Here is a 56,996-nt window from a genome sequence, read left to right as displayed (position 1 = left end):
GCTTCTGGAAGAGCATGTTCATGAACAGGTACATCGGCTTGGTCTTGATGACCAGTGCGCGAGCCGGGCGGTCGGGGTCGCCGTTGAAATGCTGGTGGACGCAGTTGTTGTGCACGATGGCGACGTCGCCGGCCTCCCAGTCGTAGCGGATGCCGTCGTGCACCTCGTAGCCGACGCCGTCCAGGATGTAGAACGCCGCCTCGTTCACGTGTCCGTGCTTCTGCGACTTCCCGCCCGGCCCGTACTCCTCGAGGTGCAGGTGGAAGGTCTGGGTGATGCCGTCCTTGGGTTCCACGTAGTGTCGGCTGTACGCCTGCGGTCCGTCGACGAACTTGATCTCGCTCGCCTTCTGCACGCGTGGCATCGAGCGGAGCCGCTCGAGCTCCTTGTTCAGCCCGTAGTCACCCTGGATCGCCCGGACGAACGTCCGGTTCTTGTTCGAGTGGTAGAGGTGTGCCAGCCCGGCGTCCTCGGCCGGCTCCTCCACCGGGTGCCCCGCGTGCTCGACGTCCGCGTCGAGGTCCTCGTCCGGGCGTCGTCCGCCCGTTGCTTCCTCCATGCCGTTCCCTTCCTCTCCGGCCGCCGGAGGGCGGCCCGCTCGGGCTGTTCGTCCCCGGGTCGGTGCCGGGCCACTGCGGGCGCGGCTCAGTACATGCTGGTGAGCAGCTCCTGGTACTCCGCCGGGGCGTCGTCGATCCGCTGGACGAGCTGGGCGTAGTCAGCGCCGGGGAGGAAGTTGAGCTCCCGCTCCTGCTCCTCCGACTCCGCGATCAGCTCCGGGTCCTCCATCACCGCAGCCATCGAGTCGCGCAGGCAGGTGGTCGCCTCCTCGTCCATGTCCGGTGGGCCGACCAGCGGACGCCCCACCTCGATCAGTGCCAGGTGCGCGTCGACGATCGAGGCCTGCTCGTCGGTCATCTCCAACTCGGTGACCAGCGGCACGTCCCCCGGCAGCCAGTCCGGCGCCTCGTCACCCATGACCAGCACCGGGGTCTGCGACCCGTCCTCGACCGCCGAGCGCCGGCTGGTCAGGTTCCCGGACATGCCGTCGACGTTGCCCTGCAGCACCGCGAGCTCCGTCTCCCCCGAGCCGGGGAAGCCGGTGATCACCTCGGCGTCGATGTCGAACACGGCGGACAGCAGCGAGGTGTTGACGTAGTCCTCGGCACCGGGGCCGGTGGAGCCCCAGCGGAAGCCGCTGGCGGCCTGCACGTCCTCGAAGCCCTGGTAGGGACCGGTGGCACTCGTGACGATCAACGACGGGTCGCTGGCGACCCGGCCGATGTAGGTGAAGTCGCCCAGCGCGAAGGTGGCGCCCTGCGCTCCGGCGATCGACGACCCGCCCGCACCGACCCCGTTCATGATTGCGATCTGCGTGCCGTCGGTGTCCGCGGCGAGCAGGTTGTTCAGCGCCAGCAGGCCCCCCGCACCGGGGCTGTTCTGCACCGCGATGGTCGCGCCGATCTCCTCTTCCAGGTAGGGGGCGACCAGCCGGGCGTAGGAGTCGTAACCGCCGCCGGGCTCATAGGGGACGACCAGGGTGATGTCCTCCCCCTCCAGCGACGAACAGCTGCCACCGCCGTCGGCCGTGGCCTCGGAGCCGGAGCCGTCCGAGGAACAACCGGCCACCAGTCCGATCCCCAGCCCGAGGGCGACGGCGGACCGCAGACCGCGGCGGAAGGGACGTGCGTTGCTCATGGCGCTCTCTTTCGATCGACGACGACGGCGATGACAGGGACGCAGGTGGCGAGGGTCAGTCCAGGAAGAGACCGGGTGGGGTGGCGATGCCGAGCGCCACCTCGAAGGACAGGTAGAGCAGCACGCCGACGACGACGGCGTAGCCGATGCTCACCTTCCAGCTCCGCTGACCGGCGGATCGCAGGTACAGCAGGGAGAACACCGGCGCGGTCACGAACAGGCCGGCGACGTAGAGCAGGAGGAAGAAGGTGACGACCCAGGCCAGGGCCAGCGACCAGCTCCGGGCGCCGGCCGTCGCGAAGACGTACTCCACGTCGTCCGCCTCGATGGCCTCCTCGTCCTCGTGCGTGCCACCAGCCGGTACGGACTCGTGGGCCGGGACCGGCGGGCCGGCTGCGGACGCGCGACCGCGACGGAGCACGAGGAGGTCCTGCACCAGCTTGACGACGCAGAAGACGACGCCGGCGCCGGTGACGATCCGCGGGAACAGCGCCGCGCGGAAGGACCAGTCGGCGGCGTCGAGGAACGCCCAGCCGAACACCGCCAGCAGCACCACGGTGATCACCACGTCGGCGATCGGCAGCCCGCCGTCCCCGGGCTCGGTGGTCGGGGCCCTCGTCCCCGCCACCGTCGCCTCGGAGCTCGTCACGTCGGGGCCGCCCCGGTCCTCGTGCGCGGTCATGCCGACACCCGGTCCTGCGGGGCAGCGGCCCGGGCGCGCCGGCGACGCACCGGCGGGACCACCACCGTGACCAGGATGACCGCGCCGATGACCAGGACGATGGGACGGGTCAGCCACGTCCAGTCGAACAGCGAGTACGACAGGAAGAGGTACCGCTCGGCGAGGGAACCGAGGACCACCGCGAGCAGGAACGGCACTCGCGGCCAGTCGTAGCGGATGCAGAGGACGCCGACCGCGGCGGCCACGATCATCACCAGGACGTCGGCGAAGCTGTTGCTCGCGGTGTACGCACCGAGCCCGAGCAGGAGCAGCAGGAACGGGACCAGGAGGGGCCCGGAGATGAAGGTGAGCCTGGTCAGCGGCTTGAGGAAGGCGAACGCCGCCGCGACGGCGATGAAGTTGGCCAGCACCGTCACCCAGATCATCGAGAAGGTGACGTCGAGCTCGGTGGTCAGCATCTCCTCACCGGGGTTGAGCCCGACGATGAGGAACGCGCTGAGCAGCACCGCGCTGCCGGCGCCGCCCGGGATCCCGAAGCCGATGGTGGGGATCAGCGACCCGCTGTCCTTGGCGTTGTTGACCGCGCCGGAGGCGATGACTCCCTCGACCGCGCCCTTGCCGAACAGCTCCGGCGTCTTGGAGCTCTGCTGTGCCGCGCCGTAGGCCATGAACTGGGCCACCGAGCCACCGAGGCCGGGCACGATGCCGACCCCGGTGCCGATCGCGCTGGACCGCAGGACCAGCGGCCAGTGCTTGAACGTGTCCCGGATGCCCTGCGCCACCCCGGACAGCGAGGTGTTCGCCTCGGCGGCGGTCACGTTGCCGGCGATGCTGCGCTTGCTCAGCATCAGCTGCAGGACCTCCGCGCCGCCGAACAGACCGACCACGAGCGGCACGATGCCGATGCCGTCCCACAGGTACAGCTGCTCGAAGGTGTACCGCGGGATGCCCTCCTGCGGGTCGAGCCCGACCAGGGCCACGAGGAGGCCCAAGCCGGCCATGATGAACCCCTTGAGCAGGTGCTTGCCCGACAGTGCGATCACGAAGGTCAGGCCCAGCATGGTGAGGGCGAAGAACTCGGGTGGGGCGAAGGCCAGGACCACCGGCCGGATGACCGGGATCGACAGCGCCAGCACGACGGCTCCGAACACGGCGCCCAGGACCGAGCTGGACAGCACCGCCCCGAGCGCACGGCCCCCCTCTCCGCGCTTGGTCATCGGGTGACCGTCGAGGACCGTCGCGGCCGAGGTGGCCTCACCGGGGATGCCGAACAACACCGAGGTGATGTCGCCGGTGGTGGAGGTGACCACCCACATGCCGAGGAGGAAGGCGAATGCCTCCACCGGCTGCATGTCGAAAGTGAACGGCAGCATCAGCGCCAGGGTCACCGCACCGCCGAGACCGGGCAGGATGCCGACGACGAACCCGATCGCGACGCCCAGCAGCATCAGCATGAGCGGCACGGGCTGGACGACCTGGACCAGTCCGCTCACGAGGTCGGACAGCATGCGTTCCTCCGATGCACGACGGCGAGACGTGGCCTGGGCCACAGCCCGGACCAGAGCGAATCATCGCAGCGACGCAAAGGTCCAACCATTCGGCCATGCGTTACCGGATCGTGACCATCGGCCGACCGTGCTCGAGGGATGGCTCCTCAGGCCCTCCGCCGGCGGGCCGGGATCACCGGTCGGCCGGCTCCACGATGTGCACCCGCACGGCCCGGAACTGGGCCGGGGTGGCCAGCAGCACCACCTTCGTCGGCTCGCCGACCTCCAGCGCCGGCAGCCGCGGGAGGTCGGCCAGCGGGCGGAGCCGCGGGTCGCTGAGCACCTCCGCGGCCAGCCCCTTGTCCCCGCCCGGGGCCAGCGCGTGCAGGGTGCCGGCGTGCGGCAGCAGCACCCGGGCCGCGGTGTCCGCGGCATGGCTGACGACGGCGTCGGTCTGGTGCCCGCGCCGCCGGGCGAAGCGCTGCTGCGACCACCCGCCGGCCGCGGTCCGGCCCTGCACCTGGCGCGCGTCGACCTTGGAGACGACGAGCTCGGCGCCCTCGAACACCCCGACCGCCCAGCGGCCGCGCCGGACCAGCAGGACGGCGGTGCGCCGCGGTGCCTTGGCGGCAGCGGTGAAGGCGGTCAGCGGTGCCGGACCGGGCGTCCAGCCGTAGGGGGCGGTGAGCCGCACGGTGGTGGTGTCCTGGCAGGTCACCGTGAGCACGCCCGCGTCGTCGGTCCCGACGTCGGTGAACGCGCCGTGCCGCTGGGCGACGCCGTCCAGCCAGCGGCCCAGCCGCTCCGGGGCGACGCCGAGCACGCGCCCGCCACCGGCGGCGGGGCGGGGTGCGGTCATCCGCCGAGCATCGCAGCACCGGGCTCGTCCGGCCGGGCTCCGGCGCGGGCGTGCCTCAGTGCGCCAGCGCGGGGGAGGCGGCGTGCTCGGCCGGCACGTGCAGGGTCCGCTGCCCCAGGCCGACCACCACCGCGGCCAGCCCGGCGGCGACCGTGGCGACCAGGAAGCTGGCGTTGGCGCCGGCGGTGTCCACGATCTTCCCCGCCACCGACGCGCCGACCGCCACCCCGAGGGCGAGGGCGGTGCCGATCCAGGTGAACGCCTCGGTGACGGCGGAGCGGGGCACCAGCACCTCGGCCAGGGTGAAGGCGCTGATCAGCGACGGCGAGACGGCGATGCCGGCGACCACCACGAGCGGCAGCATCAGCCAGTAGCTGGTGACCAGCACCAGCGGCAGGGTGAGCACGGTGAGGACGGCGAGGGCGGCGACCAGCCGGTGCCGCAGCCGCACCTTCCAGTGCACGACACCCCAGCCGATGCCGGCGAACATCGAGCCGGCGGCGAGGCCGGCGATGAGCAGGCCGGACAGCGGCCGCTGACCGACCTCGTCGGCGAAGGCGACCAGGCCGATCTCCAGCGCACCGAGGATGGCGCCGACCGCGGCCCCCACCACGAACAGGACCCGCAGCCCCCGCACCCGGATGGCCGACGCCCCGCGCCGGTGCCCGTGCGCGGCCGGGGGCGGCTCGGTGTGCCCCTGCGCGGCGAACATCAGGCTGCCGACCGCGGCCAGCGTGAACGCGGTGACGACGCCGGAGGTGGTGTGCCCGGTGGTGGACAGGAAGGTGACCAGCACGGGGCCGACGATGAACACGAACTCGTCGACCACCGACTCCATCGCCAGGGCGGTCGGCAGCCGCGGGGTGCCACGGAGCAGGTGGGTCCAGCGCACCCGGATCATCGAGGAGACCGGCGGGATGCTCGCCCCGGCGGCGGCGGCGGACAGGAACACCGTCCACAGCGGCCAGCCGCCGCGCACCGACCAGAGGAACGCCAGCCCCGAGACGACGAAGACCGCCAGCACACCCAGCAGCACCCGGCGCTGGGCGTGGGTGTCGGCCAGCCGGCCGATCACCGGGCCGGCGATCGCGGTGGCGATCGCCCCGACGGCGGCCACCGCACCGCCCAGGCCGTAGGAGCCGGTCTCGGACTGGATGAGCAGCACGCTGCCCAGCCCGATCATCGACAGCGGCAGCCGGCCGATGAACGCGGCCAGCACCATCGGCAGGGCATGCGGCGTCCGCAGCACGTGCAGATAGGGGTTGGGCACGAGCGGACTGGCCTCCGTCACGGGGTGGGCACGCCCCCGCCACGCTAACCCGAGGGCGTGGCCGCCCGCGGCACGGGCGCGGAGCGTCGCCGCACGAGCCGACCTCGTCGGCGCCACGAGCCGGCCGCGCACCGCCGCCCGGCCGGGCGGGTGCGGGGACGGGCGCGAGGTGGGACGGACGCGACGAGGTCCCGCCCCCCGACGACGCTGTCGGGGAGCGGGACCTCGTCCCATGGGTCGGCCTCCGCGGCGGCCGACCCGGTCCATGGCCCCCGGCGGGGCGGCGGAGCCCCTGGGAGGGGCGTCCGGCTACGCGAGACGGCTCTTGAGGATCTCCAGCTCGTCCCACATCGTGCTGGGCAGCTTCTCGCCGAACTTCTCGAACCACTCGGTGATCTGCGGGACCTCGGCCTGCCACTCGTCCTTGTCCACCCGCAGCGCCTGCTCGACCTGCTCGCGGGTCATGCCCAGGCCCGAGACGTCGAGGGAGTCCGGCGTCGGCACGTGCCCGACCGGGGTCTCCTCGGCGGCGGCGGTGCCCTCGAGGCGCTCGACGACCCACTTGAGCACCCGGCTGTTCTCCCCGAAGCCCGGCCACAGGAAGCCGCCGTCGGCGTCCCGGCGGAACCAGTTCACGTAGAAGATCCGCGGCAGCTTGCTGGCGTCGTGGGCCTTGCCGGTGTCGACCCAGTGCTGGAAGTAGTCCCCGGCGTTGTAGCCGATGAACGGCAGCATGGCGAAGGGGTCGCGGCGGACGACGCCGACGGCACCGGTGGCCGCGGCGGTGGTCTCCGAGGAGAGCGTGGCGCCCATGAAGACGCCGTGGTTCCAGTCCCGCGCCTCGCTGACCAGCGGGATCGTGGTCTTGCGCCGGCCGCCGAAGAGGATCGCCGAGATCGGCACGCCCTGCGGGTCCTCGTACTCCGGCGCCAGGATCGGGCACTGGGTGATCGGGGTGCAGAAGCGGCTGTTCGGGTGGCTGGAGGGCTCCTCGCTCTCCGGCGTCCAGTCGCGGCCCTTCCAGTCGGTCAGGTGGGCGGGGGCGTCGTCGGTCATGCCCTCCCACCAGACGTCGCCGTCGTCGGTGAGCGCGACGTTGGTGAACACCGAGTTGCCCTGGTCGATGGTGCGCATCGCGTTGGGGTTGGTGTCCCAGCCGGTGCCCGGCGCGACGCCGAAGAGGCCGTACTCGGGGTTGAGGGCGTAGAGCCGGCCGTCCTCGCCGAAGCGCATCCAGGCGATGTCGTCGCCGAGGGTCTCGACCTTCCAGCCGGGGATGGTCGGCTCGAGCATCGCCAGGTTCGTCTTGCCGCAGGCGGAGGGGAAGGCGGCGGCGACGTAGTACGTCTTCTGCTGGGGGCTGGTGAGCTTGAGGATCAGCATGTGCTCGGCGAGCCAGCCCTCGTCGCGGGCCATGACCGAGGCGATGCGCAGGGAGTAGCACTTCTTGCCCAGCAGCGCGTTGCCGCCGTACCCGGAGCCGTAGGACCAGATGGCCCGCTCCTCGGGGAAGTGCACGATGTACTTGGTGTCGCTGCACGGCCAGGGGACGTCGGTCTGGCCGGGCTCGAGCGGAGCGCCGAGGGAGTGCATCGCCGGCACGAACGGCCGGTCGGTGCCCATCGCCTCCAGGATGCGGCTGCCGATCCGGGCCATGACGCGCATCGAGACCACGACGTACTCGGAGTCGGTGAGCTCCACGCCGAACATCGGGTCCTCGGCCTCGACCGGGCCCATGCAGAACGGGATGACGTACATCGTCCGGCCGCGCATGCACCCCCGGTACAGCTCGGTCATGACGGCCTTCATCTCGGCCGGGTCCATCCAGTTGTTGGTCGGGCCGGCGTCGGCCTCGTCGACCGAGCAGATGAACGTGCGGTCCTCGACCCGGGCGACGTCACTGGGGTCGGAGGCGCAGTGGAAGGAGTTGGGCTTGGCGGCCAGCCGGGTGAAAGTGCCGGCGTCCACGAGCCGGGTGGTGAGCCGCTCCCACTCCTCCTCGGTGCCGTCGACCCAGACCACCTGGTCCGGCATGGTCAGCTCCGCCATCTCCTGCACCCAGGCGAGGAGTCGGGCGTGCGTGGTGGGGGCGTTCTCGAGACCTGGGGTGGCCACGGAAGTCACGGCGTCTCCTCCTTCGGGTGCCGCCGGCTCGGGTGTCGCACCGGCGCTGGCGCTGTGTCGACCCCCCGGCCGCGACGCTGGGGCCGGGGGGATCGGGCCAGGCTACCGCCTGGAGTGCGTACGTCTAGAACGTCTACCGGAAGTGTGACGTAGGTCCCCACGGGATGCCATCCGGTCGATCCAGGGTTGTCCGCGGGGTGCGCACGCCTCAGCTCCTGCAGCCCCTGACCCTGCGCGGGGTCACCCTCCCCAACCGCCTCGCCGTGGCGCCGATGTGCCAGTACTGCGTCTCCGACGGGGTGGTCGGCGACTACCACCTGGTGCACCTGGGCCGGTTCGCCCTCGGCGGCTTCGGCCTGGTGATGGTCGAGGCGACCGGCGTGACGGCCGACGGCCGGATCAGCCCCGGCGACGTCGGCCTGTGGGAGGACGCACAGGTCCCCGGCCTCGCCCGGGTGGCCTCCTTCCTGCGGGAGCACGGCAGCGTGGCGGCGATCCAGCTGGCGCACGCGGGCGGCAAGGGCAGCACGCTGCGCCCGTGGGACGGCGACGGACCGGTGACCGCGGAGAACGCCCGGCCCGGCGACGTCCCGTGGACCCCGGTCTCCCCGAGCGGCGTGCCGATGGGCGAGGGCTGGCCGGCCCCCCGCGCCCTGGCGCTGGAGGAGCTCCCCGGCGTGCGCGACGCGTTCGTCGCCGCCGCCCGCCGGGCGCTGACCGCGGGATTCCAGGTCGCCGAGGTGCACGCCGCGCACGGCTACCTGCTCAACCAGTTCCTCTCCCCGCTGACCAACACCCGCACCGACGCCTACGGCGGGTCGCTGGAGGACCGGATGCGGTTCCCGCTCGAGGTGGTCGAGGCCGTGCGCGCCGTCTGGCCGGCCGACCTGCCGCTGATGGTGCGGGTCTCCGCCGTCGACGCGACCCGCCAGGGCACGACGCTGGCCGACACGATCGCCTTCTGCCGGGAGCTGGAGGCGCTCGGGGTCGACGCGATCGACGTCTCCGGCGGGGGCATCGGGCCGGGCTGGGAGCACCCGATCGGCTACGGCTACCAGGTGCCCTTCGCCGCGGCCATCAAGGAGCAGGTCGGCATCCCCACCATGGCCGTGGGCCTGCTCGTCGACCCGCAGCAGGCCGAGGCCGTCGTCGCCGCGGGCCAGGCCGACCTGGTCGCCGTCGCCCGCGAGGCGCAGGACGACCCGAACTTCGCCCTGCACGCCGCCCGGGCGCTGACCAGCTCCTACGACGCCTACCCGGTGCAGGCCGGCCCGCGGCTGGCCTCCCGCGACCGCCTGCTGGGCCGCCTGGGCCCGTGGACCGGCCCCGACCCGGTCCGGGTCGAGCAGCCCCGCTCGCAGGCCTGAGCCGCCCGACCCGGGGTGGAGCCGCGCCTGACGCGGCTCCACCCCAGGCGGACCGGCTCACCCCCCGCTCGGCGTGCGGCCGTAGGCGCGGCCGGTGGTGGCGAGGAAGTCGTCCCAGTCCCCGGGTGCCGGGCGGCCGCCCACCTCGGCGTCGAGCTTGTCCAGGTACCAGTGCCAGCCGAGCACGTAGTCGGTGACCTGGGTGCCCGGGGCGAAGAGCTGGGTGAACAGCAGGACCGTCTGCCCGTCCTCGGCGGTCAGGTCCAGCTCGACCCGCCAGCCCTCCTCGGTCTGCCAGTCGACCACCAGCCGGCGCGGCGCCGCGCACTCCACGATCCGCATCGGCTCACCGACCGGCGTCTCCTCGTGGGTCATGGTGAAGGTGCCGGCGCCGCCGGGCCGCCGCTCGCCCGCGTAGGTGCCGATCCAGCGGACCATCCGGTCGGGCTCGGTGAGCGCCGCCCAGACGTCGTCGATCGGGTCGGGCCAGCTGCGGCGGAACTGCAGCCGCACCCCCTCCGGCAGCTCGGTGACCTGCCCCAGCCGCTCGTCCGGTGTCGTCATCGACCGTCCTCCTGCGTTCGGGCCCGCCGTCCGCGGGCGATCTCGGTGTCCAGCGCGTCCAGCCGCTGCGCCCACAGCCGCCGGTAGGGAGCCAGCCAGGCGTCGAGTTCCGACAGCGGCCGCGGGTCCAGCGCGTAGACCCGGCGCTGCCCCTCCGCCCGCACCCGCACCAGACCGGCCTCGCGGAGCACCCGCAGGTGCCGGCTGATCGCCGGACGGCTGACCGGGAACTGCCCGGCCAGCTCACCCGCGCCCCGCTCGCCGTCGGCGAGCAGGGCGACGATCTGCCGCCGGGTCGGGTCGGCCAGGGCTGCGAGCGCCTCCACACGAGATGTGTAACAGGGGGCTTACGTAACTGTCCAGTTACGCACGTTCGGACGGCGCACGACCGGGGCACGGTCCGACCATGACCGTCACCGATCCCGACGTCCCCGACCCGCTCAACGACCCGCGCACCCTGCAGGCCGACCCCGGCGCCCTCGGCGAGGGCGAGGACCTCGCGTCCACGGAGGACGACGAGGTCGCGACCGGCGAGGACGAGCTCGCCACCTCCCGCACGGAGGCCGACGAGGCCGGCGGCGGCGACGTCACGGGCGGCTTCGCCGGTGCGGTGGGCGAGGCGCCGACCAACGACCAGACCTGAGACGGAACGGTCCGGTACGGGTGTCATCGGCCGCCGGGCGGGGTAGCGCGAGGACGTCAGACCCGAGGCTCAGCAACGGCCCCATGTGCACTCCGAGGAGGACCCATGGCCACCGGTGAGACCGGCTTCGCCGACGTCACGTTCGACCTGATCTCCGTCCAGTACCACTCCCTCAAGGCCGGGCACGACTACGGCCAGTACGTCCGGGATGCCGAGAACGCCAACCTGGACGACGTCGCCTCGTTCTTCCGCGAGGTGATGGAGCAGGACTCCCAGCGCGCCCGGCGCGCCCACGAGCTGCTGCGCACGCTGTCCGGCACCGAGCACGGCGGGCCGGCCACCAGCTGACCCGCGCCGGCCGCCACCGGGGGTCGGCGGCCGGGAAATCCGGGTGCGACGGGACGGGCGCGGTACGTAACCTCTGCCGCCGTCCCGTCCCGACGCTCCTGGAGGTCCCCCGTGCACGCCCTGACCGAGGCGGCGATCCGCCGCTCGATGGTCAACTGCTCCCGCAGCGAGGCCGCCGCCCTCACCCCGCCCCGCGACCTCGCCGACCTGGACTGGGCGGCGCTGGACGTGCTCGGCTGGCGGGACGCGAAGGCGGAGCTGCGCGGCTACCTGGTGCACGAGCAGGACGGCGAGCCGCTCGGCATCGCCCTGCGCGCCGCGGACACGAAGATGTCCAGCCGCCGCTCGGCGATGTGCCTGCTGTGCCACACCGTGCAGTCGGCCGCCGACGTCTCCCTGTTCACCGCGCGGCGGGTCGGGGAGGCCGGGCGCAACGGCAACACGGTGGGCACCTACATCTGCGCCGACCTGAGCTGTGCGAGCCGGGTGACCGCCGTCCTGCCGTCGGCCCAGCACCTGGACGAGGAGCTCCAGGAGCTGGTCGTCGAGGAACAGCTGGTGGGCCTCCGGAAGCGCCTCCGGGCCTTCAGCGCCGACGTCACCCGCCGCTGACCGCCCTGCTGCGCGCCCCGGGCCGGAGGACGACGATGGGCTGGTGATCAAGACCCCGCTGACCCGCTGGTTCGACCTCGACGTCCCGGTCTTCGGCGCGCCGATGGCCGGGGTGGCCGGCGGTGCGCTCGCCCGGGCCGTCTCCCTCGGCGGCGGGCTGGGCATGATCGGCGTCGGGTCCGACACCCCGGTGGAGTGGCTCACCGAGCAGGCCCGGCTGCCCGTGGCGGCCGACGTCTCCTTCGGCGTCGGACTGATGGCCTGGGCCCTGGAGCGGCGTCCGGAGCTGCTGGCCGCGGCGATCGCCACCGAGCCGGCGCTCGTGTCGGTGTCCTTCGGCGACCCGGCGCCGTTCGTGGGCCCGCTGCACGACGCGGGGATCGCGGTGGCCACCGCGGTGAACTCACGCGCCGACCTGGACCGTGCCCTCGACGCCGGGGCCGACGTGATCGTCGCCCAGGGCACCGAGGCGGGCGGGCACACCGGGCAGCGGGCGACCCTGCCGCTGCTGCAGGAGGTGCTGGCCGCGACCGACCGGCCGGTGCTGGCCGCGGGTGGGGTGGCCACCGGGGCCGGGCTGGCCGCCGTCCTGGTCGCGGGGGCGGCCGGGGCCTGGATCGGCACGCCGTTCCTGTCCTGCACCGAGGCCGCCAACACCCCCGCGGCCCGGGAGCGGGTCCGGGCGGCCGGCGGGGACGCCACCGTGCTGACCAGCGCCTTCGACATCGCCCAGGGCCTCCCCTGGCCGGCGCGCTGGCCCGGGCGGGCGCTGGTCAACGAGTTCACCGAGACCTGGCACGGTCGCGAGGCCGAGCTGCGCGGCGACACCCGGGCGGCCGAATGGGTCCGCCGGGCCCGCGACGAGGGCGACCTCGCCGCCGCACCGGTCTACGCCGGGGAGTCGGTCGGGCTGGTCACCACCGAGGAGTCGGCGACCGACGTCGTCCGCCGGCTGGCCGCCGACGCCCGCAGGGCCCTGGAGAGGGCCCCCCGTCTGCTCGGGTGAACGGCGGAGCCGTTCCCCGCCCCGTCCCGAGGTCGCGAGGGGGACGGGGCCTTCCTCAGACCGAGCAGCTGCCGTCCGCGCAGCCCTCGGCCGCCGGGACGGTCACCAGCGGGTGACTGTCGGCCCAGGCCCGCTCGAGCAGCTGCAGCAACACCTCGGCCGGCTGTGCCCCGGCGGCCCCGTAGGCGCGGTCGACGACGAAGAACGGCACGCCGGTCGCACCCAGGGCCTGGGCGGTCTGGGCCTCCTCCCGGACGGCGGGCAGGAAGCGGCGGTCGGCGAGCGCGGCCCGCACCTCCGCCTCGTCCAGCCCCACCTCGACGGCGAGGGGAACCAGCGCGTCGACGTCGAACACCGAGCGCTGTTCGGTGAAGTACGCGTGCAGCAGCCGCTCCTTCATCTCGCTGCGCAGCCCGTGCTCGCCGGCCAGGTGGATCAGCTGGTGGGCGAGCAGGGTGTTGCCGCTGACCCCGTCGGCCAGGTGGTACTCCAGGCCCTCACCGGCGGCGACCTCCTCGACCCGCTGCTGCATCTGGGCCATCTCCTCCACGCTGCGGCCGTACTTGGCGGCCAGCGCGGGGAGGGTGGGCTCGGTGTGGCCCTCCGGGACGCTCGGGTCGAGCTGGAAGGAACGCCAGACCACCTCGACCTGGTCGGCGTGCGCGAAGCGGGAGAGCGCCGTCTCCAGCTTCCGCTTGCCGATGTAGCACCACGGGCACACGACGTCGGACCACACCTCGACCTGCATGCCCGGCCCAACCGGCGGGTCGCACCGGGCATTCCGTCGGGTCACCCGGCCGGAGGAGCCGCCGCGCGGGCCTGGCCGTCGCCGGGCGTCGGGTCGAGGAAGACGTACCGGACGCCGCCGTGCCGGGCCACCAGCCGCCGCTCGGCCTCGTCGGAAGCCGCCTCGATGTCGGCGACGGTGGCGGTGTCGGCGAAGTCGACCTTCGCCGAGACGATCAGCTGGCCGGGGCCGATCACCGAGGTGAGCAGGAACGGGACCGCATCGACCTGCTCGAGGCCGGCGATCTCCGCGCGCAGCTGCTCCCGGACCGAGTCCGGCACGGACTGGCCGATCAGCAGCGAGACGTTGGCACGGGCGAGCGACCAGGCGACCGCGATGAGCAGGACGCCGATCAGGATCGCCGAGATGCCGTCCCACAGCGGGTTGCCGGTCACGTGCTCCAGGAAGAGGCCCAGCGCGGCGAGCACCAGGCCGATCAGCGCGGCGCTGTCCTCGAAGGTGACCGCCTTGAGCGTGGTGTCCGTGGTGCGCCGCAGGTACCGACGGGGGCTGACCCCGCGCGACCGCGCCTCGCCGCGCACCTGGCGCACGGCCTTGAGCAGCGAGCTGCCCTCCAGCACGAACGACACCGCCAGCACGATGTAGGAGATGGTCGGGGAGCCCTGCTCCTCGCCCTCCCGGATCGTCTCGATGCCCTGGTAGACCGAGAAGCCGGCGCCGACGGCGAAGGTGCACAGCGAGGCGAGGAAGGCCCAGAAGTAGGTCTCCCGGCCGTAGCCGAACGGGTGCCGGGCGTCGGCGGCCCGATGGCCGCGCTTGAGCGCGACGAACAGCAGCACCTCGGTCACCGTGTCGGCCAGCGAGTGCGCCGCCTCGGACAGCATCGCCGAGGAGTGGCTGACCAGGCCGCCGGCCAGCTTCGCGGCGGCGATGGCCAGGTTGACCGCCCCGGCCAGGACGACGGTGCCGGTCGACTCCCCACCGGAGTCGCCGCCCTGGGCCTCCTGGACCAGGGCGTGCTCGGTGGCCGGGGTCGGTTGCGTCATGCACCGACCGTTTCCCCGGGCCGCTGATCGACAACCACCGGCGCCGGGTGTCGTGGGAGACACCCGGCGCCGGCGCGTCAGCCGGCGCGCTGCTCCAGGTGCACCAGCACCGGCGCCCCGGCCTCGCTCTTGCCGATCCGGGCGCACAGCGCCTTCCTCAGCGGCAGCCAGTGCGGCCCCCGCCCCGAGGGCATCAGGGTGGCGGCGAACGGGTGACCGTCCAGCGTGCCGGCGACCTTCACCGCGCGCCGGGTGCCCAGCACCTCGGCCGAGCCGGGGAGCTCCAGGTAGGTGGGGAAGGCGCCGTCGGTCTCGATCACACAGCTGAAGGCGGCGTCGAGCGGCTGGGGGACGTGCGCTGCGGTGGTCATGCCGGGAAGACCCTCGGGACCAGGAGAACTCATCGCCAGGTCAGGACGCGGCGACCGCCGGCACGTGCTCCCGGCCGATGCGGATGACCTCGTCCAGCCGGGCACGGGCCGTGCCGAGCTCGGCGATCTGCCGGTCGATGGCGTCCCGCTGCTCGACCAGCCGGGCCAGCATCGCGGGGGTGGCCACGCCGGTGTGCACGCACGGGAGCACCTCGAGGACGTCCCGGCTGCCCAGCCCGGCGGCGTAGAGCTGCTGGATGAAGCGCACCCGCCCCACCGCGCTCTCGGCGTACCGGCGCTGCCCACTGGGGGTGCGCTCGGCCTCCAGGAGCCCCTGCTCCTCGTAGTAGCGCAGCGCCCGCACGCTCACGCCGGCGCGGGCGGCGACCTCACCGATGCGCAGCACGGGACCTCCTCGGGTGTCCGGGCTCACAGTTGACCCTGACGTCAGCGTGAGGTCCTAGCGTCCCCGACGGCACATCCCGAACGCAAGGAGCACACCCATGGACATCACCGGATCGGTCGCCCTCGTCACCGGCGCGAACCGCGGTCTCGGCCGCCAGTTCGCCGAGCAGCTCGTCGAGCGCGGCGCCGCGAAGGTCTACGCCACCTCCCGCCGGCCCGAGCTGGTCGACGTCCCCGGCGTCGAGGTGCTGCGCCTCGACGTCACCGACCCGGAGTCGGTCGCGGCGGCCGCCGCGGCCGCCGGCGACGTGAGCCTGCTGGTGAACAACGCCGGCATCACCACCCGCGCGAACCTGGTCACCGGCGACCTGGCCGACGTCCGGCGGGAGATGGACACCCACTTCTTCGGCACGCTGGGCGTCGTCCGGGCGTTCGCGCCCGTGCTGGCCCGCAACGGCGGCGGCGGGATCGTCAACGTGCTGTCCGCGCTGTCCTGGTTCTCCACCGACGGCGCGAACGCCTACGCCGCGGGGAAGGCGGCGGCGTGGAGCCTCACCAACGGCGTCCGGATCGAGCTCGCCGGGCAGGGCACCCAGGTGACCGGGGTGGTGCTGGGGGCGGCCGACACCGACATGATGGCCGGCTACACCGGCCCGATGACCGCCCCCGCCGACGTCGTCCGGACGGCGCTGGACGGCGTGCAGGTCGGGGACTGGGAGGTGCTGGTCGACGACTGGAGCCGGGGCGTCAAGGCCTCGCTCGCCCGCGACCCCCGCGAGTTCTACAGCCCGCAGGGCTGAGCCGGGACCCCGCTGCCCCCACCGCCCGGTTCCGGTCGGCCCCGGTGGGGGGCAACGGGGCCCTCCCTCAGCGGACGCCGACGAGGTCGACGACGAAGACCAGGGTGGCGCCGGGCTTGATGACCCCGCCCGCGCCGCGCTCGCCGTAGGCCTTGTGCGGCGGGATGGTCAGCCGGCGGCGACCGCCGACCTTCATGCCGACGATGCCCTCGTCCCAGCCCTGGATGACCATGCCGACGCCGATCCGGAACTCCAGCGGGTCGCCACGGTCCCAGGAGGCGTCGAACTGCTCGCCGCCGTCGTGGGTGACGCCGACGTAGTGGGCGCTCACCAGGCTGCCGGCGGTGGCCTCGGCGCCGTCGCCGACCACCAGGTCCTCGATCACCAGGTCGGACGGGGCGGGCCCGGTGGGGGGCTCGACGTCGGGACGGGTCAGCTCTGCCACGGGTGTCTCCTCGGGGTCGGCGCCAGGGCTCTCCCGGCGGGTCTGCGCCCCATCCAACCCGCCCGGGCGCCTGGGGGCACAGCTGGCCTCCGGGGCGGGGTCGGCCCTGCGCAGGTAGGTTGCACGTCGCGGGTGGGGTCATCGGCGACCGCCTCCGGGTCCCGCCCTGCCCGGGCTCCCCGGTCCCGCAGGCGTGCTGGTGTCCTGGCTGGAGGTGTGCGTGGCGGCCGATCCGTCGACGGGACCCGACCGCACCCACGCCGACGGCCTCTTCTCCGGTGGCGGCGAGGCCGGCCGGCTGATGGCCGCCCACGACTGGGCGGCGACGTCGGTGGGCCCGGTCCAGGAGTGGCCGGCGAGCCTGCGGTACGCCGTCCGGACGGTGCTTGCGTCCCGGTTCCCGATGGTGCTCACCTGGGGCCCGGAGTTCGTGCAGTTCTACAACGACGCCTACACCCCGTTCATCGGCGCCAAGCACCCGGCGATCGGTGAGGACATCCGGCGCACCCTGGCCGAGGGCTGGGCCGCCCTGTCCGGCCCGGTGGAGCACGCGATGGCCACCTGCGAGGCCTCCTGGCTGCCCCGGCTGCCCCTCCTGCTGGAGCGCGCCGGCTACCGCGAGGAGACGTACTTCACCGTCTCCCACGCCCCCGCGTTCGGCGACGACGGGCGGGTCGCCGGGATGCACGCGGTCTGCACCGAGGTCACCGCCGAGGTGCTCGGCGAGCGGCGCCAGCAGCTGCTGCACGACCTCTCCTGCACGCAGGCGCACCGGGGCGACGAGGCGGCCGTGCTGGCCGGCCTGTGCCGGACCCTGGGCAGCGACCCGCTCGACGTGCCGTTCGCCGCGGTCTACCTGGACGGGGACGGCGGTCTCCGGCGGGCCGGGACGGTCGGCTGCCCACCGGGATCGCTGCCGGCGCACGTCCCCGACGCCGGTGCGCTGCCCGGACCGGTCGCCGGGCTCGGGCTGGTCGGCGGGTTCTGGCAGGACCCGGTCCGGGACGCCGTCGTCCTGCCGCTGGGCGGTGGCGCCGGTGAGGAGCGGATCGGCGTGCTGGTCGCCGGGGTGAGCCCGAACCGTGCGCTGGACGCCGAGTACCGCACCTTCCTGGACCTGGTGGCCGGGCAGTTCGCCAGCGGGCTGGGCACCGCCCGGGCGTTCGAGGCCGAGCGGCGCCGCGCCGAGTCGCTGGCCGAGCTGGACCGGGCGAAGACGGCGTTCTTCTCCGACGTGAGCCACGAGCTGCGCACCCCGCTGACCCTGCTGCTCGGCCCGATCAGCGACGTCCTGGCCGACCCCGCCGACCCGCTGCCGCCCAGCGCCCGCGACCAGCTGGAGCTGGCCCTGCGCAACGGGCAGCGGCTGCAGCGCCTGGTCGACGACCTGATGGACGTCGCCAGCATCGAGGCCGGCCGGGCCGGGGCCGTGCGCGTGCCGACCGACCTCGCCGCGTTCACCGCCGAGCTCGCCGGGGTGCTCCGGGCCGCCACCGAGCGGGCCGGCCTGCGGCTGTCGGTCGACTGCCCCCCGCTGGACCGGCCGGTCCACGTCGACCCGCGGATGTGGGAGAAGGTGGTGCTCAACCTGCTCTCCAACGCGGTGAAGTACACCTTCGTCGGCGGGATCCAGCTCGTCCTGCGCGGCGAGCCCGACCAGGTGGTGCTCACCGTCACCGACACCGGGATCGGCATCCCGGCCGACGAACTGCCGCGGGTGTTCGACCGCTTCCACCGGGTGCAGGGCTCCCTGGCCCGCCACCGGGAGGGCACCGGCATCGGCCTGGCCCTGGTCCGCGAGCTGGCCGGCCTGCACGGCGGCACGGTGACGGTGGCGAGCGAACCGGGCGCCGGGAGCACCTTCACCGTCGCGGTCCCCTACGGCAGCCCCGACGCCCCGGCCGACCCGGTCGCCCCCTCGTCCGCGGCGCACGGCACCGCCGCCTCGTGGGTCGCCGACGTCACCCCCGACGAACTGCCGCCCGCCCCAGCCGGCGCCACCGCCACGGTGCTGGTCGTCGACGACAACGCCGACATGCGCACCTACCTGACCCGGCTGCTCGCGCCGATCTGGCGGGTGCGCACGTGCACCGACGGCGAGGAGGCGCTGGCGGCCGTCGCCGAGGAGCAGCCCGACGTCGTCCTCACCGACGTGATGATGCCGCGGGTCGACGGCTTCGAGCTGCTCCGCCGGTTGCGCGCCGACCCCGCCACCCGCGCGATCCCGGTGATCATGCTGACCGCCCGGGCCGGGCAGGAGGCGGCCGTCGAGGGGTTCACCGCCGGCGTCGACGACTACCTGGCCAAGCCCTTCCGGGCCGACGAGCTGATCGCCCGGGTGCGGGTCGCCCTGCAGCGGGGCTCCGGCGGGTCCGCGCAACTCCCGCCGGGGCGCCCCGAGCCGGTCGCCCCCCGGGCGGCGACCGCACCGGAGGTCCGGGTCCTGGTCCCGGCCAGCCGCCCGCCGGTGCCCCCGCGGCCGGCCACCGCCCCGGCGGTGCACCGGGAGCGGTGGCGCTTCCCCGCCGTCGCCCAGTCCGTCCCCGCGCTGCGCCGGGCGTTGCGCCGGTTGTTCAGCACCGCCGGGCTGGACGACGACCAGGCCTACGACCTGCTGCTCGCCGCGTGCGAGGCGGCGACCAACGCCGTGGAGCACGCCCAGCAGCCGACCGAGCCGTTCGTCGACGTCACCGCCGAGGTGACGACGACGGAGGTGGTGGTCACCGTCCGGGACCACGGGCAGTGGCGGGAGCGGGTGCCGAGCATGGACCGCGGTCGTGGCTCCACGCTGATGGGCGCCGTCGGCGAGGTCACCGCCGTCCCCGGACCGGAGGGGACCACGGTGACGATCAGGAGCCCCCGGACGTCTCCGCCGCCCCGTCCCGGCGGCTAGGTCCACCGGCCGGCCGGCCATCGGGGGACGACAGCTCCGCACGAGTGGCACCACCGGCCCGGAGGCGGAGTCCCCGCGGTCGGGGGTCGGGGTCCTCGTCGCCGTGCCGCCCGGCCAGGGCCACGGCGATCGCGTACACGACGGCGGTCAGCGGCACGGCGATCACCGCCCCGCCGATCCCCCACAGCAGCCCGCCGACGGTGAGGGCGTAGACGATCCCCAGCGGGTGGAGGAACACGGTCCGCCGCATGATCAGCGGCTGCAGGAGGTTGCCTTCGATCTGCTGCACCACGACCACCGCACCGAGCACGAGCAGGGCGTCGGTCAGCCCGCCGGAGGCGAACGCCACCACGACGGCGGCGAGCCCCGCCACGAACGCCCCGACGACCGGGATGTAGGCGCCGAGGAACGTCAGCACGGCCAGGGCGAAGGCCAGCGGCACGCCGATGACCACCAGCGCCACCCCGATGCCGATGGCGTCGATCAGCGCGACGACCGTGGTGCCCCGCAGGTAACCACCCAGGGTGTGCCAGGCCCCGTTCCCCGCGGCATCGGCGGCCGCCCGGCGGTCGGCCGGCACGATCCGGAGGCACAGCCGCCAGATCCGGGCGCCGTCGTAGACGAGCCAGAAGGCGGTGAACAGGGCGAGGACCAGGGAGGCCGCGACGGTGACCGCGGTCGTGGCACCGGTCACCACCATCCCCGGCCCGCCGGCGCCGCCCCCGAACCCGCCCGTCAGCTGGCCGATCAGCCCGTCGATGACCGAGTCGACCCGCTGCTGGGGCAGGCCGAGCGTGTCCACGAGGCTGGTGCGCACCCGGTCCAGCCCGGTGACCAGGGTGGGGCGCAGGCTCGTCCACTCCCGGGCGACCCGTTGCTGCAGGAAGTAGAGGACCCCGCCCAGGAGGACGAGGAAGAGCACCATCACCAGCCAGGTGGCCGCCAGGCGCGGGAGTCCGGTCCGGTCCAGCCAGGAGGCCACCGGCCGCAGCAGGGCGGTGAGCAGCAGCCCGACCAGGAAGGTGAGCAGCACGGTGCCCAGGACGACGGCCAGCTGCACCGCGAAGTAGACGACGGCGCCGATCGCCAGCGTCCAGACGCACCACATGCCCGCCGTCCGGACACCTCGGGGGACCCCGGGGTCGGTCGATGCCCCCGCCCGGCGGTCCGGCGAGGGACCGGCCGGCGGTTCGGCCGGGTGCTCGTTCGTGACGTCCGAGGCCATTGCCGTCCTCCTTCACCGGCGCTGGTCGTCCGGTCGGTGACGCGTTCTCCCGTGGCTGAGGAGGGCGCCCCCCGGACACCGGGCGGAGGCACGCCTGGGCCGCCCGGTGTCCATCGCCTGGTCTCAGGTCGGCTCCGGGGGCGCTTCGGCTGCACACTGCCCCGTGGAGCCGCTCCCGACACGGGGCCGACCCCACCGACTCACGGACCGGGGACGAGGGCGCGCCTCAGCTCAGCGGGCTGCGCGGCAGCATCCGGTTGCTGATGATCCGCTTCTGGATCTCGCTGGTGCCCTCGAAGATCGTGGTCAGCCGGGCGTCCCGCCAGTGCCGCTCGACCTGGCGCTCGGTGGTGTAGCCGTTGCCGCCGTGCAGCTGCATGGCCTGGTTGGTGACCCGCACCGCCATCTCGGTGGCCTGCAGCTTCACCATCGCGGCCTCCTTCTCGCACGGCACGCCCTCGTCGAGCAGGTGCGCCACCTGGCGGTAGAACGCCCGTGCCTGCTCCACCTCGGCGGCCATGTCGGCGAGCGCGAAGCGCAGCGCCTGGAAGTCGCCGATCGGGTGCCCGAACTGGACGCGCTCCTGCAGGTAGCGCACGCAGTCCTCGACCGCGGCTCGGGCCAGGCCGACGGCGCGGGCGGCGGTGTGCACCCGGGCGGTGTTCAGGAACGCCTGGGCCTCGCGGAAGCCGGCGCCGGAGTCGCCGCTGCTGTCGGACCCGCCACCCTCACCCGGGCCGACGATCAGGTCCGTGGCCGGGATGCGGACCTGGTCGAAGGTGAGGTCCCAGGTCAGGAAGCCGTGGTAGCCGACCTTGTCGATGGCGTAGCCGGACAGCCCCGGGGGGAACGAGCCGCGTTCCTTGACCAGCAGCAGGTTCCGCAGCCCCCGGGAGCGGGACTCCCCCGGCTGCGGGTCGGCCACCCGGACCAGCACCTGGATGAAGTCGGCGGCCTTGGCGTTGCCGCACCAGCGCTTGTGCCCGGTGACCACCCACTCGTCCCCGTCGAGGACGGCGCGGGTCTGCACGTTGGCCAGGTCCGAGCCGGCCTCGGGCTCGGACAGGGCGACCGCGCCGATCCAGGACCCACCGGCGCTGCGCCGCAGCAGCTCCCGGTGGCGGTCGGGGTCGGCGACCGCCGTCCCCATGCCCTGGGACCGGGCCAGGATGCTGGCCACGCTCATCCAGGCCCGGGCCAGCTCCTCGCTGACCATGCAGTACTCGAAGACGCCGAGGCCCAGCCCGCCGTCGACCGCGGGGACGGTGATGCCGAACCACCCCAGCTCGCCGAGCCGTTCCAGCAGGTGCTGCGGGATCTCCCCCTTCTGCGGGTCGAGCTCGTTCGCGACCGGCAGCACCTCGTCCATGGCGAACCGGCGGGCCTGCTCCATCAGCGCGGCTCGAGCGGGGGTGTGCCACGGGGAGTGCAGGACGGGCGGCTCGGGCAGCCAGGTCTCGGCGGTCTCGGCGGGGCGGCTGGCGGTCGACGTCATCGTCGGTGCCTCCTGGGTCGGGGAGTCCGGTGCGCCCCTACTGTCGGGTAACAGGCACGCCGATGCACCCACTACGTGACGGAGGCAACACTCCCCGATCGGTGACGGACCGGTCCCGCCCGAGGCGTGCGACGCGGAGGTGTGGTCGGGTCGGGGAGCTCCGGGCAGCGGACGTCACGAGCCGCCTCCGGGTACACCGGGGGAGGTCCGGCCCGATCCGGCCAGCAGCCACAGGGCTGCCGCCGCCGGGACCAGCGACCCGACCGCGATCACGGCGAGGACGGGTCGCTGCGCCCCGGCGCCGGTCGCAATCCCGCCGGCGAGCGGCGCCGCGAGTCCCGCGCAACCCCAGGCCGTGAAGACCCGGCCGTAGGCCCTGGGGAAGGCGTGCGCCCCGACCCGGTCCGCCGTGGCCGCGGGGACCAGCGCGGAGATCGCGCCGTAGGCGAGCCCCGTGCCGGTGAACGCACCGAGGACGAGCCAGGGGGCCGTCGGGCCACCGAGGCCCCCTGCCGAGCCGACGGCGACGCCCAGCGCCACCGCCAGGGCCTTCGTCCGGCCGATCCGGTCGGACCACCAGCCGGACGCCAGCCGGCCGACCAGGTTCCCGGCGGCCAGCAGCGAGACGGCCGCACCGGCCGCACCCGGGCCCAGGCCGCGGTCGGCGGCCAGCGGGGCGGCCATGGCGAAGACCACGAGTCCGGGCGCCGCACCACCGGCGAAGAGCACCCAGAGCAGCGACAGGGTGCGCCTCGGAAGCGGCCCACCCCCCGCCTGCCGGCGCTCCGGCCGGTCCGCGGGGGCGAGCAGGGCCGCTGCCGCCAGCAGACCGCCGACCGCCAGCGCCAGCGCGCCCAGGCACGTCCGCCAGCCCACGGCGGAGAGGGCCGCGGGAGCTGCCAACCCCAGCAGCACCGGCCCCGCGGCGTAGGCAGCGACGACCAGGCCGGTCGCCGTCCCGCGCGCGTGCACGGGCGACCGGGCCGCGAGCGAGACCGCGACGCCGTAGGCCGCCCCGCTCGCGGCGCCGAGCAGCAGACCGATCCCACCCCACAGCGCCGCCGGGTGCTCTCCTGCCGCCGCACCGCCGAGCCCGGCGGCAGCCAGCCCGGCAGCACCGCCGAGCAGCCGCCGGGGCCCCACCACGGGCAGCGCACGACCGGCGGCCAGCAGCGCGACCGTGAACACGGCGATCGCGACCGCGAAGACGGCGGGCCCCGCGGAGCCCGGTGCGCCGACATCCGCGGTCGCCTGCTCGGCGACCAGGCTCCAGCCGAACAGCGTCCCGGCGGCGAGGTTCGCCACCACACCGGACACGACGGGTCGCTCCACCCTGGGGACCCTCCGGGGCTCGGCAGCGGTGGACGCGGCCCACCGTCCCGGCGTGGTCAGGACCCGTCAAGCGAGGGTGGCATGCCCCTGCCAGAGGACAGTCCGGTCCGCTGTTCGACCGTCGTCCCGACATGCCGGACGACCTCCAGCCGCTCCGTCACGCCACGCCGCCGGACGGCGACACGGTGATCCGCCCCGGAGCGCCACCGCCTTGACCGCCTTCTCCGGGCGGGACGAGGGTCCCCCTGGTCCGGAGGGCCGAGTGCCCCTCCGCCGGTGCACCCGGAGGTCCGACATCGCCGTCTACCTGTACCGCTGCCCCGACCACGGCACGACCGAGGCCCACCGCCCGATGGGCACCGCTCCCGCCGCGGTCGAGTGCCCGGCCTGCGGCTCGGCCGCCACGCGCGTGTTCACCGCACCGCGCCTCTCGTTCGGGTCCCCGGTGCGCCGTGCCCTGATCGACCGGACCGAGCGCACCCGCGACCAGCCCGACGTGGTCTCCGCGCCGCCCCGGCGGCCGGGTCCGACTCGGCGGGCCGACGTGCTGAGCAACCCGGCCCTGAGCCGGCTGCCCCGCCCCTGAGGCCGGGCCCTCCGCAGGAACCGACGGGGACCCCGATCGACTGCACAGAAGGGAGGGATCGAGATGGCCAGTGTCGGTCTGCTGTACGTCGGAGCGGTCCTCATCGTGAACGGCCTGATGCTGCTGGGCCGGGTGGACGGCCGGGCGGCCGCGCCGCTGAACTTCTTCGTCGGCGGGCTGCAGGTCTTCACGCCGACCTACCTGATCGTCACCTCCGGCGGCGATCCGGACGTGGTCCTCGGCGCCTCGGGGCTCTACCTGTTCGGCTTCACCTACCTGTACGTGGGCCTGAACCTGACCCGCGGTCTGGACGGCACCGGGCTCGGCTGGTTCTCCGCGTTCGTGGCGGGCTGCGCCGTGGTCTACGCGGGCCTGAACTTCGGCCGGCTCGACGACCCGGCGTTCGGGGTCATCTGGCTGTACTGGGCGGTGCTGTGGGCGCTGTTCTTCCTGGTGCTGGGGCTCAAGCGGGAGGAGCTCACCCGGTTCACCGGGCTCGTCGCCGTCGTCGCCGGGGTCCTGACCTGCGCCATCCCGGCGTTCCTGCTGATGACCGGCGTCTGGGCGGACAACGTGACGACGTGGGCGGTCCTGCTCGCCGTCCTCCTGCTGCTCTCCCTGGCCGCGTTCCCCGCTCTCCGGGAACGGCGCACCCAGATGCACGGCAACGTCGTGCAGGAGCAGCCCGCGGAACAGCCCGCGCCGGCCCACCGGCGGAGGTGAGGCCCCGCCCCCGAGTCGTCGGCCGACCGCATCCGCAGCCAGACCCGAGCCCAGGAGCCAGACCATGCCCGAGCGCCTGTTCCCCCTCGACTCCAGCAAGCCGTTCACCGACCAGCAGCACATCGGCCACAACCGCTGGCACCCCGACATCCCGGCCCAGGTGACGGTGCGCCCGGGGGACACCTTCCGGGTCGACTGCCGCGAGTGGTTCGACGGGGCGATCCACAACGACGACTCCGCCGACGACGTCCGGGACGCGCCGCTGTCCACGGTGCACGTGCTCAGCGGGCCCTTCGCCGTGGAGGGCGCCGAGCCCGGTGACCTGCTGATCGTGGACATCCTCGACGTCGGGCCGATCCCGCAGGAGGACTCCGGCCCGCTGGCCGGGCAGGGCTGGGGCTACACCGGCATCTTCGCCCGGCAGAACGGCGGCGGCTTCCTGACCGACCAGTTCCCGGACGCCTACAAGGTGATCTGGGACTTCGCCGGGCAGACGGCGACCTCCCGGCACGTCCCGCACGTGTCCTTCACCGGCATCGTGCACCCCGGCCTGATGGGCACCGCGCCGTCCGCGGAGTTGCTGGCCCGCTGGAACCGGCGCGAGGGTGCGCTGATCGCCACCGACCCCGACCGGGTGCCACCGCTGGCCCTGCCGCCCCTCCCCCAGGACGCCATCCTCTCCGGGCTGACCGGCGCGGAGTACGACCGCGTCGCCGGTGAGGCCGCCCGCACCGCGCCGCCCCGGGAGAACGGCGGCAACCAGGACATCAAGAACCTGACCAAGGGCAGCCGGGTCTTCTACCCCGTCTACGTGCCCGGGGCGAAGCTGTCGCTGGGCGACCTGCACTTCTCCCAGGGGGACGGCGAGATCACCTTCTGCGGGGCCATCGAGATGGGCGGCTTCATCGACCTGCACGTCGACCTGATCAAGGGCGGCATGGAGACCTACGGGGTGGGCGAGAACGCCATCTTCATGCCGGGCAACGTCGACCCCCGGTACGAGAGGTGGCTGGCCTTCTCCGGGACATCGGTGACGCTGGACGACGAGCAGCGCTACCTGGACTCGCACCTGTCCTACCAGCGGGCCTGCCTGCACGCGATCGACTACCTGACGAAGTTCGGCTGGTCGCCCGAGCAGGCGTACATGATCCTCGGCGCCGCGCCGATCGAGGGGCGGCTGTCCGGGGTGGTCGACATCCCGAACTCCTGCGCCACGGTCTACCTCCCGACCGCGATCTTCGACGTCGACGTCACCCCCTCGGCGTCCGGGCCGACGCGGATCGACCCCGGCACGGGCGTCCCCCGGTCGAGCTTCTGAGCACGTCCGTCCACCCCGTCCGCCTGGCCTGAGGAGCTCCCGTGCCCGACGTCATCTTCGAGATCAATCGCGACCTGAGCGTGCCGATGCGCGACCAGACGGTGCCCGGCCACAACCGCTGGCACCCCGACATCCCGCCGGCCAACACCGTCGCCCCCGGCGGGACGTACCGGATCGAGTGCAAGGACTGGACCGACGACCAGGTCCGCAACACCGACGACGCCGACGACATCCGCGACATGAACATCGACCCGTGCCACGTGCTCAGCGGGCCCTTCGCGATCGAGGGCGCGGAGCCCGGCGACCTGCTGGTCGTCGACATCGTGGACATCGGCCCCTTCCAGGAGCAGGAGTGGGGCTACACCGGGATCTTCGCCAAGGAGAACGGCGGCGGGTTCCTCACCGACCACTCGCCCGGGGCGTCCAAGGCGATCTGGGACCTCGACGGCATCTGGACGACCAGCCGGCACGTTCCCGGCGTGCGGTTCATCGGCAACTCCCACCCGGGGCTGTTCGGCTGCGCCCCGTCGCCGGACCTGCTGGCGGAGTGGAACCGGCGGGAGCAGGCGCTGATCGACCAGAACCCGGACCGGGTCACCGGCGACATCCCGGCCCACGAGGGCGACGTCCCCGGCACGCCGCAGGTGCCCGCCCTGGCCCTCCCCCCGCTGCGCAAGGACGCGCTGCTGGGCACGCTCAGCGGCGCGGACCTGGACCGGGCGGCCGCCGAGGCCTGCCGCACGATCCCGCCGCGGGAGCACGGCGGCAACGTCGACATCAAGGACCTCGGCGTGGGCACCCGGGTCTACATGCCGGTCTTCGTACCCGGTGGGCTCTTCTCCATCGGCGACCTGCACTTCGCCCAGGGGGACGGCGAGATCACCTTCTGCGGCGCGATCGAGATGCCCGGCTCCATCGACCTCCACTTCGACCTGATCAAGGGCGGGATGGACCGCTACAAGCAGTCGATGCCGTTCTTCAAGCCCGGCCGGGTCGGGCCGAACTACTCGGAGTTCCTCACCTTCGAGGGGATCAGCGTCGAGGACGGCCGCAACTACTACATGAACGCGACCGTCGCCTACCGCCAGGCCTGCCTCAACGCGATCAACTTCCTGATGCCGGCGATGGACTGGACGTTCGAGCAGGCCTACCTGTTCCTGGGGGCCGCGCCGATCGACGGCCGGATCGGCGGCGTGGTGGACATCCCGAACAGCGCGGTCTCGATCAGCATCCCGCTGTCGATCTTCGACCGGAACATCCTGCCCGGTGGTGCCGGCGGTGGCCGGGACCTGACGGCCGACTGAGCCGCGCGGTGCGGGGCGGGCCACGGCCCGCCCCGTGCCTCCCGAGAACGGAGCACGCATGCCGCTGTACGAGTTCCACTGCCCTGGGTGTGGCCCGTTCGACCTGCACCGGCAGATGCGCGACGCCGCCGCGGTGGCGCCGTGCCCGGCCTGCGACCGACCGGCACAGCGCAGGTACCGGGTGGGCGTCGGAGGTCTCGACACCGGCCCGCTGCGCGACGCCGGCCGGGCGGACCGGGCCCGGGTCGACCGGGCCCGCAGCGGGGAGCCGGCGGTCACCGGTCCGCCCGCAGGACGACGCCTGCCCGGCCGCGGGCCCCACCGGCACTGAGCGGCGGCGCGACCGCCCGACCCCGGCTACGGTCCACAGCACCGGCACCGGCACCAGCACCGCTCCGGACGGAGGGCCATGCCGCTCGTCTCCCGACTCTCGACCACCCCGGTCAAGGGCACCGCCCTGCACCATCCGCAGTCCGTGACGGTCACCGGCAACGGGGTGCCGGAGAACCGGCGCTTCCACCTGGTCGACGCCCGACGGCGGCTGTTCAACGGCAAGCACCACGGCCCGCTCGTGCAGCTGACCGCCGAGTTCGACCCCCGCGACGAGCAGCTCCGACTGCACGTCCCCGACCGGCCACCGGTGGTGGGCCCGACCACCACGCTGGGCGAGGCGGTGCGCACGGACTTCTACGGTCGCGGCGTCGACGGGCACCTCGTGGAGGGGCCGTGGTCGGCTGCGCTCAGCGACTTCGTCGGGCAGGAGGTGCACCTGGTCGCGGTCGACCGGCCCGGCGACGCGGTCGACGTCCACCCGGTCACGCTGATCTCCACCGCGACGCTCGAGCACCTGCGCCGGGTCACCCCCGACGGGGAACGGCTGGACCACCGCAGGTTCCGGATGCTCATGGAGGTGGACGGCTGCGGCGTGCACGAGGAGGACACCTGGGCCGGCCGACGCGTGCGGATCGGCGGGGTCACCGTGCAGGTGGTCGGGCCGGTGCCGCGCTGCGTGGTGACCAACGAGAACCCGGACAGCGGAGCCGTCGACTTCGGCACGTTGAAGGCGATCGTGCGCTACCGCGGCGAGCTCGCCACCGACCTGAGCACGCCGGTGGCGCACCTGCCGGACAACGGGGCGGTGGTCCTCGGCATGTACGCCACCGTGGAGCGGCCAGGGGACATCGCCCTCGGCGACCCGGTCGAGCTCGTCGACGAGACCGCCGTCCAACCCGCCTGACCCGTCCGTCCACCGACCCGAGGAGCACCGATGCCACGGCCCACCGACCACGAGCTGTTCGACCTGGGGGACGTCGTCCTGCAGGGCGGCGCGACCCTGCGCGGAGCCCAGCTCGCCTACAAGACGTACGGCACGCTGAACGCGGACCGGTCCAACGTGATCGTCCACCCCACCTGGTACAGCGCCTGGCACGACGCCAACGAGTGGTCGGTCGGGCCGGGCCTGGCCTGCGACCCCGAGAAGTACTTCATCGTGATGCCCAACCAGCTCAACAACGGCCTCTCGACGTCACCGAGCAACACCCCGCCGCCCTACGACGGGCCGAACTTCCCGCACGTGACCTTCTACGACCAGGTCGAGGTGCAACACCGGCTGCTCACGCAGCAGTGGGGCATCGAGTCCGTGGAGCTGGTCCTCGGCTCCTCCATGGGCGCCGGCCAGACCTACCAGTGGGCGGTCAGCCACCCCGAGATGGTGAAGCGCGCCGCCCCCATCGTCGGGTCGCCGGTCACCAGCGAGCACAACCAGGTCTTCCTCAAGAGCCTGCGCGCCGCCCTCACCCTCGACCCGGCGTTCGCCGGCGGCCGCTACCGGCCGGACGCGCTGCCCACCGCCGGCCTGCGGGCCTTCGCCCGGATCTACGCCGGCTGGGGCCTCTCCCAGGCCTTCTACCGGCAGCGGGAGTACCGCGACCTGGGCTTCTCCTCCCTCGAGGACTTCCTCGTCGGGTTCTGGGAGGGCTTCTGGCTCGACGACCGCGACCCCAACGACCTGCTGGGGATGCTCTGGACCTGGGAGCAGGGCGACGTCGGGAAGACCCCGGGTTTCGACGGCGACACCGAGGCGGCCCTGCGCTCGATCCGCTGCCCACTGGTGGCCATGCCGGCGAAGACGGACCTCTACTTCCCGCCGGAGGACGAGGAGTGGGCGTCGCAGTTCATCCCGGACGGCGAGGTCCGGGTCATCCCGACGATCTACGGGCACTTCGCCGGGCTGGGCCAGCACGCGCCGGACAACGAGTTCATCGACGGGGCGCTGAAGGAGCTGCTGGCCCGCCCGGTCTGACCGGGCTCAGAGCTCCTCGGCCGGGCGGGGGTCGTCGACGGAGGGCTCGTCGGCGAACAGCGGCGGCAGGAAGCGCAGCATCAGCACCGACCAGGTGGCGTGGGTGAGCATCGGCGCCTGGATGCCGCCGGTGACCCGGCGCTGGAAGGCGAACAGCAGGCCCATCGGCACCGAGGCCAGCACCAGCGCCGGGTTGCGGGTGGCCACGGTGGCCAGCGTGTAGACGACGGAGGACTTCAGCACCGGGTGGTGGACGCCGGCCGCCGCGTACAGCGCCCCGCGGAAGAAGACCTCCTCGGCCAGGCCGTTGGCCAGAGTGGTGGTGAGCACCAGCGGCGCCGACCCCTGCTGGGCGTACCGCAGCACCCGGGTGATCGCGGCGTCCAGCGGCGGGATGCGCTTGGCCACCAGCGCGGCGCCGTAGAACATGGCGAACGCGGCGCTCCCGCCCACGACCGGGGTGAGGAACGGGCGGCGCAGCGTGGCCTTGGGGGTCTGCACCCAGCCCAGGTGCAGCGGGCCCGAGGCGAGGCCGCCGGCCACCCAGGTGCCGGCCACCCCGAGGGTGAGTGCGTAGAACGACGTCGAGTTCGGCTTCTGCGACAGCGACACCCCGAGCAGCCCGGCCCCGGCCAGCGAGACCCCGGCGGTCACCCGGCGGCGGCGGCGGAACGCCTCGTCGGACTCCCGGTGGTCGCGCGGCACCTTGTCCACCAGCCAGGACGGCGCCCGGGCCAGCAGCCGGGCCAGCCGGGCGTCGGACAGCACGGCTTGTCCCGGCCGCCGCTCGGTCCGGGTCATCCCTCCCGCCCCGCGGACTCCTGCGACCGGGCGTCCCGCCGGGCCCGGGCCCGTTCACCCAGCGCGGTCAGCACCGCCTCGTCGTAGGACATCGGCTCGAACGGGACCACCCGGCGGATCGAGTCGTCCTTCACCACCACCTCGTTGGTCATCGAGTCGATCAGCGACCGGCCGGTCTGCACGTCGACGTCGGTGACCAGGGAGAGCCAGTAGGAGGAGAGCTTCGGGCTCAGCAGCGGCACCGGGACGATCAGCAGCCGGCGGCCCTGGATCTCCGCGACCCGGGTGAGCATCTCCAGGTACTCCAGCACCTCGCGGCCGCCGACGTCGAACGCCCGCCCCTCGGCCTCGGGGGCCTCCAGCACCCCGACCAGGTACCGGACGACGTCGGCGATGGCGATCGGCTGGGTCCGGGTGTGCACCCAGCGCGGGGTGATCATCGCCGGCAGGTGGGCGACGAGCTGGCGGGTCATCTCCCAGGAGACCCCGCCGTGGCCGATCACGATGCCGGCCCGCAGCGTGGTCACCGGCACGCCCGTCTCGCCCAGCAGCCGCTCGACCTGCCGGCGGCTGCGCAGGTGGGCGGAGAGGTCGTCGTCGTCGCTGCCGAGCCCGCCGAGGTAGATGATGCGGCGGAGCCCGGCGTCGGCCGCGGCCCGGGCGAAGGAGCGGGCGGCCGCGGCGTCCTTCTCCTGGAAGTCCGGCGAGTCCAGCGAGTGCACCAGGTAGTACGCCGCCTCGCAGTCGGACAGCGCGGCGCGCAGCGACGCCTCGTCGCCGACGTCCCCCTGCACCGGGGTGCCGGCGCCGGAGTACGTGTCCGGGTGCCGGGTCATCGCCCGGACCTCGTGCCCGGCCTCCTCCAGGGCAGGCGCCAGCCTGCTGCCGACGAACCCCGACGCCCCGGTGACCAGTACTCGCACGTCCCCAGCCTCCCCGTGCAGACGGTCGGGCGCGACCGGAGAGCACGCGACCCACCCGGCGCGCGGGCACCGGGAGCGCGATGATCGGCCCATGAGCGCCCCCGGCCAGGACCGCAACGTGCTGGGCGGCCCGCTGGAGCCGTGCAGCACCGACCCGATGACCGGGTTCACCCGGGACGGCTCGTGCCGCACCGGGCCGGCCGACCTGGGCAGCCACACGGTCTGCGCCGTGGTCTCCGCCGAGTTCCTGGAGATGCAGCGCGAGCTGGGCAACGACCTGGTCACCCCGCGCCCGGAGTACGACTTCCCCGGGCTGCGCCCCGGCGACCGCTGGTGCATGGTCGCCGTCCGCTGGTACCAGGCGCTGCAGGCAGGCGCGCCGGCCGGGGTGGTCCTGGCGGCGACCAACGCCCGGGCCCTGGAGGTGGTGCCGCTGGAGGCGCTGCGCTCCCAGGCCGTCGACGTCCCGGACGACCTCTCCTCGCTCTGACCTGCGCTGCTGGGCCAGGATGGGCCGGTGACCGATCGCCCACCGCTGCCGCCGTTCACCGCCGAGACCGCCGCCGCGAAGGTGCAGGCCGCCGAGGACGCCTGGAACAGCCGCGACCCCGAGCGGGTCTCGCTGGCCTACACCGAGGACTCGGTGTGGCGGAACCGGGACACCTTCGTCACCGGCCGCGCCGAGATCGTCGACTTCCTCACCGCGAAGTGGGCGCGCGAGCAGGACTACGTGCTGCGCAAGTCGCTGTGGGCGTTCACCGACGACCGGATCGCCGTCCGGTTCCAGTACGAGTGGCACGACGCCGACGGGCAGTGGTGGCGCAGCTACGGCAACGAGAACTGGGAGTTCGACGCCCACGGGCTGATGCGGCGGCGGGAGGCCAGCATCAACGACGTCCCGATCACCGGGGCGGAGCGGCGGATCACCGGCCCGCGCACGCCGGACGAGCCGGAGATCCCGCTGCACTGAGCCACCGACCGGCGACCTGTGCACGCCTCACCCGCCGGGGAGGCGTGCACAGGTCGCCACTGGACAGGGCGGCTCAGCCCTCGAGGGCCGCCGGGTCCATCCACGCCACCTCCCAGACGTTGCCGTCCGGGTCGGTGAAGCTGGTGCCGTACATGAAGCCGTGGTCCTGCGCGGGCATCGAGGGCTTGCCACCCGCGGCCAGGGCCCGGGCCAGCAGGTCGTCGCACTCCGCCCGGTCGGCCGCCGAGACCGCGTTGATCACCGAGGTGGCCTGCGCTGGGTCGCCGACCTGGCCCGCCACGAAGCCGGCGAACTTCTCCCGGGTCAGCAGCATGACCAGGATGTTCTCCTCGATGACGACGGCGGCGCCCGCCTCGTCGGCGTACCGCGGGTCCGGGGTGAAGCCGAGAGCGGTGTAGAAGGCGACCGCCCGGTCCAGGTCGGTGACCGGCAGGTTCACGAAGATCATGCGCACGGGGAGCTCCTCGGTGTGGGGGCCGTCGTCGGCCCGTCACCAGGAAGGACGGCGCGGCGCCCGGGAACTCATCGGCGCGCGGTCGCGGCGAGCACCAGGTCGACGGTCTCGCCCGGTGCGTCCCACATCGGGAAGTGGCCCGAGCCGTCGAACCAGTGCAGCTCCGCGTCGGGGAAGGCCTCGACCGCCCGCGCCGCCTGGCGGGCCAGCGTGACCCGGTCCCGCCGTCCCCAGCCGATGGTCAGGCGGCCCGGCAGCGCCCCGGCCGGGGCGCCCTGCTGGCGGGGTCCACGGGCGAGGTCGGTGAGGACGGCGTCGAAGGACCGCGACCGCACGTACCCGGTGAGCTCACGGGTGACCACCTCGCCGTCCAGCGCCCACGGGCGGGCGGAGAACTGGGCCAGCAGCGCCGTCCGGCCGGCCGGGCTGCCCAGCAGGGCGGGGAGCGCCGGCCGGATCCGGCGGACCAGCGCCATCGAGGCGCGCAGGCTGGCCAGGAAGGCCGTGGCCTCGCGGTCGGTCCAGAACCCGCCCGGGTCCAGAGCCACGGCGTCCCCGCCCAGTCCCCGCCGGGACAGCTCCAGGACCATCCGGGCGCCCAGCGAGCTGCCGACCAGCGGGGCGTCGGCCAGCCCCTCGGCGCGCAGCCAGCCCGCCACCGCGTCGGTCAGCGAGCCGAAGCCGGGGTCCGCCAGGGGCGGGGTGTCGCCGGCGAAGCCCGGCAGGTCCACGGCCACCACCTCCCGGGCGGCGGCCAGGCCGGGGAGGACCGGGTCCCAGGAGCGCCAGGAACCACCCAGCCCGTGCACCAGGACGAGGGGGTCGCCGGAGCCGGTCCGGTGCGCAGCGAGGTCCATCGCCGTCCCCTACCCGCAGCGCTGCTGCGGCACCCCACGGCCGATCCCGGGGATGATGCGAGGGGTCGGGTGCACCGGAGGGCGCCGGGTCCGACAGCATGTGCGGTCCGGGGACACGGTGGACGCCCAGGTGAGGAGCGCGGACGGTGAGCACGTCGAGGAGCAACCGGGTCAAGGCGGCGATCGGCACGGTCAGCCTGACCGGTGCGGCGATGGGCTTCATGTCCGGCTGCGCCGTCGGAGGTGAGGAGCAGGAGGCCGAGCGGGTCTACTGCGTCGACGAGCAGGACCAGGTCGTCGACGAGGAGCAGTGCGAGGAGGCCGAGCGCAACGGCGGCTTCGTCGGCGGCGTGCCCTTCTTCTTCCTGCTGGGTGGCTTCGGCGGCAACCGGTACTCGGTCGGGCAGACCATCCCGCAGCAGTACACCGGCGCAGCGACCCGGGTGAACCCCTCCGACACCACGGCCCGGTCCCGGGCCGGGCTGCCCGGCAGCGGCCGGGTCACCTCAGGCACCCGGATCTCCGGCGGCATCGGCACGGGTGGAGGCCGGGTCGGGAGCGGGAGCGTCGGCTCGTGAGACGGCTCTACGGCACGGCTCGGCGCGGCTGGGAGGCCGAGATCGAGAGCCAGGGGCTGGTCTACAACAAGACCACCGTCCCGGGCGGTGAGACCCGCTCGTACTGGCGCGAGGACGTCTTCTACGACTTCACCGCCGCCCAGATCGACCACCTGGCCGACGTCACCGACCAGCTCTTCGCCGCCTGCGTGGAGGCCGGTGACGTCGCGCTGGCCGACGAGCGGCTGCTGGACCGGATGCGGATCCCGCGCGACGCCCGGGAGGTCATCAAGGCCACCTGGGACGCCGAGCCGCCCAGCGTCTACGGCCGCTTCGACCTGTGGTGGGACGGCGAGGGCGCCGTCCGGCTGCTGGAGTTCAACGCCGACACCCCCACCTCGCTGGTCGAGGCCGCGGTCGTGCAGTGGGCCTGGCACCTGGAGACCGGCCAGGGCCGGGACCAGTGGAACCAGCTCGACGACCGGCTGGTGGACGCCTGGCGGCGCAACCTTTCCCGCTGGGAGGCCGAGCACGGCCGCCGTCCCCGGGTGCACCTGGCCTGGACCGACGGCGACCGTAGCGGTGAGGACTGGATGACGGTGGCCTACCTCGCCGACACCGTCCAGCGGGCCGGCTACGAGACGGTGGTGCTCACCACCGAGGAGCTGGCCCTGGACACCGGCGACGCCCGGTTCTACGACCCCAAGGGCAACCTGATCGACGTCGTCTTCAAGCTCTACCCCTGGGAGTGGCTGCTCGACGACGCCTACGGCCCCTCGGTGATCGCCGACCTGTGGACCCCCGACGGCACGACCTGGATCGAGCCGATCTGGAAGATGCTGTGGTCGAACAAGGGGCTGCTGCCGGTGCTCTGGCAGCGCTACGCCGACGACCCGGTGATCTCCAAGCACCTGCTGCCCGCCTACTTCGCCGACGACCCGCGGGCCGCCGAGCTGGAGCGGACCGGGTACGCCCGCAAGCCGATCTACGGCCGGGAGGGCAACAACGTCGAGCTCTTCGCCCCCGGCGGCGCGCCGCTGGCCTCGCAGGGCGGGAAGTACGGCGCGGAGGGCTGGGTCGTGCAGCAGCTCTGCGCACTCCCGGACTTCGCCGGCCCGGACGGCCCGCACCACCCGGTGCTCGGCGCCTGGGTGGTCGACGGCGAGGCCGCGGGCCTGGGGATCCGGGAGTCCGACGGCCTGATCACCGACGACCTGTCCTTCTTCGTGCCGCACACCATCGACTACCGCCGCCCGCCCAACACCACCTGGTCGGCCTGACGCCCGCGTTGATCATCGGCGTTCGGCGGCTCCGCCCGGCGTGTCGAGCCGCCACATGACGATGATCAACGGCTGAGGGCGGCCGCGGCGGGGAGCCAGTCGATGCGGCCGCCGTGGGCGGCGGTGTAGGCCAACGGCTCGCCGTCCAGGGCCAGCAGGAAGCGGGTCTCGGCCGGGTCCGGGGGTTCGGGCAGCCGGTCGCGGACGGCGGGCAGCACGCCCACTCCCTCCTGGGAGACCCAGCGCACCGGCAGCCCGGCGACCAGCTCGGTGAACGCCTCCTTCCCCGTCGCCGGCAGGTAGGCCAACACCGCGGTGTGGAAGACGACGACGGTGGCCTCGGTCGGCATCGCGGCGGCCAACCCGGGCAGCTCCTCGACCAGGTCGCCGCGCCGGATCTCGGCCGGCTCCCGGGCGGCGATCGCGGCGGCGGCGGCGAGCCGGTCGCGCCGCTCGTCCATGCCCGGCCAGATCAACGCCTGCAGCCAGGCGACGTCGTCCGGATCGGCCGGGTCCAGCGGGTTCAGGTCGATGCCCGCCCGCCGCACCACCTGCGGCACCGACGCAGGCACCGGGCCGCGACCCGAGACAGTGCACCGCAGCTGCACGGGGCTCGAGGCCGGCCCCACCCGGACGCCGTCGGAGTACTCGTAGCCGTACCGGTCCGGGTAGAGGCACAGTCCGGCCGACGCGCCCACCTCGATCAGTGCCAGCGGTCCCGGCAGGCCGGCCAGCACCGGCAGCAGCGCCGCGCAGCGGGCCGCCTCGTTGGTCTGGGTCGCCCGGGCCAACATCGTCGCCCGCAGCCGGTCGGCGTCGCCGGTGACCCGCTCGTGCAGCTGGGCGCCGTCGGCCGGCGGGCCGCCGTGCAGGTACTGCAAGGCCCCCAGCAGCAGGTTGGCCTGCCGCTTGGGCGTCGGCAGGGTGCCGAGGAAGGCGAGCACCTCGGCGTCCTCGGCCACCGCGGCGGCGAGCTCGGCGTACCGCGGGGACACCGGCGCGGCCTCGACCTCGGCGAACCACCGGTAGTGGTCGGCGAGGTCGGTCAGCTCCTCGTCCAGCGACCTCATGTGGTGGTGGTCAGGTCGCGGGGAGCGGTGGCGAAGCGGGCCAGGTCGTCGCGGGTCGGCTCCACCAGCACGCGGCCGTCCGGGGTGAGCACGACCGGGGCGGTCGCCTCCTCGGCGCCGATCTCGGCGAGCAGCCGGGCGGCCGCGGCGTCCTCGGCCGGGTCCAGCCAGGTGTGCGGCACGCCGTCCTCGGCCAGCTGAGCGCGCAGCTCCGCGCTGGCCGGCCAGCGCCGGTCGCCGACCACCCGCAGCCCGCTGGCCTGCCCGATGAGCATCGCCCGGCGGAGCAGGAAGGAGCGGGTGATGACGTCGGCCAGCCCGCGGTCGCGGGTGAAGGCGGTGCGCAGCTGCTCCAGGCTGAGCACCAAGACCTCGCCGTCCTCGGCGGCGACCAGCGACCGCACCGGCCGCTGCCCGGCCAGCATGTTCAGCCCGCCCAGGAACCGGCCCGGTCCGTGGGCGCCCACGACCCGCTTGCCGCCGTCCGTCCCGCCGTCCAGCGGTCCCTCGATCACCGCCACGGTGCCGGAGAGGACCACGAAGAAGTCGAACTCCGCCTGACCCGAGCGCAGCAGCACCTGACCGCGGGTGGTGCTCAGCCGGCGACCGATCCGGCGCAGCACGGCGATGTGCGCGTCGGACAGGCGCGGGGAGGAGCCGTCGTCCGGGCTCTCGGCGAGCCGCTCCCCGGGCAGCACGCTGATCGCCGGCAGCTGGGCGGCCGGCGAGAAGATGACCGACGGCCGCGACGGCGCGACCAGCGTCGTCGCCGGCAGCAGCCCACCGTGCCCGGGCCCCCGCGGGTCGGAGGCGACCAGCGCGGCGGCGAGCGCCTCCGTGGTGGTCGGCCCGTCGTGCCCGACGCCGTTGACGAAGAACGTCGGGGTGCCCTCCACCCCGCTGGCCTCGGCACCCGCGACGTCGGCGCGGACCCGGCCGGCGTACACGCCGTTGCCCAGCTCCTCGGCGAAGCGGCCGAGGTCGAGCCCGAGCGCGGCGGCGTGGTCGAGCAGCTGGTCGGCCTCCAACTGGTCCTGGTGGGCGAACAGCCGGTCGTGCATCGCCCAGAAGGCCCCCTGCTCGCCGGCGGCCTCGGTGGCCTCGGCGGCGAGCTCGGCGTGCGGGTGGACATCGGGCAGCGGCAGGTGCCGGAACACGTAGCGCAGGTCGTCACCGAACCGGCGGCGCAGCTCCTCGACCACCCCGGTCGCCCGGCCGCAGAACGGGCACTCGACGTCGCCGTACTCGACCAGGGTCAGCGGCGCGTCGACCCGGCCGCGGAGGTGGTCGACGTCGGGGTCGACCGGCGGGTCCAGCTGCCGGGGCCCGGTCCGGGCCACCTGGGGCGACCGCCGCCCGAGCACCCAGAACCAGACCGCGCCCAGCACCGCGGCGACGACGCCCGCGGCCAGGACACCGACCATGGCCTCCTCGCGCAGCACCTCGTCGTCGAAGGCCAGGTCGGCGACGAACAGCGAGACGGTGAAGCCCAGGCCGGACAGCGCGGCACCGCCCCACACGCTGGCCAGCGTCACGCCGGGCGGCAGCGAGCCCATCCCGAACCGGACGGCGAGCGTGGAGGCCAGCCCGATGCCGACGAACTTGCCGACGACCAGGCCCACGAAGACGCCGACGGTGACCGGGGAGGTCAGCGCGCGGCCCAGGAGCTCGGAGTCGAACTGCACCCCCGCGTTGGCCAGCGCGAACACCGGGACGACGACGTACCCGCTCCACGGCACCAGCAGCGCGCCGATCCGCTCGTTCGGCGAGATCGCCCGCTCCACCGACAGCTTCGCCCGCCGGGCCAGCGCGACGTCGGGGGCCTGCCGGAAGGCGCGGGCCAGGGTGCCCGCCGACTCGACCTCGTCCCGGCGGGGCGTGTAGGCGCTGACCAGCAGGCCCAGCACCACGCCGCCGATGGTGGCGTGCACCCCCGAGGCGTGCATGGCCAGCCACATGACCACGCCGACGGCGAAGTAGGCCGGCCCGCGCCACACCTTGAGCCGGGTGAGCAGCCCGAAGGCGACCACGCAGAGCGCGGCGACGCCGAGGGCGACCAGGTCGATGTCCTCGGAGTAGAAGATCGCGATCACGGTGAGCGCGCCGATGTCGTCGACGACCGAGAGGGAGAGCAGGAACACCCGCAGCTGGGTAGGACAGCGGGAGCCGACCAGCGCGAGGGCGCCGAGGACGAAGGCGGTGTCGGTGGCCATCGGGATGCCCCAGCCGTGCGCCCCGGGGCCGCCGGCGTTGATCGCGAGGTAGAGGCCCGCGGGCACGACCAGACCGGCGACCGCGCCGAGCGCGGGCACCGAGAGCCGGCTGCGCTGGGTCAGCTCCCCCATCGACAGCTCGCGCCGCACCTCCATGCCGATGAGGAAGAAGAAGAACACCATCAGGCCGTCGTTGACCCAGTGCCGCAGGTCCATGGCGACCGCCATGGAGCCCAGCTCCAGACTGAGCTCGGTGTGCCAGACCCGCTCGTAGGAGTCGCCCCAGGGGGAGTTGGCCCACAGCAGCGCGGCCAGGGTGCCGGCGACCAGCAGCGCGGCGCTGGACGCCTCGGTCTGCAGGAACCGGCGGGCCGGGGTGGACAGCTGGGCGAGCAGGTGACCGGTCCGGGAGGCGCGGCTCGAGGTGCGGGACGGGGAGGTCACGCGGTCTTCCTACCGCGCCGATGTGACGGCACGGAATCCTGCGCAGGACCGGGGCGGATCGCCCGGGCCCCGGAGGCGGGGACGGCGGACGTGCACGACCCTCCTCCGGTGGGCACGTCGTGCCGCAGGACCCCGCCGGAGCATCGTGCGGGAGACGGAGCAACGGGAGGACGAGATGACGCGCAGCGGGGACCTCGAGGGCACGGTCGCGGTGGTCACCGGGGCGGCGCGGGGCATCGGCCGGGCGATCGCCCTGGAACTGGCCGCGGCCGGCGCCGACGTCGGCCTGGGCCTCCGGGACGTCACGGCCGACGGCGGGGTCGCCGCGGAGATCACCGCGCTCGGCCGCCGGGTGGTCGCCGTCCCGATGGACGTCACCGACCTGGCGCAGAGCCGGGCCGGGATCGACCAGGTGGCCGAGGAGCTCGGGTCGGTCGACGTGCTGGTCAACAACGCCGGCGGCGGGGTGATGGCCTCGGCGCTGGAGCTGACCGAGGCGGACTTCGACGCGGTCTGGTCCCGCAACACCCGCTCGACGTTCTTCCTCGCCCAGCACGCCGCCCGGCACATGGCGCGCACCGGCGGCGGGGCGATCGTCAACGTCGCCTCGCAGGCCGGCCTGGTCGCGCTGCCCGGCGAGTCCGCCTACTGCACCGCCAAGGCGGCGGTCATCCACCTCACCCGCTGCCTGGCCGTCGAGTGGGGGGAACTGGGCATCCGGGTCAACGCGGTGGCGCCGACGTTCGTCGCGACGCCGGGCACCGAGCCGGCGCTGTCGGACCCGGCCTTCCGCGCCGACGTCGTCGACCGGATCGCCGCGCTGCACCGGATCGGCCGTCCGGAGGAGGTCGCCACCGCGGTCGCCTTCCTCGCCTCCCCCGCGGCCTCGCTGGTCACCGGCCACACGCTGACCGTGGACGGCGGCTGGACCGCCCGCTGAGGAAGGGCCCCGTCCTCCTCACCCCTCGCGAGCTCGGGGCGAGCCGCTGGACGGGGCCTGACCGAGGACGACGAGGAGGTCGCCGCCCTCGACCTGCTGGACGGCGCTGATCGCCACCCGGGAGACCGTGCCGGCGCGGGGGGCGGTGATCGCGGCCTCCATCTTCATCGCCTCGATGGTGGCCAGCTGCGCGCCCGCCTCGACGGTGTCGCCCTCGGCGACGGACAGGCTGACCACCCCGGCGAACGGCGCCGCGACCTGGCCCGGGTCGCTGCGGTCGGCCTTCTCGGTGGGCGGCACCTCCGACGTGACGGACCGGTCCCGCACCGACACCGGGCGGAGCTGGCCGTTCAGCGTGCACATCACCGTGCGCATCCCCCGCTCGTCGGCGTCGGAGATCGCCTCGATCGCGATGAGCAGCCGCACCCCGGGCTCCAGGTCGACCGAGTGCTCGACGCCGGACCGCAGGCCGTAGAGGAACTCCTTGCTGGGCAGCACCGAGGTGTCGCCGTAGGTGTCCCGGTGTTCCCGGAACTCCTTCGTCGGGCCGGGGAAGAGCAGCCGGTTCAGCGTCGGCCGCGGCGCCTCCGCCAGTCCCGCCAGGTCCTCCTCCGAGAGCTCCGCCGGCGGCTCCGCCGGGCGCCGGCCCTCCAGCGCGCGCGAACGGAAGGGCTCCGGCCAGCCACCGGGCGGGTCGCCCAGCTCGCCACGGAGGAACCCGACGACGGAGTCGGGCAGGTCGAAGCGGCCCGGGTCGGCGGCGAACTCCTCGACGTCCACCCCGGCGCCGACCAGCTGCAGTGCCAGGTCACCGACGACCTTGGACGACGGGGTCACCTTCACCAGCCGGCCGAGCAGCCGGTCGGCCGCGGCGTACATCGCCTCGACCTCCTCGAACCGCTGGCCCAGGCCCAGGGCGATCGCCTGCTGGCGCAGGTTGGACAGCTGCCCGCCGGGGATCTCGTGGGTGTAGACCCGCCCGGTCGGCGCCGGCAGCCCGGACTCGAAGGGTGCGTAGACCCGGCGGACCGCCTCCCAGTAGGGCTCCAGGTCGTTGACCGCGCGCAGGTCCAGGCCGGTGGCCCGCTCGGTGTGGTCGGTGGCGGCGACGATGCTGCTCAGCGCCGGCTGCGACGTCGTCCCGGCCAGCGCCGCGCTGGCGCCGTCCACGGCGTCGACGCCGGCCTGCCAGGCGGCCATCAGGGTGGCCAGCTGCCCGCCGGGGGTGTCGTGGGTGTGCAGGTGCACCGGCAGGTCGAACCGCTCGCGCAGCGCGCTGACCAGGGTGGCGGCCGCCGGCGGGCGGAGCAGCCCGGCCATGTCCTTGATCGCCAGCACGTGCGCGCCGGCCTGCACGATCTGCTCGGCCAGCCGCAGGTAGTAGTCGAGGTCGTAGAGGCGTTCGGACGGGTCGGAGAGGTCGGCGGTGTAGCAGAGCGCGACCTCGGCGACCGCCGTCCCGGTCTCCCGGACGGCGTCGATCGCCGGGCGCATCTGGTCGACGTCGTTGAGCGCGTCGAACACCCGGAACACGTCGATGCCGGTGCGGGCGGCCTCGGCGACGAACGTCGTCGTCACCTGCTCGGGGTAGGGGGTGTAGCCCACGGTGTTGCGACCGCGCAGCAGCATCTGCAGGCAGATGTTGGGCACCGCCTCCCGCAGCGCGGCCAGCCGCTCCCACGGGTCCTCGTGCAGGAACCGCAGCGCGACGTCGTAGGTCGCCCCGCCCCAGGCCTCGATGCTGAGCAGCTGCGGGGTCGCCCGGGCCACGTGCCCGGCGACGGCCAGCAGGTCCTTGGTGCGCACCCGGGTGGCCAGCAGCGACTGGTGGGCGTCCCGGAAGGTGGTGTCGGTGACCGCGAGGGCCCTGCTCGCACGCAGGTCGGCGGCGAACCGCTCCGGGCCCAGCTCGCGCAGCCGGTCCCGGGAGCCGTCCAGCGGGTGCAGGCCGAGATCCAGCTTCGGGAGCTTCTGCACCGGGTCGACCAGGTGCGGGCGCTCCCCGTGCGGGGCGTTGACCGTGACGTCGGCCAGGTAGGTGAGCATCTTGGTGCCCCGGTCGGCGGAGCTGCGCGCGGTGAGCAGCTCGGGCCGCTGCTCGATGAACGACGTGGTCACCCGGCCGGCCCGGAACTCCGGGTCGTCCAGCACCGCCTGCAGAAACGGGATGTTCGTCGACACCCCGCGGATCCGGAACTCGGCCACCGCCCGGCGGGCCCGGGCCACCGCGATGTCCCAGGTGCGGCCCCGGCAGGTCAGCTTGACCAGCATCGAGTCGAAGTGGGCGCCGACCTCGGCGCCCAGCGTCGCCGCGCCGTCCAGCCGCACGCCGGCGCCGCCGGGTGAGCGGTAGGCGGTGATCCGGCCGGTGTCCGGGCGGAAGCCGTTGGCCGGGTCCTCGGTGGTGATCCGGGTCTGCAGCGCCGCCCCGCGCAGCACGATCGACTCCTGGGTCAGCCCCAGGTCGGTGAGGGTCTCCCCCGCCGCGATCCGCAGCTGGCTGCCCACCAGGTCGACGTCGGTGACCTCCTCGGTGACCGTGTGCTCCACCTGGATCCGCGGGTTCATCTCGATGAACACGTGCCGACCCTCACGGTCGACCAGGAACTCCACCGTGCCCGCGCAGCTGTAGCCGATCTGCCGGGCGAAGGCGACCGCGTCGGCGCAGATCCGCTCCCGCAGGCCCGGGTCCAGGTTCGGTGCGGGGGCGATCTCGATGACCTTCTGGTGGCGCCGCTGCACCGAGCAGTCCCGCTCGTACAGGTGGATCACGTCCCCCTGCCCGTCGGCGAGGATCTGCACCTCGATGTGCCGGGGGTCGACCACCGCCTGCTCGAGGAACACCGTCGCGTCGCCGAACGCCGACTCCGCCTCCCGCATGGCGGCCTCGGTCGCGCTGCGCAGCTGGGCCCGGTCGTCGACCCGGCGCATGCCGCGACCGCCACCGCCGGCGACGGCCTTGACGAACACCGGGCCGGTGATCGCATCCGCGGCGGCCAGCAGCGTCTCGACGTCGTCGCTGGGCTCGGTGCCCTGCAGCACGGGCAGCCCGGCGGCCCGGGCGGCGGCGATCGCCCGGGACTTGTCCCCGGTCAGCGTCAGCACCTCCGCCGACGGGCCGACGAAGGTGATCCCCGCCTGCGCGCAGGCCTCGGCCAGGTCCGGGTTCTCCGACAGGAAGCCGTACCCGGGATAGACGGCGTCGGCGCCGGCCCGCTGCGCGGCCCGGACGATCTCGGCGACGTCCAGGTACGCCCGCACCGGATGCCCGGGCTCACCGATCTCATAGCTCTCGTCGGCCTTCAGCCGGTGCACGGAGTTCCGGTCCTCGTGCGGGAAGACCGCGACCGTGCCCGCGCCCAGCTCGTAGGCGGCACGGAACGCCCGGACGGCGATCTCCCCGCGGTTGGCGACCAGGACCTTCTGGAACACGGGCGCGTCCTCTCGGCTCGCGGGGAGCCGGCGCCGACCCTCCCTCGTGCCGCCCGACCGTAGCGGGGCACAAGGCCGCGCAGCGTTTCCGTTGCGCACGACGTGCTTGCCCCGCAGCCTCCCGGGTAGCCCCTCGGTCGTGACTGCTGACACCACGGCCGACGACCTCACCTCCGCCCGCGCGATGAGGGAGGTCGTGCTCGTCACCGGCGCCTCCAGCGGCATCGGCCGGGCCAGCGCGATCGAGTTCGCCCGCCGCGGCGCCTCCCTCGTGCTGGTGTCCCGCAGCGCCAGCACGCTCGCCGACGCCGCCGCCGACTGCCGGGCCGCCGGGGCGACCGCCGTCGAGTGCGTGCCGGCCGACGTCCTGGACGCCGCCGCGGTCCGGTCCGCCGTCGACCGCGCCACCGGCACCTTCGGCCGGCTGGACGTCGTCGTCCACGCGGCCACCGTGATGGCCTACGGCCGGGTCGAGGACCTGGACCCCGCCGTCTTCCAGCGCGTCGTCGACACCGCGATCCAGGGGACGTTCCACGTCTTCCAGGCCGCCCTGCCGGTCGTCCGGGACCAGGGCCGCGGCCACGTCGTCGTCGTCAGCTCGCTGCTGGCCTCGATCACCGCGCCGACGATGGGCGCCTACGTGGCCGCCAAGTGGGGCCAGCTCGGCCTGATCCGCACCCTGCAGCAGGAGCTGCGCGAGCTGCCCGACGTGCACGTCTCCGCGGTCGCCCCGGGCGGGACGACGACGCCGATCTACGGCCAGGCGGCCACCGTGCTGGGCAACACCGGGCACCCGCCGCCGCCGGTCTACACCCCGGAGCGGGTCGCCCGGGCGGTGCTGGCCCAGGTCGCCAAGCCGCGCCGGCTCCAGCAGTCCGGGATCGCCAACCCGGTCATCATCGCCGGGTTCCGGCTCTTCCCGCCGGTGTTCGACGCGCTGGTCGGCCCACTGCTCAAGGTCTTCGGCATGGCCCGCGACTCGGTGGCCCCGACGACCGGCAACGTCTTCGCGCCGGTGCCGGAGAAGGAGGCGACGCGGGGCCGCTTCCGCGGCATCTGACTCCCCCGCCCCCCTCCGACCGGCGGCGAGTGCGCAGTTGCGGTCGTCGACACGCGCGGACCCGCCGGGGCCGGCGACCGGTACTGCTCACCCGGCGTCGGCGGGACGTCGGGGAGGATGGCCCGGTGACCTCCCTCCGCACCGCCTTCTCCGCCGAGGTCACCGCCGCCGCCTCCCGGCTGGCCGGCGTCGCCGAGCGGACCCCGCTGCAGCGCAACGCCCGGCTCTCCGAGCTCACCGGCGCCGCCGTGTGGGTCAAGCGCGAGGACCTGCAGGTCGGCCGCTCGTACAAGGTGCGCGGCGCCTACAACACGATCAGCCAGCTGGACGCCGCCGGCCGGGCCGCCGGCGCGGTCACCGCCAGCGCCGGCAACCACGGCCAGGGCGTGGCGTACGCCTGCCGGGTGCTCGGCGTCCGGGGCCGGGTCGTCGTCCCCGGGACGACGCCGCGGCAGAAGCGGCAGCGGATCGCCGCGCTCGGCGGGGACATGGTCGAGCTCGTCGTCCACGGCGACACCTACGACGACGCGGCCGCCGCCGCCGCCGAGCACGCCACGATGACCGGGGCCACCCTGGTGCCCGCCTTCGACGCGCTGTCGACCGTCGCCGGCCAGGCCACCGTGGCGATGGAGCTGCTCAGCCAGCTGGACGCGCCGCCCGACGTCGTCGTCCTGCCGGTCGGCGGGGGTGGGCTGCTGGCAGGCTGTGGCACCTGGCTGCGCGAGCAGGTCCCCGGCGTCCGGCTGGTGGGGGTCGAGCCGGCCGGTGCGGCGAACATGGCCGCCGCCCTGGCCGCCGGCCGGCCGGTCGAGCTCGCCGAGATCGACACCTTCGTCGACGGCGCCTCGGTGCGCCGGGCCGGCGACGTGACCTTCCCGCTGGTGCGTGACTCGGGTGCGGAGCTGGTGACGGTGCCCGAGGGGCAGGTCTGCACCGAGATGCTCGACCTGTACCAGGTCGACGGGGTGATCGCCGAGCCCGCCGGGGCCCTGGCCAGCGCCGCGCTCACCGGCGGGTCGGTCGTCGTCGAGCCCGGTCAGACCGTCGTCACCCTGCTGTCCGGCGGCAACAACGACGTGAGTCGGTACGCCGAGGTGGTCGAGCGCTCCCTCGTGCACCGGGGGCTCAAGCACTACTTCCTGGTCGAGTTCCCGCAGGAGCCCGGGGCGCTGCGCCGGTTCCTCGACGAGGTGCTCGGCCCGGACGACGACATCGTGCTGTTCGAGTACGTCAAGCGGGACAACCGGGAGACCGGGGCGGCGCTGACCGGCATCGAGCTGGGCAGCGTGGCCGGCCTGGCCCCGTTGCTGGCCCGGATCGAGGCGGGCCCGCTGAAGATCCAGCACCTGGCCCCCGGCACGACCGCCTACCGCTTCCTCGTCTAGCCCCGTCCCGCGCACGCCCGCAGCACTGTGCGCCAAGTGCCCGACCCGGCCGGGAAGCGGGCACTCAGCGCACGGTGCTCACGGGACGGCCGGCGGTCGCCGGCCGTCCCCGACCGTCACGGCTCGACGGTCACCTTGATCGCCTCGCCGTTCTGCACGATGGAGAAGGCGTCGAGCACCCGCTCCAGCGGGATGTGCTCGGTGATGAGGTCCTTGACCGGCACCTGACCGGTGGAGATGTACTCCAGCGCGCGCTTGTTGTGCTCGGGCGCGGAGCCGTTCGCGCCGTGGATGTGCAGCTGGCGGTAGTGCACCACGTTGGAGTCGCAGGTGATCGTGGGGTTCGTCTTCGGCAGACCGCCGAAGAAGGAGATGCGCCCGTTGCGGGCGGCCATCGCGATGGCCTGCTCCTGGGTCACGTTCGCCGCGGTCGCGGTGATGATGACGTCGGCGCCCCGCCCGCCGGTGAGCTCCATGACCCGGGCGACGACGTCGACCTCGGCGCCGTTGATCACCTCGTCGGGCTGGACCGCGTCGGCGGACATCTTCAGCCGCTGGGCGTTGACGTCGACCAGGATGACCTTCCCGACCTTGTGCACCCCGCGGGCGATGCGGATGTGCATGCACCCGATCGGACCAGCGCCGAAGACGACGAGGGTGTCGCCCTCCTCGATGCCGAGCAGTTCCTGGGCGTTGATGGCGCAGGCGAACGGCTCGGCGGCGGACGCCTCGTCGTAGCCGACGTTGTCCGGGATCCGGTTGAGGCCGTCCACCTTGAGCACCTGCTCCGGGACGATCATGTACTCGGCGAACCCGCCGTCGTACTGGTAGCCGACGGAGGTCTGGTTCTCGCAGACCGCCATCCAGCCCTTCGTGCACTCGTGGCAGTGCCCGCACGGCACCGCCGCGATGACCTGCACCCGGTCACCCGGCGCCCAGCTGCTGCCGTGGGTGGCGTTGACGTCGGCGCCGACCTCCACGACCTCGCCGGCGATCTCGTGCCCGATGGTGCGCGGCGGCGTCAGGTTCTGGTGGCCGTTGTGGAGGATCTTGACGTCGGTGCCGCAGGTCGAGGTGTTCTTGACCTTGATCTTGACCTCGCCCGGGCCGCACTCGGGCTCCGGGACGTCCTCGAGCCGTACGTCCTCGGGGGCGTAGAACCGCAACGCCTTCATGTCGTCCTCCGGGGTGCTGTGTCGATGAGTGACGCCGTCCGGCGCCCGGGCCCACAGGCGGGATGTCGCCGATCACTGTAGGACGACGACCCCACGTCCGGTTGGGTGGATCTCCCTGCGTTCGTGTTGGTTTCACCCCCTTGACCAGCGCCACGCGGGCACGTATACAGACATACGCAGATTCGGGTGACCGCCATCACACGAGCGCCCGCTCCGTCTACCCGCCCGAACGACCCCTGTCGATCGCGGTTGCAGATCCAGCCCAGGAGGGTCCTTCATGGCCACGACCACCCGTCCAGCGCGCTCGGGAGGGATGCGACTGCACGTCCAGCGGTTCGGCACCTTCCTGTCGAACATGGTGCTGCCCAACATCGGTGCGTTCATCGCCTGGGGCCTGATCACCGCGCTGTTCATCGAGACCGGCTGGATCACCACCATCGGCGACGCGCTCGGCTACAGCGGGGGCTACGGCTTCGTCGAGGACCTCGGCGCCTGGGGTTCCGGCGCCGAGGGCACCGGGATCGTCGGCCCGATGATCACCTACCTGCTGCCGCTGCTCATCGGCTACACCGGCGGCCGGATGATGTACGACGACAACCTCCGCGGCGGCGTCGTCGGCGCGATCGCCACCATGGGCGCCATCACCGGTGCCAGCGTGCCGATGTTCCTGGGCGCCATGGTGATGGGCCCGCTCGGCGGCTGGTCGATGAAGAAGCTCGACGCACTGTGGGCGCACAAGATCCGCCCCGGCTTCGAGATGCTGGTCAACAACTTCTCCGCCGGCATCTGGGGCGGGTTCCTGGCCGTCGTCGGCTTCGTGGTGGCCGGCCCGTTCGTGCAGGCCTTCAGCAACCTGGCGTCCAACGTCGTCGACGTCCTGGTGGAGAGCAACCTGCTCCCGCTGACCTCGATCTTCATCGAGCCGGCCAAGGTCCTGTTCCTGAACAACGCGATCAACCAGGGCATCCTGACCCCGCTGGGCACCACCGAGGCCGCCGAGGTCGGTCAGTCGATCCTGTTCCTGCTCGAGGCCAACCCCGGCCCGGGGCTGGGCCTGCTGCTCGCCTTCGCCGTCTTCGGCCGCGGTGCCGCCAAGGCCTCGGCCCCCGGCGCGATCCTCATCCAGTTCATCGGCGGCATCCACGAGATCTACTTCCCCTACGTGCTGGCCAAGCCGAAGCTGATCGCCGCGGTGATCCTCGGCGGCATGGCCGGCGTGGCCACCAACCTGCTCTTCGGCTCGGGCCTGCGCTCGCCGGCCTCCCCCGGCTCGATCATCGCCGTCTGGGCGGCCTCCCCGCCGAGCAGCCTGCTCGGCGTCACCGCCTCGGTGCTGATCGCCGCCGCCGTCTCCTTCGTCGTCGCCGCCTTCCTGCTCAAGCTGGACAAGGACGACGACGGCGACCTGACCGCGGCCACCGCGGCGATGGAGGCCAACAAGGGCAAGAAGTCCTCGGTCTCCTCGGCCCTGACCGGGGCGCGCACCGCCCGCAGCGAGCGCCCGATCCGCTCCATCGTGTTCGCCTGCGACGCCGGCATGGGCTCCTCCGCCATGGGCGCCTCGGTGCTCCGCAAGAAGGTGCACGGCGCCGGCTTCGACGACGTCACCGTGGTGAACAAGGCCATCTCCAACCTGACCGACGACTACGACCTCGTCGTCACCCACGAGGACCTGACCGACCGGGCCGAGCAGCGCACCGGGTCTGCGGTGCACGTGTCGGTGTCGGACTTCATGTCCAGCCCGCGCTACGACGAGATCGTCGAGATGCTGAAGCGGACCAACGCCGCGCCCACGGCCGAGGAGGCCACCGCCGCCGCAGCCCCCGACGGTGCCGCCGTCCCCGGGCGCCAGGCCACCGCACCCGCTGCCGACGGCGGTCTCGCCCGGCTGACCGGCGACGGGAACGGTGACGGCAGCGACGTGCTCGCCATCGAGAGCATCGTGCTGGACGGCTCGGCCACCACCCGGGACGAGGCGATCACCGAGGCCGGCGAGCTGCTGGTCGCGGCCGGCGCTGTCGACCCCGCGTACGTGCAGGCCATGCACGAGCGGGAGACCTCGGTGTCGACCTACATGGGCAACCGTCTGGCGCTGCCGCACGGCACGAACGAGGCCAAGCCGGCGATCCGGCGCACCGCGATCTCCTTCGTGCGCCACCCCCGCGGTGTCGACTGGAACGGCAAGGAGGTCTCGTTCGTGATCGGCGTCGCCGGTGCCGGCGACGACCACCTCAAGCTGCTCGGCCGGATCGCGGAGGTCTTCGTCGACCCCGAGCAGGTCGCCCGCCTGGAGGCGGCACAGAGCCCGGCCGACGTCCTGGCCGTGCTCGGTTCGCTGCAGCCCGCGTAGGCCCGGCGTCCACGACGGCCCCGGCCGACCCACCCGGGTCGGCCGGGGCCGTCGTGCGTCTCAGCCCGAGCAGAGGTGCGTTCTCAGCGGGAGTAACGGACGGCGGCGCGGGCCCGGGCCTGCGCGGCGAGCACCTCGCGGTCCTTGGGCGGGGCGGTGGTGACCAGGTCGGCGAGCAGGTGCTCGGTGGCGTGCGCGATCTCCTCGACCGCCCGGTCGAACGCCGCCTGGTTCGCCTGCGAGGGCTTGGCCGACCCGCTGACCTTGCGCACGTACTGCAGCGCCGCCGCGCGGACCTCGTCGGAGGTGGTGGCGGGCTCCAGGTTGTGCAGGACATGGATGTTCCGACACATGCCCCGCACCCTAGGGGCAGAAATGGCCATTTCTGCCCCCCATGCCGCGCGCGCGGACGGCGGACGGCGTCGAGTGACAGCCCAGCGGGCTGACCGGCGGAGCCATGCCCCGTTCAGCTGTCACTCGACGCGGCGGACCCAGGGCCCAGGAGCCGGGGCCTCTCCGCGCGTGGCCCTGGCGTCGAGTGACAGCTCAGGGGGCTCTCCCGGGGGCCGATCCCCCGCTCAGCTGTCACTCGGCGCGGCCGGGAGCCCCGTCAGGGGGTGACGGTGGTGGTGGGGGCGCCGCCGCGGGCGAGGGCCCGGCTGATCACCAGCCGCTGGATCTGGTTGGTGCCCTCGAAGATCTGCATGACCTTCGCCTCGCGCATGTACCGCTCCACCGGGAAGTCGCGGGTGTAGCCGTACCCGCCCAGCACCTGGACGGCGTCGGTGGTCACCTTCATCGCGTTGTCGGTGGCCACCAGCTTGGCGATCGAGGCCTGCTGACCGTAGGGCTGGCCGGCGTCGCGCAGCCGGGCCGCGGACAGGTAGGTCGCCCGCGCGGTCTCGACGGCGGCGGCCATGTCGGCGAGCAGGAAGCCCAGCCCCTGGTGCTCGATGATCGGCTTGCCGAAGGTCTCCCGCTCCTGCGCGTAGGCGACCGCGTCGTCCAGCGCGCCCTGGGCCAGGCCGGTGGCGACGGCGGCGATCCCCAGTCGGCCGGCGTCCAGCCCGGCGAGGGCGATCGACAGCCCCTCGCCCTCCTCGCCCAGCCGGCGGTCGGCGTCGACGCGCACGCCCTCGAACCGCATGGTCGCCGTGGTCGAGCCGGTGAGCCCCATCTTGCGCTCGGCGGTGTCCGCGGACAGCCCCTCGCTGTCGGCGGGCACCAGGAAGCAGGAGATGCCGCGCGCGCCGTCGTCGGAGGTGCGGGCCATGACCTTGTAGAAGTCCGCGTGCCCACCGTGGGTGGTCCAGGCCTTCTCCCCGGTGAGGACGTATGCACCTTTCCCACCCACCCCGCCGTCCCGGACGGCGCGGGTGCGCATCGCCGCCGGGTCGGAGCCGGCGTGCGGCTCGGACAGGCAGTACGCGCCGAGCTGCTCGCCGCCGAGCATCTCCGGGAGCCACTCCTGCTGGGCGGGCGTGCCCCGGGTGGCCAGCCCGAAGCAGGACAGCCCGTGCACGCTCACCCCGACGCCGACGCTGGCCCACGCGGCGGCGATCTCCTCGAGCACCTGCAGGTAGACCTCGTAGGGCTGCCCGCCGCCGCCCAGCTCCTCGGCGTAGGGCAGGCCCAGCAGCCCGGCCCGGCCCAGGGTGCGGAAGACGTCGCGGGGGAACTCCTCGGCCGCCTCCGCCGCCGCGGCCCGCGGCGCGAGCTCGTCCCGGGCCAGCTGGCGGGTCAGGTCGAGCAGGTCGGCGGCCTCCTGGGTGGGGACCAGACGACGAACGGGCACAGCGCACCTCCGGGGGCGGTCCGGGGCAGCGTCGTCCCGAACGCGTGGCAGTACCGGGGACGGTACGCAGTGCCGGGACGACGCCGCCGCCAGCACCGGACGGCGCGGGTGGGGCACGGCCAGGCGAGGTCGGCGACGACCGGGGAGTGGGTGCTCGGGCCCTGGTCGCCCTCCACGCCCCGCACCGGACGCAGCCCGTGCACCAGGGCGGCGTCGACCCGGGCGGGCCCCGGGTCGCCCCCGGCCGGGTGACCACCGCCCGGTGAGCCGATCCGGCCGGCCGGCTGGGTCGGCGTCGTCACGCCACGCCCGGGGACCCGCGGATAAGGTGAGCCTCACCAATTCCAGCCGGACACCGGCTGACCGCCGTCCCCAGGAGTCGCTCGTGGCGCACCGCACGGCCACTCCGCCCGCCGGGGAGGTGGCCTCCCCGGTCCAGCGGCGCGGTCTGCTGCAGGGCATGGCCCCGCGGGTGCTGGGGCTGTGGTTGCTGCTGGCCCTCGTCGTGGCGGTGTGCGCGCTGAGCATCGCCGTCGGCACCCGGCCGATCGGGCTCGGCACGGTGTGGCAGGCGCTGGTCGACCCGAGCACCCCCGGCGACGAGACCGTGATCATCCGCGAGCTGCGGGTGCCGCGGACCCTGCTCGGCCTGCTCGCCGGCTCGGCCCTGGCCGTCTCCGGGGCGCTGATGCAGGGCCACACCCGCAACCCGCTCGGCGATCCCGGCCTGCTCGGCGTCACCGCCGGCGCCTCCTTCGCCGTCGTCCTCTCGATCTGGCTGCTCGGCATCACCACCGCCGGCGGGTACGTCTGGTTCGCCTTCGTCGGCGCACTGCTGGGCAGCGTCGCGGTCTTCCTGATCGGCTCGGCCGGCCGCGGGGCGCCCAGCCCGGTGAGCCTGGCCCTCGCCGGGTCGGCGATCACCTACCTGCTCTACGCCCTGGTGCAGGCGATCACGATCCGCGAGACCACCGCCCTGGACGCCTACCGGTTCTGGGTCGTCGGCGCACTGGCCGGGCGGGACGCCGAGGTCGTCGTCCAGGTCGCGCCCTTCGTCGTGGCCGGCCTGGTGCTCGCCCTGGTCAACGCGCCCGCCCTGAACCTGCTCGGACTGGGCGAGGACGTCGCCCGGGGGCTGGGCCAGCGGGTCTGGCTGGCCCGGGTGGTCGGGCTGGCCGCGATCACCCTGCTCACCGGGGCCGCCACCGCTGCCTGCGGCCCGATCGTCTTCGTCGGGCTCGTCGTGCCGCACGTCGCCCGGGCGATCACCGGCCCCGACCACCGCTGGCTGATCCCCTACTCGGCGCTGCTCGGTGTGGTGTTCCTGCTGCTCGCCGACGTGCTGGGCCGGGTCCTCGCCCGACCGGGCGAGCTGCAGGTCGGCATCGTGCTGGCCGTCGTCGGCGCACCGTTCTTCATCGCATTGATCCGCCGCCGCCGGCTGGTGCAGCTGTGAGCACCACGGCCACCGCCACGGCGCCCACCCGGGCCACCGCCCCCCGGTCCCGCCCCCGCCGGCCGCTGCGGGTCGGTCGCGTCTCCACCACCTACCGGCTGCGCGACGTCCTGGTGCCGATCGCGGTCCTCGTGGTCCTGGTGCTGGCCGCCGCGGCCAGTCTCGGCCGCGGCGACTACCCGATCGGCGTGGTCGACGTGCTCGGCACCCTGGTCGGGCTGGGTGACGAGACGCAGCGGCTGATCGTGCTGGAGCTGCGCGCGCCGCGGATCGCGGTCGCCGTGCTCGTCGGGGTGGCCCTCGGCCTGTCCGGTGCTCTCGTCCAGACCTTCGCCCGCAACCCGCTCGCCAGCCCCGACATCCTCGGCGTCACCGGTGGGGCGGCGATCGGCGCGGTGAGCGTGATCGTGCTGGGCGGCACCGGCACCACCGCGGCCGGGTTGCTCGGCGGGCTCGGCGTCCCTGCCGCGGCCCTGCTGGGCGGCATGGTCGTGGCCTTCCTGGTCTTCGGGCTCGCCTGGCGGTCGGGGGTCGACGGCTACCGGCTGGTGCTGATCGGCATCGGGTTGTCCGCGATGGCCCAGGCGGTCGTCAACTACCTGCTCACCCGCAGCGCCATCTGGGACGCCGCCGCCGCCAACGTGTGGATCACCGGGTCGCTCAACGGGCGGGGCTGGGAGCAGGCGCTGCCCCTCGCCCTCGCGCTGCTGGTGCTGCTCCCCGCGGCCCTCGCGCTGAGCCGGGTGCTCAACGTCCTGCAGTTCGGGGACGAGACGGCGCGGGCGCTCGGGGTGCGGGTGCCGCTGGCCCAGGGCGTCGTCGTCGTGGTCGCCGTCTGCCTGGCCGCCTTCGCCGTCGCGGCGGCCGGGCCGATCCAGTTCGTCGCCCTCGTCGTCCCGCAGATCGCCGTCCGGCTGACCGGCGGGTCACGCCCGCCGCTGCTCACCTCGGCGCTGCTGGGTGCGCTGCTGCTGGTCAGCAGCGACCTGGTCGCCCGCACCGCACTGCCCGAGTCGTTCCCGGTCGGCGTGATCACCGCGATCGTCGGCGCGCCGTACCTGCTCTGGCTCCTCGTCCGCGGAAGGCGGCGATCCACCCTGTGACCGTGACCGAGCACCGCACCTCCTCCGCCGCCGGTGCCGACCAGCCGCCGTCGGTCCGGCTCGCCGCCGAGCGCGTCCGGCTGGCCTACGGCGACAAGGTCGTCGTCGACGGCCTGGACCTCGAGCTCGTCGACGGGTCGTTCACCGCGATCGTCGGCCCCAACGGGTGCGGCAAGTCCACCGTGCTGAAGGCGCTCGGGCGGTTGCTGCGCCCGACGTCGGGCACCGTCCTGCTCGACGGCCGGGCGATCGGCGCCACCCCGACCCGCGAGGTCGCCAAGGTGCTGGGCCTGCTGCCGCAGACCCCGCTGGCGCCCGAGGGGCTCACCGTCGCCGACCTGGTCGCGCGGGGGCGGCACCCGCACCAGAGCTGGCTGCGCCAGTGGTCCTCGGACGACGAGGCCGTGGTCACCGAGGCGCTGAGCTGGACCGACATGGCCGACCACGCCGACTCCCCGGTCGACGCGCTCTCCGGCGGGCAGCGCCAGCGGGCCTGGATCTCCATGGCGCTGGCCCAGGGCACCGACCTGCTGCTGCTCGACGAGCCGACGACCTACCTCGACCTCGCCCACCAGGTCGACGTGCTGGAGCTGGTGGGCCGGCTGCACGCGGAGAAGGGCCGGACCGTGGTCGTCGTGCTGCACGACCTCAACCTGGCCGCCCGGTACGCCAAGCGGCTGGTCGCGATGAAGGACGGCGTCCTGGTCGCCTCCGGGACCCCGCAGCAGGTGCTCACCGAGCAGCTGCTGGCCGACGTCTTCGAGCTGGAGGCCCGGGTGGTGCCCGACCCGGTCACCGGCACCCCGATGGTGGTCCCGGTCCGCCGCCTCCCCCGCTGAGGGAGGGCCCCTCGCCCCCGCCGTCCCCCGCCCTGAGCCTGCGACGGGGGGGGGGAGGACCGGACGTCGTCGATCGGCCCGATGACCTCCGGGTCCGCCCGATCGCCGGCACCGCACCGGTGGTGTCACCCCGGATCGCGTTCGGGACGCCCCTCGAACGCACAGTGGCCCCCGCGCCGTTCGGCGAGGGGGCCACTGGTGGACCAGGTCAGGCCCGGGGTTCCTCGGAGCCCTTGGACGAGACGACGGTCCGCGGCTGACCGTCGCCGTCCGGGCTGTGCTCGACGACCAGCGCGAAGTCGTCGCCGTGCCGGGTGATGCCCTCGACCACGGCCTGCTCGACGGCCTCGTTGGCGTACGCGCGGCGCAGCACCATCGGATCCGACCGCAGGTCCTTGGTCAGCGCGATCGCCAGACCGATCATCACCACGGCGAAGGGCAGGGCGCCGATGATCGTCAGGTTCCGCAAGCCCTGCAGCGCCTCGTCCCCGCCGACGAGCAGCATCACCGCGGCCACGCCACCGGTGAGCAGCCCCCAGAAGACGACCATCTTCGAGGTCGGCTCGCGGGTGCCGCGCTCGGAGAGCGAGGCCATCACGATCGAGGCCGAGTCCGCGCCGGTGACGAAGAAGATCCCCACCAGCAGCATGACCAGCACGCTGGTGACCGTGGCCCAGGGCAGGCCCTGGAGCAGACCGAACAGCTGGCCCTCGGCGGTCGACTGACCGGCGATGTCCTCGCCGCCCCGCTGCGCGCCGATCCCGGCGCCGCCGAAGATGGCGAACCAGAACAGGGTCACGACGCTGGGCACCAGCAGCACGCCGGCGATGAACTCCCGGATGGTGCGGCCGCGGCTGATCCGGGCGAGGAAGACGCCGACGAACGGCGTCCAGGAGATCCACCAGGCCCAGTAGAAGACCGTCCAGCCCGACAGCCACTCGGCCATCGGGTCGCCGCCGGAGGCGTTGGTCCGGGCGGCCATCTCCGGGAGGTCGGCCAGGTAGGAGCCCAGCGCGGTGGGCACCAGGTTGAGGATCAGCACGGTCGGGCCGACGACGAAGACGAACAACGCCAGCGTGAACGCCAGGACGACGTTGATGTTGGACAGCCACTGGATGCCGCGGGCGATGCCGGAGAAGGCCGACGCCACGAACGCCGCGGTCAGCACCGCGATGATGCCGACGGTGGCCCCGTTGCCCACCGGGCCGAGCCAGCCGAGGATCTCCAGCCCGCTGCCGATCTGCAGGGCGCCCAGCCCCAGGGAGGCGGCGGTGCCGAACAGCGTGGCGAAGATGGCCAGGACGTCGATCACCTTGCCGGCCGGGCCCTCGGCGACCCCGCGGCCGAACAGCGAGGTGAACGCGGAGGAGAGCAGCTGGCCGCGGCCACGGCGGTAGGTGCCGTAGGCGACGGCCAGGCCGACCAGGGCGTAGAGCGCCCACGGGTGCAGCGTCCAGTGGAACAGCGTGGTGGCCATCGCGGTGGTGACGGCCGCGTTGGTCTCGCCCTCGACGGTGCCCGGCGGCGGGGAGACGAAGTGCGACAGCGGCTCGGAGACGCCGAAGAACATCAGGCCGATGCCCATGCCGGCGCTGAACATCATGGCGATCCAGCTGATCGTCCTGAACTCCGGCCGTTCGCCGTCGCCGCCCAGCGGGATGCGACCGTAGGCGCTGGCGGCGAGCCAGAGGACGAAGACCACCACGGCCGAGGCGAGCAGCACGAAGAACCAGCCGAGGTTGCTCTCGATCCACCCGAGCGCCTCGGCGCTGGCGGTGCCCAGGCCGGTGGGGGTGACGAACCCCCAGGCGAGGAAGGCCAGCGAGACGACCGCGGCCACGCCGAACACCGTCTTGTCCAGCTGCGGCCGGCGCTCTTCGTCGTGCGCGGGTGGCTGGGCGATCGCCGGGTGCATGTCGCTGGACACCTCGGGGTCGAGGACGTCGTCGATCGTCTGGGCGGACGTGTCGGCCTGGTCGGGCGTCGCGGCGTCTACGTCGGCGCTGGTCGCGCCGCGCGGCGACTGGCCGGATTCGGTGGGTCTGGTGGTCACGTGGTGTGGCGCCTGGTGGGCGCCCCTCCAATCGGGTCGGCGCACAGGTCGGGCGGCGGCCCCGTGACTGGGGCGCCGCCTCCACCGGACACCGTGACGCACCGGTGCCGCACAGCGCAAACCAGCACCATCACGATCGCGTCTCGGCCGCCTGTGTTCCGCATC

The 56,996-nt window shown here is 73.9% G+C and carries 53 protein-coding genes (1 of these 53 running past the window's edge); 25 read left to right on the top strand and 28 right to left on the bottom strand.

Annotated elements, in window-relative coordinates; genetic code table 11:
* The 7 genes from FB380_RS08075 to FB380_RS08045 all read right to left on the bottom strand — a co-directional run.
* A protein-coding gene (locus FB380_RS08075) for a cupin domain-containing protein (protein ID WP_166754624.1) crosses the window boundary here: on the bottom strand, positions 1-559 show its 5' portion. It extends 98 nt beyond the left edge of the window; 559 of the gene's 657 nt are visible here — the first part of the coding sequence; its start codon is at positions 557-559; its stop codon lies beyond the left edge, outside the window.
* An 86-nt stretch (positions 560-645) separates the two neighbouring features.
* A complete protein-coding gene (locus tag FB380_RS08070) occupies positions 646-1,698 on the bottom strand; it encodes a Bug family tripartite tricarboxylate transporter substrate binding protein (RefSeq protein ID WP_166754623.1) in 1,053 nt (350 codons plus the stop codon).
* A gap of 55 nt (positions 1,699-1,753) precedes the next feature.
* Positions 1,754-2,380 (bottom strand): tripartite tricarboxylate transporter TctB family protein, encoded by a 627-nt coding sequence (locus FB380_RS08065; protein ID WP_166754622.1) that lies wholly within the window; start codon positions 2,378-2,380, stop codon positions 1,754-1,756.
* Positions 2,377-3,888 (bottom strand): tripartite tricarboxylate transporter permease, encoded by a 1,512-nt coding sequence (locus FB380_RS08060; RefSeq protein WP_166754621.1) that lies wholly within the window; start codon positions 3,886-3,888, stop codon positions 2,377-2,379. Before FB380_RS08060 ends, FB380_RS08065 begins: the two co-directional genes overlap by 4 nt.
* Positions 3,889-4,060: 172 nt before the next feature.
* Positions 4,061-4,726: an acVLRF1 family peptidyl-tRNA hydrolase gene (locus FB380_RS08055; RefSeq protein WP_166754620.1), complete on the bottom strand. Its 666-nt coding sequence runs from the start codon at positions 4,724-4,726 to the stop codon at positions 4,061-4,063.
* Positions 4,727-4,781: 55 nt separating this feature from the next.
* Positions 4,782-6,017, bottom strand: coding sequence for an MFS transporter (locus tag FB380_RS08050; RefSeq protein ID WP_229681811.1), 1,236 nt, complete (start codon positions 6,015-6,017; stop codon positions 4,782-4,784).
* Between the two features lie 288 nt (positions 6,018-6,305).
* Positions 6,306-8,120, bottom strand: coding sequence for a phosphoenolpyruvate carboxykinase (GTP) (locus FB380_RS08045; RefSeq protein WP_166754619.1), 1,815 nt, complete (start codon positions 8,118-8,120; stop codon positions 6,306-6,308).
* Positions 8,121-8,317: 197 nt separating this feature from the next.
* Between FB380_RS08045 and FB380_RS08040 the strand changes: the two genes are divergently transcribed.
* A complete protein-coding gene (locus FB380_RS08040; protein WP_229681810.1) occupies positions 8,318-9,487 on the top strand; it encodes an NADH:flavin oxidoreductase/NADH oxidase in 1,170 nt (389 codons plus the stop codon).
* A gap of 57 nt (positions 9,488-9,544) precedes the next feature.
* Here the strand turns inward: FB380_RS08040 and FB380_RS08035 are convergent, their stop codons facing one another.
* On the bottom strand, positions 9,545-10,051 hold the full coding sequence (locus FB380_RS08035; protein ID WP_166754617.1) for an SRPBCC family protein: 507 nt from the start codon (positions 10,049-10,051) through the stop codon (positions 9,545-9,547).
* Entirely contained in the window at positions 10,048-10,377 is a 330-nt protein-coding gene (locus tag FB380_RS08030) for an ArsR/SmtB family transcription factor (RefSeq protein WP_166754616.1), read from the bottom strand. Before FB380_RS08030 ends, FB380_RS08035 begins: the two co-directional genes overlap by 4 nt.
* An 80-nt stretch (positions 10,378-10,457) precedes the next feature.
* Between FB380_RS08030 and FB380_RS08025 the strand changes: the two genes are divergently transcribed.
* From FB380_RS08025 to FB380_RS08010, 4 genes are all read left to right on the top strand, one after another.
* Positions 10,458-10,694: a hypothetical protein gene (locus FB380_RS08025; RefSeq protein WP_166754615.1), complete on the top strand. Its 237-nt coding sequence runs from the start codon at positions 10,458-10,460 to the stop codon at positions 10,692-10,694.
* Between the two features lie 105 nt (positions 10,695-10,799).
* Positions 10,800-11,042 carry an acyl carrier protein gene (locus tag FB380_RS08020; protein WP_166754614.1) on the top strand — a complete coding sequence of 81 codons (243 nt, stop codon included), beginning with the start codon at positions 10,800-10,802 and terminating at the stop codon, positions 11,040-11,042.
* Positions 11,043-11,153: 111 nt separating this feature from the next.
* A complete protein-coding gene (locus FB380_RS08015) occupies positions 11,154-11,654 on the top strand; it encodes an FBP domain-containing protein (RefSeq protein ID WP_166754613.1) in 501 nt (166 codons plus the stop codon).
* A gap of 43 nt (positions 11,655-11,697) precedes the next feature.
* On the top strand, positions 11,698-12,660 hold the full coding sequence (locus FB380_RS08010) for an NAD(P)H-dependent flavin oxidoreductase (protein WP_166754612.1): 963 nt from the start codon (positions 11,698-11,700) through the stop codon (positions 12,658-12,660).
* Between the two features lie 55 nt (positions 12,661-12,715).
* Here the strand turns inward: FB380_RS08010 and FB380_RS08005 are convergent, their stop codons facing one another.
* The 4 genes from FB380_RS08005 to FB380_RS07990 all read right to left on the bottom strand — a co-directional run bounded on the left by FB380_RS08005 (position 12,716) and on the right by FB380_RS07990 (position 15,231).
* Positions 12,716-13,408, bottom strand: coding sequence for a DsbA family oxidoreductase (locus FB380_RS08005; protein ID WP_166754611.1), 693 nt, complete (start codon positions 13,406-13,408; stop codon positions 12,716-12,718).
* A gap of 41 nt (positions 13,409-13,449) precedes the next feature.
* Positions 13,450-14,454 carry a cation diffusion facilitator family transporter gene (locus FB380_RS08000; RefSeq protein WP_166754610.1) on the bottom strand — a complete coding sequence of 335 codons (1,005 nt, stop codon included), beginning with the start codon at positions 14,452-14,454 and terminating at the stop codon, positions 13,450-13,452.
* A gap of 77 nt (positions 14,455-14,531) precedes the next feature.
* Positions 14,532-14,825: a DUF1905 domain-containing protein gene (locus tag FB380_RS07995; RefSeq protein ID WP_166754609.1), complete on the bottom strand. Its 294-nt coding sequence runs from the start codon at positions 14,823-14,825 to the stop codon at positions 14,532-14,534.
* A gap of 40 nt (positions 14,826-14,865) precedes the next feature.
* Positions 14,866-15,231, bottom strand: coding sequence for a MerR family transcriptional regulator (locus tag FB380_RS07990; protein WP_229681809.1), 366 nt, complete (start codon positions 15,229-15,231; stop codon positions 14,866-14,868).
* 97 nt (positions 15,232-15,328) lie between these two features.
* Here FB380_RS07990 and FB380_RS07985 point away from each other — a divergent pair, with 97 nt between their 5' ends.
* Positions 15,329-16,030 (top strand): SDR family oxidoreductase, encoded by a 702-nt coding sequence (locus FB380_RS07985; RefSeq protein ID WP_166754608.1) that lies wholly within the window; start codon positions 15,329-15,331, stop codon positions 16,028-16,030.
* A 67-nt stretch (positions 16,031-16,097) separates the two neighbouring features.
* Here FB380_RS07985 and FB380_RS07980 read toward each other — a convergent pair whose 3' ends face one another.
* Positions 16,098-16,475, bottom strand: a complete 378-nt coding sequence (locus FB380_RS07980) for an FKBP-type peptidyl-prolyl cis-trans isomerase (RefSeq protein ID WP_166754607.1) — start codon at positions 16,473-16,475, stop codon at positions 16,098-16,100.
* 199 nt (positions 16,476-16,674) lie between these two features.
* Between FB380_RS07980 and FB380_RS07975 the strand changes: the two genes are divergently transcribed.
* On the top strand, positions 16,675-19,368 hold the full coding sequence (locus tag FB380_RS07975; protein WP_229681808.1) for an ATP-binding protein: 2,694 nt from the start codon (positions 16,675-16,677) through the stop codon (positions 19,366-19,368).
* Here the strand turns inward: FB380_RS07975 and FB380_RS07970 are convergent.
* The 3 genes from FB380_RS07970 to FB380_RS25910 all read right to left on the bottom strand — a co-directional run bounded on the left by FB380_RS07970 (position 19,325) and on the right by FB380_RS25910 (position 23,420).
* Positions 19,325-20,593 (bottom strand): AI-2E family transporter, encoded by a 1,269-nt coding sequence (locus FB380_RS07970; protein WP_166754606.1) that lies wholly within the window; start codon positions 20,591-20,593, stop codon positions 19,325-19,327. The two genes, FB380_RS07975 and FB380_RS07970, sit on opposite strands and share 44 nt — an antisense overlap.
* A 226-nt stretch (positions 20,594-20,819) precedes the next feature.
* Entirely contained in the window at positions 20,820-22,088 is a 1,269-nt protein-coding gene (locus FB380_RS07965) for an acyl-CoA dehydrogenase family protein (protein ID WP_166754605.1), read from the bottom strand.
* Positions 22,089-22,262: 174 nt separating this feature from the next.
* Positions 22,263-23,420, bottom strand: a complete 1,158-nt coding sequence (locus tag FB380_RS25910) for an MFS transporter (protein ID WP_166754604.1) — start codon at positions 23,418-23,420, stop codon at positions 22,263-22,265.
* 262 nt (positions 23,421-23,682) lie between these two features.
* On the opposite strand from FB380_RS25910, the gene FB380_RS24585 reads away from it, so the two are divergent.
* The 7 genes from FB380_RS24585 to FB380_RS07925 all read left to right on the top strand — a co-directional run bounded on the left by FB380_RS24585 (position 23,683) and on the right by FB380_RS07925 (position 29,653).
* A complete protein-coding gene (locus FB380_RS24585) occupies positions 23,683-24,006 on the top strand; it encodes an FmdB family zinc ribbon protein (RefSeq protein WP_229681807.1) in 324 nt (107 codons plus the stop codon).
* A gap of 63 nt (positions 24,007-24,069) precedes the next feature.
* On the top strand, positions 24,070-24,729 hold the full coding sequence (locus FB380_RS07950; protein WP_166754603.1) for an AmiS/UreI family transporter: 660 nt from the start codon (positions 24,070-24,072) through the stop codon (positions 24,727-24,729).
* 64 nt (positions 24,730-24,793) lie between these two features.
* Positions 24,794-26,047, top strand: a complete 1,254-nt coding sequence (gene fmdA, locus FB380_RS07945) for a formamidase (protein ID WP_166754602.1) — start codon at positions 24,794-24,796, stop codon at positions 26,045-26,047.
* 41 nt (positions 26,048-26,088) lie between these two features.
* The gene (fmdA, locus tag FB380_RS07940) at positions 26,089-27,351 is read left to right on the top strand and encodes a formamidase (protein WP_166754601.1); all 1,263 of its coding nucleotides are present in this window, start codon (positions 26,089-26,091) and stop codon (positions 27,349-27,351) included.
* Between the two features lie 58 nt (positions 27,352-27,409).
* Positions 27,410-27,682, top strand: coding sequence for an FmdB family zinc ribbon protein (locus FB380_RS07935; RefSeq protein WP_166754600.1), 273 nt, complete (start codon positions 27,410-27,412; stop codon positions 27,680-27,682).
* A 78-nt stretch (positions 27,683-27,760) separates the two neighbouring features.
* Entirely contained in the window at positions 27,761-28,588 is an 828-nt protein-coding gene (locus tag FB380_RS07930) for an MOSC domain-containing protein (protein WP_166754599.1), read from the top strand.
* 30 nt (positions 28,589-28,618) lie between these two features.
* Entirely contained in the window at positions 28,619-29,653 is a 1,035-nt protein-coding gene (locus FB380_RS07925; RefSeq protein WP_166754598.1) for an alpha/beta fold hydrolase, read from the top strand.
* A 6-nt stretch (positions 29,654-29,659) separates the two neighbouring features.
* Here the strand turns inward: FB380_RS07925 and FB380_RS07920 are convergent, their stop codons facing one another.
* Both FB380_RS07920 and FB380_RS07915 read right to left on the bottom strand, forming a co-directional pair.
* The gene (locus tag FB380_RS07920; RefSeq protein ID WP_166754597.1) at positions 29,660-30,454 is read right to left on the bottom strand and encodes a CPBP family intramembrane glutamic endopeptidase; all 795 of its coding nucleotides are present in this window, start codon (positions 30,452-30,454) and stop codon (positions 29,660-29,662) included.
* Positions 30,451-31,377, bottom strand: coding sequence for an NAD(P)H-binding protein (locus FB380_RS07915; RefSeq protein WP_166754596.1), 927 nt, complete (start codon positions 31,375-31,377; stop codon positions 30,451-30,453). The genes FB380_RS07920 and FB380_RS07915 overlap by 4 nt, the downstream gene beginning before the upstream one ends.
* A 91-nt stretch (positions 31,378-31,468) precedes the next feature.
* On the opposite strand from FB380_RS07915, the gene FB380_RS07910 reads away from it, so the two are divergent.
* Complete coding sequence (locus FB380_RS07910; RefSeq protein WP_166754595.1) at positions 31,469-31,867, top strand: DUF2237 family protein; 399 nt, start codon at positions 31,469-31,471, stop codon at positions 31,865-31,867.
* Between the two features lie 27 nt (positions 31,868-31,894).
* The gene (locus tag FB380_RS07905) at positions 31,895-32,347 is read left to right on the top strand and encodes a nuclear transport factor 2 family protein (protein WP_166754594.1); all 453 of its coding nucleotides are present in this window, start codon (positions 31,895-31,897) and stop codon (positions 32,345-32,347) included.
* Positions 32,348-32,420: 73 nt separating this feature from the next.
* On the opposite strand, the gene FB380_RS07900 is transcribed toward FB380_RS07905, so the two are convergent.
* Positions 32,421-32,816, bottom strand: a complete 396-nt coding sequence (locus FB380_RS07900) for a VOC family protein (RefSeq protein WP_208383273.1) — start codon at positions 32,814-32,816, stop codon at positions 32,421-32,423.
* A 74-nt stretch (positions 32,817-32,890) separates the two neighbouring features.
* Entirely contained in the window at positions 32,891-33,679 is a 789-nt protein-coding gene (locus FB380_RS07895) for an alpha/beta fold hydrolase (RefSeq protein ID WP_166754592.1), read from the bottom strand.
* Between the two features lie 146 nt (positions 33,680-33,825).
* Between FB380_RS07895 and FB380_RS25905 the strand changes: the two genes are divergently transcribed.
* A complete protein-coding gene (locus FB380_RS25905; protein WP_166754591.1) occupies positions 33,826-34,257 on the top strand; it encodes a hypothetical protein in 432 nt (143 codons plus the stop codon).
* Entirely contained in the window at positions 34,254-35,516 is a 1,263-nt protein-coding gene (locus FB380_RS07885) for a glutathionylspermidine synthase family protein (RefSeq protein ID WP_166754590.1), read from the top strand. The genes FB380_RS25905 and FB380_RS07885 overlap by 4 nt, the downstream gene beginning before the upstream one ends.
* 65 nt (positions 35,517-35,581) lie before the next feature.
* Here FB380_RS07885 and FB380_RS07880 read toward each other — a convergent pair whose 3' ends face one another.
* A complete protein-coding gene (locus FB380_RS07880) occupies positions 35,582-36,586 on the bottom strand; it encodes a DUF2332 domain-containing protein (RefSeq protein WP_166754589.1) in 1,005 nt (334 codons plus the stop codon).
* Positions 36,583-39,243: a Na+/H+ antiporter NhaA gene (gene nhaA / locus FB380_RS07875; RefSeq protein WP_166754588.1), complete on the bottom strand. Its 2,661-nt coding sequence runs from the start codon at positions 39,241-39,243 to the stop codon at positions 36,583-36,585. The genes FB380_RS07880 and nhaA overlap by 4 nt, the downstream gene beginning before the upstream one ends.
* A gap of 175 nt (positions 39,244-39,418) precedes the next feature.
* Here nhaA and FB380_RS07870 point away from each other — a divergent pair, with 175 nt between their 5' ends.
* On the top strand, positions 39,419-40,183 hold the full coding sequence (locus FB380_RS07870; protein WP_166754587.1) for an SDR family NAD(P)-dependent oxidoreductase: 765 nt from the start codon (positions 39,419-39,421) through the stop codon (positions 40,181-40,183).
* Between the two features lie 18 nt (positions 40,184-40,201).
* On the opposite strand, the gene FB380_RS07865 is transcribed toward FB380_RS07870, so the two are convergent.
* Entirely contained in the window at positions 40,202-43,615 is a 3,414-nt protein-coding gene (locus FB380_RS07865; RefSeq protein WP_166754586.1) for a pyruvate carboxylase, read from the bottom strand.
* Positions 43,616-43,754: 139 nt separating this feature from the next.
* On the opposite strand from FB380_RS07865, the gene FB380_RS07860 reads away from it, so the two are divergent.
* Entirely contained in the window at positions 43,755-44,675 is a 921-nt protein-coding gene (locus FB380_RS07860; protein ID WP_229681806.1) for an SDR family NAD(P)-dependent oxidoreductase, read from the top strand.
* Between the two features lie 125 nt (positions 44,676-44,800).
* On the top strand, positions 44,801-46,060 hold the full coding sequence (gene ilvA, locus FB380_RS07855; RefSeq protein WP_166754585.1) for a threonine ammonia-lyase IlvA: 1,260 nt from the start codon (positions 44,801-44,803) through the stop codon (positions 46,058-46,060).
* Positions 46,061-46,176: 116 nt separating this feature from the next.
* On the opposite strand, the gene FB380_RS07850 is transcribed toward ilvA, so the two are convergent.
* Positions 46,177-47,235, bottom strand: coding sequence for a zinc-dependent dehydrogenase (locus FB380_RS07850; protein WP_166754584.1), 1,059 nt, complete (start codon positions 47,233-47,235; stop codon positions 46,177-46,179).
* A 313-nt stretch (positions 47,236-47,548) separates the two neighbouring features.
* On the opposite strand from FB380_RS07850, the gene FB380_RS07845 reads away from it, so the two are divergent.
* Entirely contained in the window at positions 47,549-49,585 is a 2,037-nt protein-coding gene (locus tag FB380_RS07845) for a PTS mannitol transporter subunit IICBA (RefSeq protein ID WP_229681805.1), read from the top strand.
* 83 nt (positions 49,586-49,668) lie between these two features.
* Here FB380_RS07845 and FB380_RS07840 read toward each other — a convergent pair whose 3' ends face one another.
* The gene (locus FB380_RS07840) at positions 49,669-49,938 is read right to left on the bottom strand and encodes a DUF2277 domain-containing protein (RefSeq protein ID WP_166754582.1); all 270 of its coding nucleotides are present in this window, start codon (positions 49,936-49,938) and stop codon (positions 49,669-49,671) included.
* Positions 49,939-50,195: 257 nt separating this feature from the next.
* Entirely contained in the window at positions 50,196-51,380 is a 1,185-nt protein-coding gene (locus FB380_RS07835) for an acyl-CoA dehydrogenase family protein (protein WP_166754581.1), read from the bottom strand.
* A 385-nt stretch (positions 51,381-51,765) separates the two neighbouring features.
* Between FB380_RS07835 and FB380_RS07830 the strand changes: the two genes are divergently transcribed.
* The 3 genes from FB380_RS07830 to FB380_RS07820 are packed head-to-tail and all read left to right on the top strand — an operon-like array spanning position 51,766 to position 54,778.
* Positions 51,766-52,836: a FecCD family ABC transporter permease gene (locus tag FB380_RS07830; protein WP_229681804.1), complete on the top strand. Its 1,071-nt coding sequence runs from the start codon at positions 51,766-51,768 to the stop codon at positions 52,834-52,836.
* Positions 52,833-53,939 carry a FecCD family ABC transporter permease gene (locus FB380_RS07825; RefSeq protein WP_166754580.1) on the top strand — a complete coding sequence of 369 codons (1,107 nt, stop codon included), beginning with the start codon at positions 52,833-52,835 and terminating at the stop codon, positions 53,937-53,939. Before FB380_RS07830 ends, FB380_RS07825 begins: the two co-directional genes overlap by 4 nt.
* Positions 53,940-53,941: 2 nt before the next feature.
* Complete coding sequence (locus FB380_RS07820; RefSeq protein WP_166754579.1) at positions 53,942-54,778, top strand: ABC transporter ATP-binding protein; 837 nt, start codon at positions 53,942-53,944, stop codon at positions 54,776-54,778.
* Between the two features lie 208 nt (positions 54,779-54,986).
* Here the strand turns inward: FB380_RS07820 and FB380_RS07815 are convergent, their stop codons facing one another.
* Positions 54,987-56,831, bottom strand: a complete 1,845-nt coding sequence (locus tag FB380_RS07815; RefSeq protein ID WP_229681803.1) for a BCCT family transporter — start codon at positions 56,829-56,831, stop codon at positions 54,987-54,989.
* Between the last annotated feature and the right edge of the window lie 165 nt (positions 56,832-56,996).

Origin of the sequence: Modestobacter marinus, assembly GCF_011758655.1 — a bacterium.
Taxonomy (GTDB): domain Bacteria; phylum Actinomycetota; class Actinomycetes; order Mycobacteriales; family Geodermatophilaceae; genus Modestobacter; species Modestobacter marinus.
This window is presented reverse-complemented; position numbering and strand designations above follow the sequence as displayed.

Coding starts and splice junctions, on each gene's coding strand:
- FB380_RS07920 (WP_166754597.1), bottom strand. CDS start 30,454: ATGACCCGGACCGAGCGGCGGCCGGGACAAGCCGTGCTGTCCGACGCC.
- FB380_RS07910 (WP_166754595.1), top strand. CDS start 31,469: ATGAGCGCCCCCGGCCAGGACCGCAACGTGCTGGGCGGCCCGCTGGAG.
- FB380_RS08025 (WP_166754615.1), top strand. CDS start 10,458: ATGACCGTCACCGATCCCGACGTCCCCGACCCGCTCAACGACCCGCGC.
- FB380_RS07850 (WP_166754584.1), bottom strand. CDS start 47,235: ATGAAGGCGTTGCGGTTCTACGCCCCCGAGGACGTACGGCTCGAGGAC.
- FB380_RS07965 (WP_166754605.1), bottom strand. CDS start 22,088: ATGACGTCGACCGCCAGCCGCCCCGCCGAGACCGCCGAGACCTGGCTG.
- FB380_RS07880 (WP_166754589.1), bottom strand. CDS start 36,586: ATGAGGTCGCTGGACGAGGAGCTGACCGACCTCGCCGACCACTACCGG.
- FB380_RS08005 (WP_166754611.1), bottom strand. CDS start 13,408: ATGCAGGTCGAGGTGTGGTCCGACGTCGTGTGCCCGTGGTGCTACATC.
- FB380_RS07900 (WP_208383273.1), bottom strand. CDS start 32,816: ATGATCTTCGTGAACCTGCCGGTCACCGACCTGGACCGGGCGGTCGCC.
- FB380_RS07870 (WP_166754587.1), top strand. CDS start 39,419: ATGACGCGCAGCGGGGACCTCGAGGGCACGGTCGCGGTGGTCACCGGG.
- FB380_RS08020 (WP_166754614.1), top strand. CDS start 10,800: ATGGCCACCGGTGAGACCGGCTTCGCCGACGTCACGTTCGACCTGATC.
- FB380_RS07930 (WP_166754599.1), top strand. CDS start 27,761: ATGCCGCTCGTCTCCCGACTCTCGACCACCCCGGTCAAGGGCACCGCC.
- FB380_RS08055 (WP_166754620.1), bottom strand. CDS start 4,726: ATGACCGCACCCCGCCCCGCCGCCGGTGGCGGGCGCGTGCTCGGCGTC.
- FB380_RS08035 (WP_166754617.1), bottom strand. CDS start 10,051: ATGACGACACCGGACGAGCGGCTGGGGCAGGTCACCGAGCTGCCGGAG.
- FB380_RS07895 (WP_166754592.1), bottom strand. CDS start 33,679: ATGGACCTCGCTGCGCACCGGACCGGCTCCGGCGACCCCCTCGTCCTG.
- FB380_RS07995 (WP_166754609.1), bottom strand. CDS start 14,825: ATGACCACCGCAGCGCACGTCCCCCAGCCGCTCGACGCCGCCTTCAGC.
- fmdA (WP_166754602.1), top strand. CDS start 24,794: ATGCCCGAGCGCCTGTTCCCCCTCGACTCCAGCAAGCCGTTCACCGAC.
- FB380_RS08065 (WP_166754622.1), bottom strand. CDS start 2,380: ATGACCGCGCACGAGGACCGGGGCGGCCCCGACGTGACGAGCTCCGAG.
- FB380_RS07950 (WP_166754603.1), top strand. CDS start 24,070: ATGGCCAGTGTCGGTCTGCTGTACGTCGGAGCGGTCCTCATCGTGAAC.
- FB380_RS07845 (WP_229681805.1), top strand. CDS start 47,549: ATGCGACTGCACGTCCAGCGGTTCGGCACCTTCCTGTCGAACATGGTG.
- FB380_RS08070 (WP_166754623.1), bottom strand. CDS start 1,698: ATGAGCAACGCACGTCCCTTCCGCCGCGGTCTGCGGTCCGCCGTCGCC.
- FB380_RS07985 (WP_166754608.1), top strand. CDS start 15,329: ATGGACATCACCGGATCGGTCGCCCTCGTCACCGGCGCGAACCGCGGT.
- FB380_RS08000 (WP_166754610.1), bottom strand. CDS start 14,454: ATGACGCAACCGACCCCGGCCACCGAGCACGCCCTGGTCCAGGAGGCC.
- FB380_RS08060 (WP_166754621.1), bottom strand. CDS start 3,888: ATGCTGTCCGACCTCGTGAGCGGACTGGTCCAGGTCGTCCAGCCCGTG.
- FB380_RS07840 (WP_166754582.1), bottom strand. CDS start 49,938: ATGTGTCGGAACATCCATGTCCTGCACAACCTGGAGCCCGCCACCACC.
- FB380_RS07970 (WP_166754606.1), bottom strand. CDS start 20,593: ATGGCCTCGGACGTCACGAACGAGCACCCGGCCGAACCGCCGGCCGGT.
- FB380_RS07935 (WP_166754600.1), top strand. CDS start 27,410: ATGCCGCTGTACGAGTTCCACTGCCCTGGGTGTGGCCCGTTCGACCTG.
- FB380_RS07925 (WP_166754598.1), top strand. CDS start 28,619: ATGCCACGGCCCACCGACCACGAGCTGTTCGACCTGGGGGACGTCGTC.